Below are 46,142 nucleotides of genomic sequence, written 5' to 3'. Positions count from 1 at the left end.
GGAGTGGACGGTGCACGCTCCTCGTTCCTGGTGATCAGGGTGATAAGAGCCGTATGACGGGAGACTGTCACGTACGGATCTGTGAGGGCCGGGGGGTGAGATTCCCCCCGGCTACTCGGCGGGGACGTGTGGTCGGGGCCTGAAGGGGCCCTTCGGGCCCCGGCCCGGTGGGCCGGGCTTCGCCCGGTCCGGCCATGGCCGGCCGGATTCCTTCCCTTCCGCCCGGCTTGATCGGCCAGCGCGTCGCAATCCAGTGACCAGCCAGCGACGAAGAGCCCGATCAGGCCGGGCGCGTGGCCGAGCGCGTCCCACCGGGCTTTCGGTCAGGGGTGGGCCCCCTTTCCAACGATGATCTTGCCCCCAGCTCCACCCTCGACGGCCGAGGGTGGAGCTGGGGGCAAGATCATCGGGGATTAACGGGTTTCGGACGCAACGGACACCACCACCGGGCCGGTTCCGGACACCGGGGCCGCCCCCCCGGGGGGGCGGCCGCTACCCCCGGTGGAGGCACCCGGGACACCGACCCCCGCCCAGAAGCACCCGGGGGCCGGTGAGCCCCCTCCCTGGAGGCAATCTCGGCGCCCACAATGACTCCAACAGGGGGGCTCACCACGCCCCACCCCGCACCCGACCGGTCCAACAGCACCACCCGCACCCGTATGGGCCACCCCCCCACCGAGCCGCCAGACCGGTGGGACGCGCCCAGCCATGTCCCCGGCCTGCTCGGGCCCTTCGTCGCCCACCGGCCACTGGATTGCGACGCGCCTGCCGACACAACCAGACCCACGGGAAGGAATCCGGCCGGCCACGGCCGGACCGGGCCGCAGGCTCGGGGCAGTTCCCGGCCGAAGGCCGGTCCCGTCGCCACCCCGACCACATGCCCCCCGTTTCCTGACTGCCGCCGACCCGCCGTCGCAGCGAAGCGGGTCAAGGTGGAGCGCCCCTCGACAGCGCGCCAGCGCTTCGACGGCGACGACCTTGACGCGCGCAGCGGAGACGGCCACCATCAAGCGGCAGGAAACGGGGCAACCCGCACCCGCAGAGAACCCCACGGCCACGCAGGACCGAACGCACCTGCGGGGAACCTCCCGCACCTGCGGGGAACCTCCCGCACCTGCGGGGAACCTCCCGCACCCGCTGGGAACCTCCCGCACCTGCGGGGAACCTCCCGCACCTGCGGGGAACCTCCCGCACCCGCGGGGAACCTCCCGCACCCACGCGGAAAGGGGCACACCCCAAGGGCAGGAGAACCCAACACCCTGTGTCAGAAGGCTCTCAGAACAGCCCATGAGGGCGCTTCCCCGTCGCGGTTACGGTCGCCGGGTGACGTCCGAGGCATCCAGGTCGGCGATGTCCTTGCCCATCAGCTCCGCGGTGATCTGCAGCTCGGCCAGGAAAGAGCGCAGAACGTGCTCCACGCCCGAGGCCCCGTCCACCGCCAGGCCGTACACCCACGGCCGCCCCAGCAGGGCCGCCTTCGCGCCCAGCGCCATCGCCACGGCCACGTCCGCACCCGACCGCACACCGGAGTCGAACAGCACCGCCGCCCGGTCACCTACCGCCGCCACCACCTCGGGCAGCGCGTCCAGCGCCGCCACCGAGGCGTCGATCTGGCGCCCGCCGTGATTGCTCACCACGATCCCGTCCACGCCGGCGTCCACCAGGTCCGCGGCCTCGTCCCCTCGGACGACCCCCTTGACCAGCACCGGAAGATCGGTCCACTGGCGGATGCGGGAAATGTTCTCCGTGCTCAACGACTTGCTTGCGAAGGCACCCAGGAAATGGAAGACCGCCTCGGTGAACACGCCGCCCGGCTCGGGCTCTTCCTTGAGCCGGGCCCGGAACACCGGATCGCTGAAGTAGTTCGCGGTGCCCTGGCTGCGCAGGAACGGCAGGTGCCCCGCGGAGAGGTCGCGGGGCCGCCACCCGAGCCGCTTGGTGTCCGCGGTGACCACGATCGCTTTGGCCCCGGCCGCCGTCGCGCGCCGTACGAAGGACTCCGCCAACTCGTCGTCGCTGGGCCAGTACAGCTGGTACCACCAGGAGTCCGCGGCCTCGGCCACCTCCTCGATCGGGGTGGAGGCGGCCGTGGACAGGGTCACGGGGACCCCCAGCGTGTTCGCTCCCCGGGCCAGGGCCCGCTCGCACTCGGGGTGCACCTGCTCCAGAACCCCGATCGGCGCGGTCAGCAGGGGAGTGGGGTAGCGCTCTCCGAACAGCGTGACACCCAGGTCCCCCGCGGTCTCCGCCCCGGGCCGCAGGCTGCGCGGCCGCAGGGCGTACCGGGAGAAGGCGTCGGCGTTGGCGTCCGCGGTGCGCTCGCGCCCGGCGCTCCCCTCCACGTAGCCGAACGGTCCCGGATCCATGGCCTCCCGGGCTAGCTCGCGCAGCTCGTCGTGGTGGTACGGCAGCTGGGGGAGCTTGCCGTTGGTCGCGTCGGCGTAGACGCCGTCCTGATACTGGGCGTAGTTGCTCATCGATCCCTCGCGGGCGCCGGGGCGCCGGTTCCGCGCGCCGCGGGTGGGGCGGGCGCGCCTCGGGCGTGTCCGGGGAACAGACCACTGCGTCCACCGGAAACCGCCCGTGCCGAACAGGTCGCCGCGGGCACGGGACGCCAGGGACCCGCACCCGCGACGAGCGGGCCGTTCGCGCCTGCCGGTCCGCTCTGGCGCGGATGTTACTACCCGGGTGGTCACGAGGGGGAGGCGCTGACGGTCACCTCCTCGCCACGGTCCCCGCCCGCAGCTGGACGGTCACGGCCCTCGGTCTCCGCGATATGCAGGGCCGCGACGAGGTCCCGGTACAGGGAGTCCTTCGCTAGCAGCTCTTCGTGGGTGCCCTGGGCCCGGATCCCGCCGTCCTCCATCAGGAGGATGCGGTCGGCGCGGATCACCGTGGACAGCCGGTGCGCGATGGTCACCACGGCCGCCCGCTCAGCCTGGCGGCGAACGCTCCGGGTGATGGCGGCCTCGGTGATCGCGTCCACCTGCGAGGTGGCCTCGTCGAGCAGCAGCACGTCCGGGGCGCCGAGCAGGGCGCGCGCCAAGGCGACGCGCTGGCGCTGTCCGCCGGAGAACGAGGAGGCGTCCAGCCGCGTGTCCAGCCCGTCCGCCAACTCCTCGATCTTCTCGGACAGGAGCACCTCCGCCACCGCCCGCCTCATCTCCTCGTCACCCGCTTCCGGGCGGGTGAACAGCAGGTTCTCGCGGACGGTGCCGGGGATGACCGGGGTGTCCTGCTCCACATAGGAGAAATGCGCGCGTACCTGCTGCGGAGACAGCTCCCGGTAAGGCTCCCCGTTGATCAGGAGCTGCCCGTGTTCGGGTTCAAGGAAGCGCAACATCAGGGAGAAGACGGTGGTCTTGCCCGCACCGGAGGGGCCCACGATCGCGGTGTGGCCGCGCCGGGGGATAGCCATGTCGACACGCTCCAGAGCCGCGGCCGCGCCCGGCGCGTACCTGGCGGTGACTCCGTGCAGCTCCAACAGCGGGCTCCCGTGGCCGTTGTTGGCGGTGGGGGCGGGGCCGTCCGGGCCGGAACCCTCGGGGGCCGGTGCGCCGCCGGTTCCCTCCTCGGCGGCGGGTTCGAGCGGGAGGGCCTCCACCTCGCGGATGCGCTTGGCGGCGGCGATACCCGACTGGAGGGTGGTCACGCTGTTGGAGAGCTCCATGACCGGGGTCAGCAGGGTGAATGCGTACAGGAGGAACGCGACCAGGGTGGAGACCGCCATCTCGCCTGAGGCGACCCGGAGCGCACCTACGCCGAGGATGGCGATGATGGCCAGCTGGATGCCGCCGAAGGCGATCGTCCAGGCCACGGCCTCGCGGCGGACCGATCGGATCCCGTACCTTGCGGACTCCTCGGCGTGGGTCAGGATCTGCGTACTGAGGCGGCCCTCGGCCCGGCTGACCTTGACCGTGCGGATCGCGCGGAGGGACCCGTCGAGCACCCCGCCCATCAGCCCGAGGGAGTTCTGCGCTCTCTCCTGGGCCTTGGCGATGGCGGGCATCAGGGTCAGGAAGAGGACCGTGACAACGGCCACCGCGGTGACCGTGACACCGAACAGGACCAGGTCCAGGACGCCCATCATGATCAGTGTTCCGACCAGTAGGACACCGCCGTTGATGAGGCTGATCACGCTGCTGGATGCCGCCTCGCGCAGGAGGACGGTGTCGGAGGTGGCCCGGGTGACCAGCTCGCCGGAGGAGCGCTTGGAGAGCGGGATCAGGGCGGCCCGGAAGTAGCGGCGCACGAGTGAGGTTCGCGCGTCCAGGACCACCTTTTCCGCGACGGTGCCGAGCACGATCCAGTGCCAGAGCCCGGACACGATGCCGAGCGCGAAGAGGCAGAGCAGGATCGCGATCGGCATGGCGAGGCTGCCGGCTTCGGAGACGGTGTCGAGCACGAACTTGACCACCATCGGGTTGGCCAGCTCGAGCGCGGAGCCGAACAGGGCGAGGACCAGGCCCAGGAGGAGTTTGCGCCGGTGCGGGCGGACGAAGGACCAGAGCACCTTCAGCTGCGCGAAGCGCGGTTCCGTCGTGGCTCCGGTGGCTCCGCCCGGTGGATCGGGTGGTGCACCACTTGCTAGTGAATGATCAGGCATGACTTAAAGTAGGTCACACATGACCGATTATTGTCAACCAATTACCTACACATCTAGACTGAAGACATGGTGAAGAGCGCTCCCTCAGAGGAAGAGACGAGGACCCGCGCACGGACCCGCCGCGCGATCCTCGACGCGGCGGTGGAAGTGCTGGGAGAGAACCGGGCCGCGCCGCTGTCACAGGTGGCGGTCAAGGCCGGCGTTGCGCGCAGTACGCTGCAGCGCTACTTCTCCGAACGGGCAGAGCTCGTCACGGCCCTGCGCGACTACATCGACGAGCTGGCCAACGAGGCCACCGAGCGGGCCCGCACCACCGAGGGCACCGCCATCGAAGCCTTCTCCCGCCTGGCGTCCGAGTACTTCTCACTGCGCACGATCGCCATGCTCGCTTTCGCCGACGGCGACCCCACCGCGCACCAGGGGGACGAGGAGGACTGCGGGCCCGCCGACCTGGCGCTGTACGAACTCGTCGAACGCGGGCACGAGGACGGCACCATCGATCCCCGCGTCACCCCGCTGTGGGCGCAGCAGCTCCTGTGGTCATCGCTCTACGCCGGATGGAACTATGTGACCGCCGCCCGGGTCCCCGCCTTCGAGGCCCACAACTTGTGTCTCATGTCGCTGGTCAAAGCGGTCGCCCGGGAGAAATGAACCGGACCGGGGAAACACCGCGCCACTCCGTGGCGCACAGGAAAGCCGGGGCCCGGTTCGCATGCCGGGCCCGGCCAAGGCAAGTGGAAGCGGGTTCGGGGGCTCAGAGGTAGAGGCCGGTGCCCCGGTCGGGAGCCTCGTTCGCGATCGCGTGGACGTCCCTCTCCCGCAGAACGACGTACCGCTCACCGTTCAACTCGACCTCGCCCTGCTCCTCGGGGTCGAAGAGCACACGGTCGCCGGTCTTGACGTGCCGGGCCCCGGTGCCGGCGCCGCGCACCTCACCCCACGCGAGACGGGTCGCCAGCTTCACCGTGTCCGGGATGACCAGACCCGCACTGCTGCGCCGCTCACTCTTGTCCGGAACCGCCTTCACCAACAGGCGATCGTGGAGCATCTGGATTTCAAGCTTCGTTTCGGGCACCACTCCAGGATATTGGTCCCGAACCGCCGCCAGCCCCACGCCCCGGCCCGAGCCAGAGGCAGAGGCAGCCGGAGTACACACGTGAGACATCCGAGGTTTGACCTTGGTTCGACCCACCCTTGACTTCCTGTACAGTAGTGACGTGCCGAGGCGGGGGAACCGCCCGGCCAACCAGGGGCTATGGCGCAGTTGGTAGCGCGCCTCCATGGCATGGAGGAGGTCTGGGGTTCGAATCCCCATAGCTCCACGAGTCGGCCCGCGTGGTCGGTTGCTTCGCAACCTTCCCCGTGGGCCGTTCCTGTTTTCGGGGGCGACCCCCGAGCCCCCCGGTGTGCGCTCGCTGGGGCTCGCGCACCTCGCCGCCCCTGTTCGCGCGTGAACGCGCTCACCGCGGCGGCTCGTCTGTGGCTGGGGTGGGTTCTCGGCTGTTCGCGGGGTCAGCTGTGGTTGAGGTGGGGCGCCGCCTCTGTTCGCGCTGGTTGCAATCGATGGCGAGCACCTGCATCACCTGAGTTCCAGACGGTTTTGTGCAATCTATTGGTTGCAGTCTGGTGTCTCGGTGTGCAACTCTATAGTTGCAATTGGCTCGAGGGGGGCGACATGGACAGGATCGAGAAGCAGATCGACATCGACGCCACGGCGGAACGCGTCTGGGGCCTGGTGTCCGAACCCGGGTGGTTCATCAACGACGGAGCGATCGTGGAACACCGGATCGAGGAGGTCGGCGAGGGAGTCCACGAGGTGCACGACCCCACGCACGGGAAGTTCCGGATCCGGACCGAGAAACTCGATCCGCCGCACTACGCCGCGTTCCTGTGGATCGGTGGCGAGATGGACCAGCACATCGAGGAGCGGTCCACCCTGGTGGAGTTCCGGATCGACGAGCGGCCCGGCGGGGTGACGCTCAGGGTCGTGGAGAGCGGTTTCTCGAAGCTCAGCCTCACCGAAGAGGCCAAACGTCAGCAGTTCGCGGAGAACACCAAGGGCTGGGAGGTCGAACTCGCGGCGGCCAAGGCCCATGTGGAGGAGGACAGCCGGTGAGCGGCCTGGAGACCTCGTTGCCCCCGGTCTTCGCCGCTCTCGGCGACGACACCCGGTGGGGCGTCCTGGTCAGGCTCGGGCGGGGACCTGCCTCCGCCTCCGAGCTGGCCCGGGAGCTACCAGTCTCCCGGCAGGCCATCGTGAAGCACCTCGAGGCCCTGCGTTCGGTGGGCCTCGTTCGTGCGGAGAAGCGCGGCCGCGCGGTCGTTCACGAGGTCGACATCGGCCGCCTGGACGAGGTCGGAGAGGGCCTGCGGAGCATCGCCGCGGCCTGGGACCGCAGGCTGGAGAGCATCAAGAAGATCGCGGAGTCCCAGGGCTGAGCCGCCCGTCGACGAAGGCGAGCAGCTCCGGGTCGGAGGAGGTCAGCCGGTCCACCTCGGTCCCTCCGTCACAGGTGCGCATCGACACCGTCACCGCGGTGGCGGTGCGCGCCACCACCCGCCACAGTGCGCCGTGCTTTTCCCAGCGCAGTAGCGAGGCGACGTGCGGGTTCAGGGGTTCACCGGTCGCCACCGCTGTCACCTCCGTCAACCAGAGCGGGTTCCCAGGATACGAAAGGGCGGCGGGCCCTCCCCGGCTCTCGGGAAGGGCCCGTCAGGTCAGGACGGGAGCGAGTAGAAGGTGAGCACCGCCGCGTGGTCGGTGGTCCACTCGTTGTCCTCGTGGTCCGGGTACGGGGCCGGGTCCCCGACGACCAGGTCGTGGGAGTCCAGCACACCGAGGTCGCCGGCGTGGTAGACGAAGTCGATCCGGTCCTGCGGCTCCTCCGGGCCGGTCGATCCCTCGTGGTACGGGTACACGGGGGACCAGGTGTTGCCCGGCTCGGCCCCGGGGTCGGGGTGGGCTTCGCGGTAGGAGTCTGTGAACCCCTCCTCGGTCGGCAGCGTCGAGGTCGGCCAGGGCACGTCGGCGTACCCGCAGTTCTCCTCGCGCAGCTCCTCGGTCCAGTCCAGGTGCGAGGGCGCGTTGAAGTCACCCACGAGCAGCACCGGAACATCGTCGGCGGCGTCGACCTGGTCGGACACCACTTCGAGGGTGTCGGTGATCTGCGGGGTGCGGCCCGACTCGGCCTCCCGCTCCAGGACCTCGTCCACGTCCATCCCGTCGAAACAGAAGTCGTAGGGGCCGTACGGGGTGTACCCGAGGTGCACGTTCCACAGGTTGACCTGGGACTCCTCGCCGTCGAGCTCGATCCGGACCCCGCCCGAAGCGTTGACCTCGCCGTACTCCTCCGCGATCGGGTAGCGGCTGAGCACCCCGAGGCTGTCGGAACCCTGCCAGTGGTACCAGCCCAGTGCCTCGGCCAACCGTTCGGTGTGCTCGCCCTGGGTCTCCTGGAGCCCCACGACATCGGCGTCGCTCTCCAACAGGAAGCGGACCTGCTTCTCGTGGTAGTCGTTCACCTGCGTGCCGCCGTGCCAGGTGTTGAAGCTCATCACCCCCAGCTCGTCGACGAGCGGCTGATCTTGGTCCCGCACCGGGACGGTCACCTCCAGGCTCGCGGCCGAACCGTCGGCGGCGGTCGCCTCGACCGTCACTTCGGCCGAGGTCTCAGGTGTTCCCGAGAGGGTGCCGTCCGACGACACCTGGACCCAGTCGTCCCCCTCGACCTTCGCGAACTCGGTCCCCGAATCACCGCCGGAGACCAGTCCACTGAGCTCCGCCTCGTACGGTTCGCCCTCACGAGCGTTGTGCAAGGTGGCCTCATCGACCGGGAAGGCGATGCCCGCGTCCGAGGTGACGTCCACGTCCCCCGGATCGGCGGAGACGGGGCATGCCCCCAAGGTCATGATCAACGCGGCGGCGGCCGCAGGGGTAAGGAAACGGACACGCATCCAGTCCTCGGTTCTCTAGGGGATTGTGGACCGGCCAGAACCTACCGTGTGGCGATGGTAGGGGGAAGACGTCCGGCCGAAGCGCCGGTGAACGCCCCGGTACACCGGACACCGCGCGGCGGCCCGAACAGAGTGCGCTGAAACACCCGCCCACCCCGTACAACCCACCCTTCCCCTTCCGCTAGGATGGAAGCATCCCTTCAAGGGGCTATGGCGCAGTTGGTAGCGCGCCTCCATGGCATGGAGGAGGTCTGGGGTTCGAATCCCCATAGCTCCACGAGTCGGCCCGCGTGGTCGGTTGCTTCGCAACCTTCCCCGTGGGCCGTTCCTGTTTTCGGGGGGCGACCCCCGAGCCCCCTGATGTGCGCTCGCTGGCGCTCGCGCACCTCGCCGCCCCTGCTCGCGCGTGAACGCGCTCACCGCGGCGGCTCGCCCGTGGTCGGGAAGGGTGGTTGGCGCGCCGCTCAGTGCGTTGATTGCGGCCTCGGATCGGCTGCTTCCGGCCGAGAGCCGGTCACCGTTCCACGTGGGCGGCCAGGTTGGCCAGGGAAGAGGCCAGACCGGCCTCGTGGTCCCGCTGGGAGATGCCCGAGGGGACGTCCGCCGCCCGGATGGTCACCCGGGTTCCCCCGTCCGTGTCCTCCAACTGCCAGGTCATGGTCATCGTCCCGGAGAAGGCGGGGTCGTCCGCCTCGAACACCACCCGTTGGACGACCCGCTCGTCGGGCACCAGCTCCGCGAACTCCGCCTCCACGACATCGGTGTCGTCAGACGACTTGCCGTGTCCCGGGGCCCTGTAGGTGAGCACCATCCGGTAGCCGCCGCCCGGGCGGGCGTCGAAGCGCTCCACATGTCCGGTCATGCCCTCCGGCGGGAGCCACTCCTCCAGGCTGCGCGGATCCACCAGTGCACGGTAGACCGCCCCCCGGGGCGCTCGGATCGTGTGGTGACCGCTGTCCGTACGCCTCATCGCACCACTCATGAATCAAGGCTAGCGACCGTGTGTGCCTGGTGCCCGGAGCTGGTCTCCGGGCGCCCTTCCGGCCCGGGCCATGCCACAGTGGCCGACATCGGACGCAGAGCTGTGCCGCAGACACCGATTGACTACACTCCGCACGCGCCCCAATTCCCGTCCCCACCCTGAAGGAACACGTGTGAGTCGGACCCTGGTCTTCGTGCTCTTGGCCGTCGCCGGGGTTCTCGCCGTGGTCGGGGTCCTGCTGGAAGAGCGCAGCCTCCCGATGTGGGCCATGGCCGCCGCGGCGGGGCTCCTCGCCGTGGTCGGGATCCTCACCAAGAAACCGCTGGAACGGGTCCAGGAGCGCTTCGACCCCCTGCGCCGCGGCAACGCCCACCGCAAACACCTCGTGCACGGCAAGCCCCTGCGCGTGCGCGAAGCGGTCCCGGACGGGCCCGGCAACCTCGGGGTGACCTACGCCCGTTACCGGGACCCCGCGGACGTCCACAGTGACCGGATCCCTGAGTACGTGCCCAGGCCCGCCCTGGAACGCCAGGTCAGGGAACAGCTGGAGGCCCACGGCATCGTCGTGGTGACCGGAGGCTCGGCCACCGGGAAGAGCCGCCTGGCCTACGAGGTGGTGCGCGATCTCTACCCGACGCGGTTCCTCCAGCGACCGGTCGTGCCCGCATCCGGCGCCGAGGGGGTGCGCGGACTCGTGGAGGAGGGGCTGTTGCCCAGACACACGGTTTTCTGGCTGGACGGAGTGGAGGACCACCTGGCCCGGGGCCTGCGCGCCGAGGACGTCACCGCGCTCATGCCGAAGGGCTCCGGCAACGTGGTCGTGGCCACGATGCGGGTGAACCCGCGCGGGGCCGCCGCCGGCGGAGACCGGGGTGAGAGCGCCCAACACGTGTTCCTGCGGCGCTTCGCCGGAAACGAGGTGCGGGTGCCGCGCGGCAACGACGGTTACGCCGGACCCCGCTCCGAGGACCCCCGGGTCCGCGAGGCCTTCGCCCAGGACCGGAGCAGTGTCACCGAGTACCTCGCCCAGGGCCCGGTGGCCCACCAGGAGTGGCAGCGCATGCTCTCCAGTAATGACAGTCACCGGGCGGGCGCCGTGGTCAGCGCCGCCGTACAGGCACGTCGCGCGGGCCGACACTCTCCGCTACCGGTGGAACTGCTGCGCACACTGCACGAGGAGTACGTCGACACCTCCGAAGGCCGGGGAGCGGGGCGGCAGACCTTCGAGGAGGCGCTGGCCCAGGCCAGCGCGGCGATCGACGGTGCCAACGGCTGCCTGGTGCGCTCCGACCGTAGCCCGGGCGCCTACTACGCCTTCGACTACCTCGCCGACCGCGCGCAGGCGGAGGACGACCGGCCGGTGGGGGAGCGGTTTCTGGAGGTGCTGATCGAGGCCGCCGAAGGCCCCGAACTGGTTGCTCTAGGCGGGGCGGCCCTGCGATCCGGGTCCGTCGGGAGCGCCGCCGACCTCGTGTTGGCAGCGACCGACCGGCGGCTCTCAGAAGCCCCCGAGGACGGGCCCGCTCTGGCGCTGCGGGGCAGGGCCCTGCTGGTCGGGGTCGACGGCGCCGACCCGGAAGAACCGGACACCGAGGTCATCTGGAACGGCCAAGTCTCCGAGGCGATGAACTTCCTGCTCCGTGCGGCCGAGGGCGGCGATCTCGGCGTGTGCCTGCTGGTGGGGACCCTGTTCTACCGCACGGCCCGTTTCGAGGAGGCCGTGGGGTTCCTAGAACTGGTGGAGGCACCCGATGCACGGACCCTGACACGGCTCGGCAAGGGCCTGCGTGAGCTCGGGCGGTTCGAGGAAGCCCTCACCCGGTTCGCCGAAGCGAAGCAGGACGGGTGGATCGAGGCCCGCCTCCAGTACGCCGACACCCTCGCTCCGGCCGGTCGGCCGGACCTGGCCCTGGAGGAGTACGACACGATCATCGCGTGGGCCGCGCAGCACGCGGAGCTTCGCGACGTGAGACTCACGATGCTGAACAACAAGGGCGTCACGCTGTTCAAACAGGGGCGTGTGGCGGAGGGGATCGCCCTTGGGGAGGAGGGCGCGGCCAGAGGTGAGGCCTACGCCTTCAACCTTTTGAGGTCCTACTTCGAAGGAGCCGGAAACCACAGGATGGCGGCGCTGTGGACCGAACGCGCCGCTGACGCGGGTCTCCTCTGGGCACTCAGGCAGACGGGCCGCCTCAGCAGTGAGGAGGCATTCGCGTCCATCGAACACTGGCAGTCTCGTGTGCAGGAAGGAGGGGTGGACCCCGACTCGAAGCGCGAACTCGAGCTCATCTCTCTCATGGGTCGGGCCGAGGAGACCCGTCGCGACTTGGCGGAGTTCGAGCGGGTGACGGAGGAACAGGCCAGAGCGGAGCGCGTCCTCGACCCGTTCCTCCAGGAGATATCTGCGAAAGTCCTCAATGCGACGGAGGGGGAGGCGGAAGGGCGGGAGCCCGGCGACCAGTCCGAGGAACAGGACGCACCGGAGGAGGGCCTCGGAAGGTTCCTCCGCCAGCCCCCCTTCTTCCGGGAGCTCCTCGTGCGGCTCCACACGGGCTCGGGGAGCCCCGGCCAGCCGGAGGCGGACCAGGCCGGCCCGTCGGACGAGCTCGGTCCGCCGCCCGAACCCTCCGTCGAGGAGCGCCTGGCCGAGCTCAGGGATCAGGGCCGGTACCGGGACGTCATCGGGCTCCTCACACCGCTGGTGGTGAAGGGACGGACCGACGTGGTCGAACCGCTGGTCGAGGCGTTGACGGCGGTCGGTGTGGAGGATGGCCTGGTACTTGTGCGCGCGGCGGTGCCGGTTGGCTACAACATCCTCAGGTTGGTGGACGTCCTCGCCGACGCGGGGCGGGACGACCTGTCTGAGCGACTCCTGGTGGCCGAGGTAGACGGAGGCCGGCAGTGGGCGGTGCGGGAGCTCGGTGATCTCTACGAGGCACAGGCCAGGTTCGCCGAACTTCGGGAGCACTACCGCTACCAGGTCCACCTGGGGTCGCATGTCGCCGCCGCCGAACTCGCCAAACACCTGGTCCGCGAGTACGACCACACGGAACCCCCGGGAGATTTGGCATGGCCGCTGGCGTCCTTCGCGCGGGCCGGGGGCGAGATGTCGGCCTCCCTGGTGCTGGGCATCTACAGCCACCTCAGCGGATCACCGGGCGAGGAGGACAGCTCGGAGCGGGAAATGCGGCTCCGCATGGAGACGGCCGAGTCCGGCGAGGGGCACGTCTATCTCTTGCTCGCCGACGAGTCGGTCGCCGAAGGCCGGTTCGACCAGGCGGAAGAGGTCTTCTACCGAGGGGTGTCACACCCGGCCTTCCGCTACCGGGCCGGAGCCTATCTGAGATTCGGGGCGACCCTCGTCGAGGCGGGACAAAGGGAGCGCGCCGCGGCCGTTCTCGCGCGGGTACCCGATGAGAGCCTTTCCGACGAGGAGCGCGCCAGACTCACCGAGCTCCGTGAGAGGTGCGGTGTCCCCCGTCCGGCACCGGAGAGGGAAGGGCGGAGATGAACTCCCTGGATCACATGTACCGCCGACTGCGCGAGGCCTGGGGCGAGGAGGCCCCCCGAAGGTTCCGGGACGCGGTCGTCCTCGACGAGGAGGCGCGGACGCTGTACTCCTCGCCCTTCGTCCTTGACCGTCTCGTCGCGGCCCAGCCCGAAGCCGGGAGTGTCGCACCGGCCTGGAGCTCCCTGTACACGTGGGCGCTGGAAGCGGTTCTGGAAGGGGAGACCGGTGCTGGGACGGCCCCGTTGGCGGCACGTGCCCTGATCGCTCGGGGGTGTGTACAGCGTCCGGACGGGGTGGGGGCCCTGCTGCTCGCTCACGAGCGGGCCGTCGATCGGGGTGCACACGCTACGGTCGAGCACCTGTCCGAGCTGCTCCCGGTGGTGGTCGCTCTCCTGGCCGAGGCACGAAGACACGAAGAGATCGGGCGGGTGCTGGAACACCTGGAACGGCTCGGGGACCTTCCCGCCCTCGGTCTCTGCCTGGTCCGGGACGAGTCCCCGGATCAGGAGATGGTCGTCCGCTACGTGAACTCCGAAGCCGGGAGCCTGAGAGCCGTCCTGGGCGCGATCCACCGCGATCCGTCACTGAGGCGCCGCTTGCTGACCCTCGCTTTCGTGCGGCTTGTGGCCCTTCCCGAGCGGGAGGAGCCCGAGGAGTCGCGGGCCCTCCAGGAGGCCTTCCTCCGTGAACCGCGCCGGTTCACCGCCCTGTTCTGGGGGGACGAGGCCAGGGGAACCGTGGTCCAGGAGGCGTTGGGTCTCGGACTTTCAGGGGTTCGGCTCTGGCAGGAGGCCTGTCGGGAGCGTTGGTTCTTCGACTGGATCGTGTGGACGGCCGGACAGCCGGAAGCGGAGGTCTTGCCCTCCGAGCTTCTGGCCACGTCCGCCCAGCGCTCGGGCCTGGTTGCGGCGTGGCTCGCCGAGGAACCGGCCACCGCCCCCGGATACCCGGCCGGGACCGGATGGCGTTTCAGGCTGTTGCTCCGCAGAGCAGGGATCCCCCGGGGCTCCCTGTACGGGCAGGTCCTGGCCCGCACGCTGCGGGACGGTCCGGAGCTCGCGGAAGCTGAGGTCACAGCTTTGCGTCGACTCGTGGACTCCACCGCGCCGGTCGAGCCTCGCCTCTGGCTCCTCCCCGGGGCCCTGGTCGGGCTCGCGCTGTGTTCCGGCGTACTTCTCGGCCTCGGGCTGTGGCCGTGGTTCCTGCTGTGCGTGTTCCTCACGATGATCCCCGCGGGGCTCCTGACGGGTCGTCTCCTCATGATGGAGGTGTTCATGTCCCTGTGGTCGCGCCCCGTTCTCCTTCCGCCTCGGGACACGGAGCGGGCCAAGGGCGGACTCCGCGGGACGGTCAGGGGGTGGGCCATCCTCTCTGAGTCGCGCATCCATCGCTGGCTGTTCCGGAGGTCCTCCTTCCTGGAACGCCGACTGGTGCCCCTGTGGGAGCTGGCCGCCCACCGTGAGGAGGTCCAGGCGGACTACAGGCTCTCCACCCGTCTCTCGGGAGTGCTGGGCGGGCGGTCGATCCACGCCGCCGACGACGTCTCCGTGCTGCTCGCCCGGAACCTGCTCCGTGAGGCCGACTGACCTCCTCCCGCCACCTCTCCCGCACCCGGGCTCCCCAGACCCGCGTGGCCGGGGCCGGGACAGGCGCCGCCCTTCCTAGACTGGGCGGATGGACCACGCCGCGAACAGACACTTGGTCGACGAGACCAGCCCTGTCATCCAGGTGCTGGAGGGGATCCGCGACGAGGTCGCCGAGATGTCCGGCGGTACGGTGGCGGACTACATACCGGAACTCGCGAGTGCGGCACCGGAGACCTTCGGTATCGCCGCGGTCAGCGCGCACGGCCGCTCCTACTGTGTGGGCGACTCCGACCACACCTTCTCCGTCCAGTCGATGTCCAAGCCGTTCGTCTACGCGATCGCCGTGGAGGAGTGCGGGCTCGACAGGGTCCACGAACACGTGGGGGCCGAACCCAGCGGGGAGCCGTTCAACGCGATCAGCCTCGACGAACTCGGCCGCCCCGAGAACCCGATGATCAACGCCGGCGCGATCGTGACCACCTCACTGGTCGAGGCCGGGGCCTGGGGTGACCGGTTCAAGCGGATCCAGTCCGTGCTCTCGGCCTTCGCCGGAAGGGACCTTTCCGTCGACGAGGACGTGTACCGCTCGGAGGCGGAGACCGGGCACCGCAACCGGGCCCTCGGATACCTGAGCCTGTCCGGGGGCGTTCTCGTCGGGGACGTGGAGTCGGCGGTCCAGGACTACTTCCGCCAGTGCGCCCTGTCCGTCACGGTTCGGGATCTGGCGGTCATGGCCGCCACCTTGGCCGTGGGCGGGGTGAACCCGGTGACCGGGGAGCGGGTCGTGTCCCAGCGGACGGCCCGGCACACCCTGTCCGTCATGTCCAGCTGCGGCATGTACGACCGGGCGGGGGAGTGGGGGCTGCGTGTGGGCATCCCCGCCAAGAGCGGGGTGAGCGGCGGCATCCTCGCCGCGGCACCTGGCGCTTTCGGGGTGGGGGTGTTCAGTCCTCCGCTGGACGACGCGGGCAACAGCGTGCGCGGGGTGGCCGCCCTGGAACGGCTCTCGGACGACTACGACCTGCACATGCTCCAGATGCCCCCGGAGCCTCCGTCTCCCGTGCACAGCGTGACGCGTTCGGGCGGCGTGCTGGACGTCCGGTTGCGGGGCGAGATCGACTTCCTCGCTGCCGAGCAGGTGGTCTCCCGGTTGGCGGAGGCGATCGACGACGCGGGGGTGGACTCCGTCAGCGTCGCGCTCGAACGCGTCTCCGGGCTGAGCGAAGCGGCCCGGTCCCTGCTGGCCGCGGAGCTCACCGAGCTGGCCGACGCCGGGGTCGACGCCACGGTCAGCGACCCGCGGGGCGTACGCGAACCCTGATCGATCATGCCGACCCCTTGATCTGGGGCTCCGTGCGGCGCATAATCAACCTATAAGTTGATCAACGGAGAGGTTGAATAGGCAGATGGCGGACGACCCGCTGAGCCTCACGTTCGCGGCACTGGCTGATCCGACCCGTCGGGCGATCCTTGCCCGGCTGGCCGAGGGCGAGGCGACCGTCAACACACTGGCCGAACCGTTCGACATGAGCCTCCAAGCGATCTCCAAGCACCTGAAGGTCCTGGAGAGAGCCGGACTCATCACCCGGGGGCGCGACGCCCAGTGGCGGCCCTGCCGACTGGAGACCGCCCCGTTGGAAGAGGTCAACCTCTGGGTGGACGGCTACCGGGACCGGTGGGAGGAGCGCTTCACCCGACTCGACGAGGAAATCCGCAGGATCCAGGGCAGCAAGGGAGAGAAGAACCATGAGTGACCTCAAGGTCGTCATCGAACCCGGGCGTCAGGACATCGTGATGACCCGAACCTTCGACGCGCCACGCGACGTCGTCTTCCGCGCCATGACCGACCCCGAACTCCTGCCGAAGTGGTGGGGGCTCAAAGACACCGAGACCATCGTCGACAAGTACGAGTCCCGGCGCGGCGGTTCCTGGCGCATTGTGGAGCGGGACAAGGAAGGGCAGGAGTACGCCTTCCACGGCGTCCTCCACGACGTCAAGGCGCCGGAGGGCTACACAGGGACATTCGAGTTCGAGGGCATGCCCGGGCACGTCCTGCTGGAGACCCACAAGCTGGAGGAGGTCGACGGGCGCACGCACTACACCTCGGTCTCCGTCTTCCAGAGTGTCGAGGACCGCGACGGCATGGCCGCCTCCGGGATGGAGGAAGGGGCGGGCCAGTCCATGGACCAGCTGGACGAGCTGCTCCGGACTCTGGTCTGAGCAGGGGCGGGGTCGCGGACCGGCGCAAGCTGTCGGGCCGCGACCGTGCCTGTGGACAACGCCGAACCTGTCGTCGGCTCCGGGTACTGTCGTCCCGTGGCAGATCTCCCCGACGTTCCGACCCTGCTCGGCGCAGCCGTCAAGTCCCTGGGCGGCAGTACCCGAGAGGGCCAGCAGACCATGGCCGACGCCGTCGCGGCGGCGGTCGACCGACGCGAACACCTGGTGGTCCAGGCCGGTACCGGCACCGGTAAGTCCCTGGCCTACCTCGTGCCCGCGATCAGACACGCGATGGCGACCAAGACCCCCGTGGTGATCTCCACGGCCACCATCGCGCTCCAGAACCAGCTCATCGACCGGGACCTGCCGCGCCTGGCCGCCGCGCTGGCCCCGCTGCTGCCGCGCGAACCCACGTTCGCCGTGCTCAAGGGCCGCCGCAACTACCTGTGCCGCAACCGCATGCAGACCGCTTCCGAGGACGAGGCCGAGGGCACCGAGCTCTTCGACCCCCGACAGCTCTCCTCCCTGGGCCGCCAGGTCGCCCGGGTACACGAGTGGGCGGAGGACACCCTCACCGGCGACCGCGACGAACTCGTCCCCGGCGTCAGCGACCTGGCCTGGCGCCAGGTCTCGGTGGGCGGCAACGAGTGCATGGGCGCCCGCGTGTGCCCCTTCGGCCAGGACTGCTTCGCCGAGTTCGCCCGGGAGGCCACCACCGGAGTGGACGTCGTGGTCACCAACCACGCGATGCTCTCCATCGACATGTCGCAGGGCTACCACATCCTGCCCGAGCACAACACGATCATGATCGACGAGGCCCACGAACTCGTCGACCGCGCCACCTCCGTGGCCACCGGAACCCTCACCGAACGCGGCGTCACCACCGCCGCCAAACGCGCCGCCCGCTTGGTCGAGCCGGGTATCAGTGAACGGCTCACCGAATGCGCCGACGGGTTGGCCCTGATGTTCACCGACGTTCCCGAAGGGCGCCTCGACCACATCGACGAGGGCCTCGCGGGCGCGGTGGCGGCCACCCGCGACGCGGCGGCCGCATGTGCCTCGGCGATCGGCCCCTCCCCGGGCGAGGCCGACCCGGACACCGCCAACGACCGCCGCCTCGCGCTGGCTGCGCTCGCCGAGGTCCGCGAGGCGGCCGAACGGGTCCTCGAGTCCTACGAACCCGCGCTCCGCGACCGCACCGAGGTGGTGTGGCTGACCAAGGCCATGTCCCGGCCGCCCGCGCTGAACGTCGCCCCGCTCGGGGTCGGCGGCCTGCTGCGCGAGAAGCTCTTCGGCGACCGCACCGTCGTGCTGACCTCCGCCACCCTCACCCTCGGCGGGGACTTCACCGCCCTCTCCCGGCAGTGGGGGCTCGGCCGCGAGGTCGTCCAGGAAGCGGCCGAGAGCGCGGCACGGTCCGGCACCGCCGAACCTGCGAACCCCGCCTCGGACGCACCGGGCTCAGACACACCAGCGGCGGGTGCCACGGGGCCCGCTCCGGCGGAGGCAACAGCCGCCGCTGGCGGGACGGGCACGGACGACGATGACGGCCCGCACCGGGCCGCCGGGGAGCCGCGATGGCGCGGCCTGGACGTCGGCTCACCCTTCGAACACGGCCGCACGGGGATCCTGTACGTCGCCCGGCACCTGCCCAAACCCGGCCGCGACGGGCTGTCCGAGCAGTACCTGGACGAGATCGCCGGGCTCATCGAGGCCTCCGACGGGCGCGCCCTCGGCCTGTTCTCCTCGATGCGGGCCGCCCAGCAGGCCACCGATGAACTGCGCGAACGCCTGGACCAGCCGATCCTGTGCCAGGGCGAGGACTCCACCGGCCAGCTGGTCCGCCGGTTCTCCGAGGAGGAGCGGGCCTGCCTGTTCGGCACACTGTCCCTGTGGCAGGGGGTCGACGTGCCCGGCTCCTCGCTCCAGCTGGTGATCGTGGACCGCATCCCCTTCCCGCGGCCGGACGATCCGCTGGCCTCGGCCCGGCAGCGCTCCGTCTCCGCGCACGGCGGCAACGGTTTCCTCTCGGTCTCGGCCACGCACGCCGCACTGCTGCTCGCGCAGGGCACGGGTCGCCTGCTGCGCTCCACCGAAGACCGCGGGGTCATCGCGATCCTGGACCCCCGCCTGGCCACCGCGGGCTACGGCGGTTTCCTCCGGGCCTCTCTGCCGCCCTACTGGGGGACCGCCGACCCCGAGGTGGCGCGGGCAGCGCTGCGCCGTCTGGCGGAGAAGGCGGGTACCGGGGAGCAGGAGAGCGACTCCGCGGCCTGACGCGGACATGACGGCGGCCGGGCCACCCGTCAAGGGTGCCCGGCCGCTGCCGTCGTTATCCGCGTGTGCGGTAGCCGAAGAGGCGGACCGCGTACCCGGGGGAGTCGTCCTCCGGTTCCTGGATGTGCCAGCGGTCGTCGTGGTCGCCGACCAGTAGCTCGTTCCACATCATGTCGATGAGTTTGAGCCGGGACACCACCGAGGCCTCCGGATCCAGCACAATCGAGTAGGCGTGGTCCGTGAGCCGCTGGGTCACCATGCCCACCGACTGGCCGTCCCAGATCGCGGGGACGGATGCGTGGCCGATCTCGACCCCGCACAACCGGAGCTGTTCCACCTCTTCGTCGAGGGCCTCGGCGGCCAGGGCGCCGTCGAGCCGGAGCGCGTCCTCCAGCTCGTCCCGTTCCTCGTCGGTCCGCAGGTAGGCGTGGTAGGTGCGGTAGCCGCACGGGCGGCACTTACGCCACACCACGCAGCGGGCCAGCCCGTAGGCGGACTGCGCCTCGCCGACGCTCTGGTAGTCGCTCACCTCGCGTACCATGCCGCATTCGCAACACAAGGCAGTGAGATCCTGCTTCATCGGAGTCCCCCCTCCCAGGTGAGTATGCGACGGATGGAGCCCGTTAGGGAACCCGTTCAGAGAGGAAGTCGCGGCAAGGACTCGTCATCAATGCCCAAAATGGCCGGGTGGCTGGTTTCGGACGTGCTCAACGGGTGTGCGGAGGTGTCCGAGCACACCCTTGACGGGTATCCTCCGCCCCGTCGGCCGGGGCGGGGCCGGGTCCTCTAGTCGTCCATCGAGAGACCGCGCTTGTTCCGCGCGGTCCATTCGCGCATCCGCCTCGGGTAGCCGACGATCTGGACGTCGTAAGCGGGCGCGGGGATCTTGCTCGCAACCTTGCGGATGACCTCAGGGGATCCGCAGCGGCGCCGGATCCACTCGCCGTCCGTGGCCACCGCGACCGCAGTGGTCTGCGTGGCGAAGGTTTCGGGCTCGACGAAGAACTCCACGCCGACCCGGCTGTTCGCGAAGTCGATCAGCGCCTTGATGTCCGAGTCCTCTGAGGGCCGGTCGAAACGGGTCTTGCCTCTGCGGTTGGCCTTGCGGAGTCCGAAGCGGTCTCGCCATCCCATCGACGCTCATGTCCCCTTAGTGCCTCTACGTACCTGCTTCTCGCTGGTACTCCCGAGTGTATCGGCCGAGGCCGCTCCACAACCGGCCACGGTCGCCCAAGCTGCACCGGTTTCACGCGTTTTCCGGACAGATTTGTAGTCGCGCTGCTACGTTCTGCTCACGCATGATTCGGTCAGGGGGAGAGAGTATGCCGATGTGGACATGGGCGGGGGAGACAGGACGCCAGCTGCGCGCCGTGGGCCAGGAGGAACTCGCGGACGCCGTCACGGCGTTGCCTCAGCTCAGCGAGGCGGGGGACGCGGTGAAGGTGGAGGCGCTGGCCAGATCCGCGATGCGCACCGCCCGGCGTTTGGTGGCCGAGGCCGGGAACGTCGAGGCCGCCGTACCGGGGGTGTTCGGACCGCCGACACTGTTCTTCCTCGCGCACTGGCCGCTCGCCGTGCGCGTGGGGAGCCTCGGGGAAGGGGGACGGGCCCTCGAACAGGCGAGGGCCGCAGCTGAGGACGAGCCGGAACCGCACACCCACGGACCGCTCCCGGTATCCGCCCTGGAGACACTGGTCCGCTGCCACGCCAACGTCGACGCCCGGGGCAGCACGGGGCAGCGCCGCGAGCTGCTGTCCTCCCGCCGCCTGTCAGGCTGGGAGAGCACACCCGCCTGGCCCGCCTTCACCCTGGCCCGGGTCCACCTCCTCATCGACGAGGAACGGCCCGACCGCGCTGAGGCGGAACTGCGCCGCTTCGAACACACCGCCACGGGCCCCGCGGTGCTCGGCGCCGACGGGGTTTTCGCGCTGGTCAGGGCCCTGCGGCACCAGGACAGGCACACGGACGCGCTCGATGCGCTGGACCGCCTGGAGGCCGAACTCGACTTGGGTGAGGCCAACGGCACCGGCGCCAACCCGCGCCGGACCGCGCTGCGCCGCATGATCCGCTTCGAACGCGCCCGGCTCCTGTCGTGGCTGGCCCGCCTCGGGCTGTGTGACGCCCGCAAGGCCATCGCGCTGCTGCCCACGGTCGAGGAGGCGGAGACCTACCCGGGGCTCCGCCCCGCATGGACGGACGCGGTCGAGAACCTGGTGTGCCAGGGCAGCGTCCGCAACGACTGGCGCCTAGGCGTGCGCGTGACCACCTGGTCCCGCTACTTCGAAAGGGTGGGCGCGCCGAGGCGCGGCGCCGAGCTCGCCCTCGCGGCCACCCGGTTGGCCAGCGGGAGGGGCGCCCGGTGGGTGGCGGAGTGCTCGGCCCAGCGCGCCGAACGCCTTATCCAGGAGCTCGGCGGGGCTGAGGAGATCATCGGCGACCTGGTCGAGGTCAGGTCGATGGTGCGCGGGATGAAGCCGATCCAACCGATGGCGCCGACCGACGGCATCCTGGACTTCCTGCGAGCTCAGCCGGCCGAGGACGTCAACCCCGAGGAGCAGGCCGAGCAGGTCAACGTCGCGCTCTCCGGGCAGCCGCACGACTCCGCGCTGCTGAGCGCGCTGGGACAGGTGGGACGGACCCTCATGCTGTCCGACGCCGCCACCGAGCCGCAATGGCGCCACGTCCGTGAACAGCCCGGAGACCAGCGCGCGGCCCTGTCACTGCTGGAGACGCTGCTGCACGACAACGACACGGCGGGTGTACGGAACCTGGTCCGGACCCTCGCCGCCGGTGCGCTTCAGCCGGCGTCCGCGGCCGCGGAACCGCTCAGGTCCGTCTCCTCCTCCGGCTGAATGCCCTGGCCGCCCCGACTCAGGCCGGGGCGTTCCGTGCCCCGTCCAGCAGGGACCGTCCAGCCGGGTAGCTGAGCGCCGCCGGGGGGAGGTCGGAAGGGCGGCCACTGGCCAGGACCCGCACCCGGCCCGAGCGGTCCGCCCGGCCCTCCCGGCCGACCGGGACGCTCGGGCCGCTGCCCGCCTCGACCCTGCGCAGGGCCTGCGCCGCCACGGCCCCAGCAGCGGTGAACAGGGTGGCGCGCCCCCGCAGGGCCCGGATGATCTGTTCGCTGACCAGGTCGTAATGGGTGCAGCCCAGCACCACCCCGCGCACCTCGGGAGGGGTGAGGGACGCCGCGTACGCCACGGCTTCGGCGATCCGGTCGGGGTCAGCGGACTCCACCGCCTCGGCCAGGCCCACGCACGCCACCGGGGTGACCGCGACGTCCCGGGCGAACATCTCGACCAGCCGGCGCTGGTAGGCGCTGCGGGTGGTCGCCTCGGTGGACCACACCGCGATGGGGCCGCCCGCAGCGGCCGCGGGTTTGATCGCCGGAACCGTGCCGATGACCGGGATCGCTGGTTCGAACTCGGTGCGCAGCCGGGTCAGGCTGTGCACCGACGCCGTATTGCAGGGCACGACCACGACGTCCAGGGAACCGTCGGACGCGTATTCCGCGGCGCGGGCCCCGGCCAGGGCCCGGTCGATGATCCGGGTCGGGGTGTGGGAACCCCAGGGCATGTGGTCCGGGTCCATGGACAGGAACAGGTCGGCGTCGGGCCGGGCCGCGCGGAGGGCGGCAGCCGTGGACAGCATGCCGATGCCGGAGTCAACGAGAGCGATGCGCACGGAACGGAATTCTATGCGGGCCGCCGGGTGACCCCGACAACACCGCAGGTAAGGAAGGGTCGCGCCGCCGTCGCCCTTGCGGTTGCCCATGGCGCTGTCCCCCATTGGGTAAGACACGTACCGAAATGGGGTGGCAGGAGACTGTTACCGGTAGGTAGAACTGAGTGCATCGGCCTGCCAAGGCGCACCACAGATCCCGGACGCCCGGGGCGACCGCGTGGCACAGGGGGAACCGGCATGACTCCGAAACAGCCCGGCACGACTTCGTATCAGCGGGACACCAGCGGTGCGGGACTCGCTGAGCACATCGCGGCGGTGCACAGGCTGAGGCAGGACTACCGGGCACTGCCCACGGGAGCGCCGGTCCGCCTGGCGAAGCCGACCTCGAACCTGTTCCGCTTCCGAGAGCCCTCGTCGGCGCCCGCCCTGGACGTGTCGGCCTTCTCCGGGGTCATCTCCATCGACCCCGTCGAGCGCTTGGCCGATGTCGGTGCCATGACCACCTACGAGGAGCTGGTCGCCGCCACCCTCCCGCACGGGCTCATGCCCATGGTCGTGCCGCAGCTGCGCACCATCACCCTGGGCGGGGCAGTCACCGGCTTGGGGATCGAGTCCTCCTCGTTCCGCAACGGGTTGCCCCACGAATCGGTGCAGGAGATGGAGATCCTCACCGGCTCCGGGGACGTCGTCACCGCCACCCGGGACAACGAACACCGAGACCTGTTCCACGGCTTTCCCAACTCTTACGGGACCCTCGGATACAGCCTGCGGCTGCGCATCGAACTCGAACCCGTCGCACCCTTCGTGCACCTGCGCCACCTGAGGTTCCACGACGCCTCGGAGGCGATGGACGCACTCACGCGGATCTGCGCCGACGCCTCCCACGAGGATCGGCCGGTGGACTTCGTGGACGGGGTGGCCTTCGGTCCCGACGAGCTGTACCTGACCGTGGCCCGCTTCACCGACCAAGCCCCGTGGACCAGCGACTACACCGGCAACGACGTCTACTACCGCTCCATCCAGCGCTACGCCGGCCCCGGGCCGGGCGACTACCTCACGACCCACGACTACCTGTGGCGCTGGGACACCGACTGGTTCTGGTGCTCGCGCGCCTTCGGGACGCAGAACCCTCTCGTCCGACCGCTGTGGCCGCGCGCCCTCAAACGGTCCGACGTCTACCGCAGGCTTGTGGCCTGGGACCGGCGCACCGATTTCTCCCGGCTCCTCGCCCACTACCGGGGACGCCCCCAGCAGGAGCCGCTCATCCAGGACATCGAGGTGGGGGTCGAGCGCGGGGCCGAGTTCCTGGACTTCTTCCACGCCGAGGTCGGCATGGCTCCGCTGTGGATGTGCCCTCTCCGGCTGCGCGAGCCCCGCCGACCGGCCCTCGCGGACGACGAGCACGTCTGGCCGCTGTACCCGCTGGAGAACGGCCGCCTCTACGTGAACTTCGGGTTCTGGGGACTGGTCGACATGGTGCCCGGACAGCGCCGCGCCCACCACAACCGGGTGGTGGAGGAGGAGGTCACCCGGCTCGGCGGGCACAAGTCCCTGTACTCGGACGCCTTCTACACCGAGGACGAGTTCTGGGCGCTCTACAACGGCAGTGCCTATGACGGCCTCAAGGAGACCTACGACCCGAACGGTCGGCTCCTGGACCTGTACGCCAAATGCGTGCGCAACCGCTGAACGACCTGACGGCCGACCGACCGAGACCGCCACCCGGGCTGACACCTCCGGGACAGACACCACCACCGGGACGCGACCCGTGGGGAAGGGCCGCATCCACACAGGAGGAAGGACCAGCGCATGCGGCTTGCAGAGATCTTCGAGCGTGTCGTCGGATCTGACGCGCCGATCCGCTTCACCGCCTATGACGGAAGCTCCGCCGGTGACCCGAACAGCGACGTCACGCTGAACGTGCGCACCCCCGTAGCCGTGAACTACCTCGCCCAGTCACCCAACGCCGTGGGCCTGACCCGCGCCTACGTCACCGGTCACGTGGAACTCGAAGGCGACATGTACACCCTGCTCAGGCGAATGGCGGACTTCGCCTTCGCCCAGGGCATCAACGTGAATGCCCGGGACGCCTTCGAGATCATCCGCTCCGTCGGCTGGGTCAAGTTCGTCAACCGGGTGGCACCGCCGCCCCAGGAGGTCCGGCGCGGCACCCTGATCGGGAGGGGTCTGCGCCACTCCAAGGAGCGCGACGCCGAGGTCATCCACCACCACTACGACGTGTCCAACGAGTTCTACGAACTGGTCCTCGGCCCGTCGATGACCTACACCTGCGCGGTCTTCGACGACGAAGACGGATCGCCGGACCGCGTCGGCGCCTTCGACGGGGCCCTGGAGAGCGCCCAGTTCCGCAAGTACGAACTGGTCTCCCGCAAGCTCGGCCTCCGGCCCGGCATGCGCCTGCTCGACGTCGGCTGCGGGTGGGGCGGCATGGTGCGCCACGCCGCCCGCGAACACGGCGTGAAGGTGATCGGGGTGACCCTCTCCAAGGAGCAGGCCGAGTGGGGAGCCAAGCGGATCGCCCAGGAAGGGCTCACCGACCTGGCCGAGATCCGCCACATGGACTACCGGGACGTGCCCGACGGCAGCTTCGACCGGATCAGCTCCATCGGCCTGACCGAGCACATCGGATTGCGCAACCTCGACCCGTACTTCAGCTCGCTCAACGACAAGCTGGTGCCCGGCGGACGGCTGCTCAACCACTGCATTACCCGGCCCCGCAACAACCTCAAGCCCATGAACACGAAGGGATTCATCAACCGGTACGTGTTCCCCGACGGAGAGCTGGAGGGCCCCGGCCAGATCCAGACCGCCATGAACGACGCCGGCTTCGAAATCCGCCACCAGGAGAACCTGCGCGAACACTACGCGATGACCCTCCGCCACTGGGGCGCCAACCTGGAGCGCGACTGGGACGAGGCGGTCGCGGAGGTCGGCGAGGGCACCGCGCGCGTGTGGCGGCTCTACATGGCCGGGTGCGTGCTCGGCTTCGAGCGCAACGTGGTCCAGCTCCACCAGATCCTCGGGGTGAAACTCGACGACACCGAGTCGCACATGCCCTTGCGGCCGGCCTTCTAACTGCGGCACGGGCCACTAGGGGTGTTCGCGTGGCGCGGACACCCCCGGCCACGCACCCCGCCTGCGCCAAAGAACGGCCCCGAGGCGGCATCATGGTGCCGTCGCACGGATCCGGCCCTCCGGATCCGCCACAGCGAGTCCGACCCACCGGATCCGCCACACCCAGCAGCCGTGAAGGGACCAACCCCGTGTCCTCCGACGACAACGCGCCCCAGGGCGACCAGCCACCAGCGAACGAACCCCCGCGCCACGTGAAGGAGACCGCGATCGCTCTCGTGAGCGCCTACGCGGACCACAACCGGGGGGAGCTCGACCGGACCATCCCCCGAGCGGCGGACGACGCCGACGACGTCCTGTCCGAGCTCAAGGTGATCGCCGCCTTCCTCAGCCGCCGTGTGCAGCAGACGGGGGTGGCGTGGAAGCCCGCCGACTCCCGTGAGGCCGTGGCCCGCACCGTCGCGGAGATGCTCCCTCCGGAACTGGAGTTCGCGGTCTCCACCGCGTGGGAGGCCCACTCGGTGGGGGAGGAGGAGACCGCCGAGCGCTTCACCCGGGGCGACCCCATGGTGTTCGTGCACATGCTCGCCGCCTTCTGCGCCGCCATCGGTCTGGCCGTCTACAAGCGCGCCGAACTCGTCTCCACCCTGCGCCAGGTCACCGGTCTGGGCGACTGACCGGTCGACTGACAAGCCCTGCCGGGGCGGTGTCCCCTAACAGCTCAGACACAAGTGGCAGTGGTTTACTTCACAAGCCGTCGTTCTTTACGTAGGTTTCCTACCAACCCTCAGGGGACCTTCGAAAGGAACGGGAGGCGAGCCGATGGCCCGCAGACGAGTACACAGGTACGTACCCCTCCCCGCAGCCACACTGGCCCTAGTGCTTGCGGCGACCGCCTGCAACGGCGGTGGTGACGGCGGTGATGGCGGAGGCGACACCGACAGCCTCCAGGTGTGGATCATGGAGGGCACCAACCCGGACGCCACGGAATTCTTCGACGACGCCAACGCGGCGTTCACCGAGGAGACCGGAATCGACGTCGAAGTCGAGTTCGTGCCGTGGGCCGACGCCCAGGACAGCATCTCCACGGCCATCGCGGGCGGTACCTTCCCGGACGTCGTCGAGCTCGGCACCACGTTCACGCCGGAGTACGCGGACGCGGGCGCCCTGCACGACCTGTCCGGCTACATCGACGACCCCTCCTCGTACAACCAGGAGATGTACGAGATGGGCGTCATCGACGACGCCGCCTACGGCGTGCCGTGGTACGCGTCCATCCGCTCCATCATCTACCGCACGGACATCTTCGAGGAGCACGGCCACGACGTCCCGGAGAACTGGGACGAGCTGCGCGAGACCGCGATCGACCTGGCGGAGGCCGAGGAGGAGATGATCGCCTTCCCGGTCCCCGGCGACGCCCAGTACTCGGTCGTGCCCTGGATCTGGGGCGCCGGGGCGGAGGTCGCCGTCGAGGAGGAAGACGGCACCTGGACCTCCACCATCAACAGCGAGGAGGGCCGCGCCGGGGTCGAGTTCTTCACCGGCCTGTCCCTGGAGGACGACCTGTCCACGACTGGCGCGGTCAACTGGAACGAGATCGACGTCATGGAGTCGCTGTCCGACGAGGACGCCATCATGGCGATCTCCAACAGCTCCAACCCCATGGCCATCCTGGAGTCCAACCCGGACCTGGAGGGCAGGATCGGCGCCTTCACGCTCCCCGGCCAGGAGAGCGGTTACACCGACTCCTTCGCGGGCGGTTCCGTGCTGTCGGTGTTCGAGGGCACCGGCAACGAGGAGGCCGGCTGGCAGTACGTCGAGCACCTCACCGACGATGAGTTCTCGACCCGCTGGGCCGATGACACCGGCTTCTTCCCCGGCGGAGCGGACGAGATCGCCGAGTACGCCGCATCCGACGACGAGCTGGTCCAGCCGTTCGCCGTCCAGCTCGACGAGGCCGGGCGCGGCACTCCGGTCACCCCCGCCTGGGGCCAGGTGGAGGCCGAAGGTGTCCTCGTCGGAATGCAGCAGGACATCCTGAACGGCAACGCCACCGTGGAGGAGGCCACCGACAACGCGGCCGAGACCATCGAGAACATCCTCAACGAGGGCAGTTAGTTGCAGCTGGGTACACCCGTCCGACCGCCGTCCGGCGGGAGGAAGAGGAAAGCGCCGCTCCTGGGCATGCGGGGGCGGCGCGCCCTGCTGCCCTGGGTGCTGCTGGCCCCGCCACTCGTGGTGATCGGGCTGCTCCTGTTGTTCCCCATCGCCCGGATCGTGTGGCTGTCCTTCCGCGACTTCCACCTGCGCAACCTGGTTTCGGGCGAATCCGACTTCATCGGTTTCGACAACTACGTCACGCTGCTCACAGACCCGTACCTGTGGCAGGTCGTCCTGCTCAACACGGTCGTGTTCGCAGTGGTCGCGGTGGTCACGACCGTGGTCCTGGGCACGCTCGTCGCCCTGCTGCTGGCCAACCTCAAACCCGTCCCCCGGGTCATCGTGGTCTCCTGCATCATGGTGGCCTGGGCGATGCCCGCGGTGAGCGGCACCTACGTATGGATCTGGATCTTCGACGTCGACCAGGGCATCGTCGCCCAGGCCCTGCAGGCCCTCGGCGTCATCGACCCCTCCGGCTACAACTGGTTCGCCGACCGCCTCTGGTTCTACGCGATCGTCACGCTCAACATCGTGCACAGCGGCTTCCCGTTCGTGGCCGTCACCGTCCTCGCGGGCCTGCTCACGGTGCCCAAGGAGCTGCACGAGGCGGCGCGGATCGACGGCGCCGGGCCGTGGAAGCGCTTCTGGCACGTCACCTTCCCGACCCTGAAACCGGTGTTCGCGGTGGTGACGGTGCTGTCCACCATCTGGGACTTCAAGGTGTTCGCGCAGATCTACCTGATGCCCGGCGGCGACGTCGGGGGCTCACAGATGCTCAACCTGGGCGTGTGGGCCTATGTGCGGTCCTTCGGCCAGAACGACTTCGGCATGGGTTCGACCATCGCGGTCCTGCTCACGCTGCTGCTCCTGGGGATCACCATCGTGTACCTGAGGGCGCTGTTCCGAGAGGACGAGCTGAGATGACCCAACCGAACACCGGTTCCTCCGCCGCGTCCACTGCCTCCCGGTCCGCCGAGGAGCGCGCCGCTTGGGAAGCGCGGGTCCTGGCAGCCCAGCGCCGGAGCGGGACGCTCCGCGTCGGCCGGATCATGGGCAAGGCGGCCGGGGTGAGCGCACTCCTGTTCTTCACGCTCTTCCCCGTCTACTTCATGGTGGTCAGCGCCTTCTCGGACAGTAGGACCTCCGGGACCGGGGCGCTGCTGCCGACGGACGTCTCGTTCGAGAACTTCGTGTTCGTCATGACCGAGGGCAACTTCGGCGTCTACCTGCGCAACTCGCTGGTGGTCGCCGGGATCACCGTGGCGTGCGCCTGTGTGCTGTCGATGCTCGCTGCCGTGGCGGTGGCCCGCTTCCGCTTCCGGTTCCGCACCGCGGTGCTCGTGATGATCCTCATCGTGCAGATGGTGCCCCTGGAAGCACTGGTCATCCCCCTGTTCATCCAGGTGCGCGACCTGCAGCTGCTCAACACCGTGATCGGGCTGAGCCTGGTCTACGTTGCGCTGTCCCTGCCACTGGCCGTCTGGATGATGCGCGGCTTCGTGGCCGCGGTACCCAAGGAGGTGGAGGAAGCCGCCTACATCGACGGCGCCTCCTGGCCGCAGATGTTCTGGAAGGTCCTGTTCCCGCTGGTGGCCCCGGGGCTGGTGGCCACCGCGATCTTCTCGTTCATCGTCGCGTGGAACGAGTTCGTCCTGGCGATGACCTTCATGACGCAGAGCGAGAACTACACGGTCGCTGTGGGGCTGCGCCAGTTCTTCGGCCAGTACGCCAACGACTGGGGGCACGTGATGGCCGCCTCGACGATCATCACCATCCCCGTGATGGTGTTCTTCATCCTCGTCCAGCGCTGGCTCGTCGCCGGGCTCGTGCAGGGCGCGGTGAAGGGCTGAACCGGGCCCCGCCGCGGGGCGGGACCGGAGCGGACGTGCACAGAGCAAAGAGAAGGCAGACAAGGGAAAAGGGGCCGGTCCTCCGGGGGGAAGGACCGGCCCCTCTGCCATGGCCCCGAGGGGCCGACCAGGCGAGGCCGCGCTTCGGCTCAGCCGCGCAGGTCGCGCTTGAGGATCTTGCCGGTGGAGGTCATCGGCAGCTCGGTGCGGAACTCGATCTCACGCGGGTACTTGTACGCGGCCAGCTTCTCCTGGGCGAAGGCGGTGAGGTCCTCCGCCGTGGCCTGGGAGCCCTCCTCGAGGATCACGAACGCCTTGATCTCCTCGCCGTGCGTGTCGTGGGGGACACCGATGACGGCCGCCAGGCTGACGGACTCGTGCGTCATCAGGACCTCCTCGACCTCCCGCGGGTACACGTTGAAGCCACCGCGGATGATCATGTCCTTGGAGCGGTCGATGATGAAGTAGAAGCCGTCGTCGTCGCGGCGGGCGATGTCACCGGTGCGGAACCAGCCGTCCTTGATGACCTCGGCGTTGATCTCCGGGCGGTTGTGGTAGCCCTTCATGATCAGGTGGCCGCGGATCGCGATCTCGCCGACCGGGTCCTCGTCGCCCTCCTTGACCACCGTGTTCCACTCGGGGTCGATCAGCTTCATCTCCACACCCCAGACCGGGCGGCCGATGGAACCGAGCTTGGCGCCGGTCTCGGGGTTGTTGAAGGACGCGACCGGGGACGTCTCGGACAGGCCGTAGCCCTCCTTGATACCCACGCCGAACAGCTTGGTGAAGTCCTCAGCGAGCTGGCCGGGCAGGGCCGAACCACCGGAGACGGCGTCCACCACGCTCGCCGCGATGGCCTCCAGGTCGTACTTGCCGGGCTCTGCGGACTTGACGGCGTTGAGCAGGCCCCAGTACATGGTGGGCACGCCCGCGAAGCCGGTGACGCCCTCCTTCTCCATGAGCTCCAAGGCCTGGTCGCCGTCGAAACGCGGCATGAGGATCATCGTGCCGTGGCGGTAGAGGCTGGCGTTGAGCATCACCGTCTGGCCGAAGATGTGGAACAGCGGCAGCACCGTGAGCGCCACGTCGCGGCCGTCCGGGTGCGGATTGACCAGGCTGGAGGCCACGATGGCGTTCACCATCAGGTTGTTGTGGCTCAGCTCGGCGCCCTTGGGCTTACCGGTGGTGCCGCTCGTGTAGATGATGACCGCGGTGTCGTCCGCGTTGGACTGCACGGTCTCGAACGTGCCCGGCTGGCCGTCGAGCGCGGCCCAGATGCTCTCGGCGCCGTCGATCGTGGACTCCGTGGCCCCGGCCGTGGCGGGCATGTCGATGAAGAGCTCGCAGCTTTCCACCTGGTTGAAGGCCTCGAAGGAGCGCTCGCCCAGCGGGAGCTCGGGGGAGCCGGTAAAGGCGAAGAGGGCCTTCGCCCCAGAGTCCTCCAGGTGGTAGGCGATCTCGCGCGGCGTCAGGAGCACGTTGAGCGGAACGACCACGGCGCCCGCCTTGAGCGCACCGAAGTACACGAACGGGAAGTACGGCAGGTTGGGGCTGGCCAGCGCGACCCGGTCACCGGGCTTGATGCCCCGGGAGACCAGCAGGTTCGCGACCTGGTTCGCGACCATGTCGGTGATCGCGTAGTTCAGTCGAGTGTCGCCGAAGACCAAGCACTCCTTCTCCGGAACGGATCGTGCGCCGTCCTCAAGAAGTACGGACAGGTTGAACATGGGGGCCTCCCGCAGCCACGTGAATACAGACAGGTGAAACGAACCAGGTGTGACCTGGGCCGCGTGTTCTGCGCCACTTTTACGGCAGAGTAACAAACCGCGCGGTCGGTGTGGAGGGCCGAGGGGCCCCATCCTGCATCCGCGTCGCTGTCACCCGGCCACAAACGGAGGTTCCGGGCGGGGAAAACTGGTCTTCGGCCGGGTGCCGCAGCCGCTAACCTGAAGGCAGCACACCCAGAACCGACTAAGGAAACCTCAGCGATGACAGCGGTAGACGGCGACCAGACCACGGGCGAGACCTACGACGCCCGCGCCCTTCAGGACAAGTGGCAGGCGCGCTGGGCCGCCGAACTCCCGTTCGAGGCGAACGAGGATCCGGACGACACCCGGCCTCGCTCCTACATCGTCGACATGTTCTCCTACCCCTCCGGCGACCTGCACATGGGCCACGCGGAGGCGTACGCCATCGGCGACGTGATCGGCCGCTACCGCTTCCAGCGCGGCGACAACGTCCTGCACCCGGTCGGCTGGGACTCCTTCGGCCTGCCCGCCGAGAACGCGGCGATCAAGAACAACACCCACCCCCACGCGTGGACCTACGCCAACATCGAGACCCAGGCCGCCTCGATGCGCCGCTACGGCCTCGCCCTGGACTGGTCGCACCGCCTGCACACCAGCGACCCCGAGTACTACAAGTGGAACCAGTGGCTGTTCACCCGCTTCTTCGAGCGCGGCCTGGCCTACCGCAGGGACGGCCTGGTCAACTGGTGCCCCCAGGACCAGACCGTGCTCGCCAACGAGCAGGTCGTCCAGGGCAAGTGCGAGCGCTGCGGATCCGACGTCGAACGGCGCGCGCTGAACCAGTGGTACTTCAAGATCACCGACTACGCCCAGCGCCTGCTGGACGACATGGACCAGCTGGACAACGGCCGCTGGCCGGACGAGATCCTGGCCATGCAGCGCAACTGGATCGGCCGCTCCACCGGTGCCGACGTGCACTTCGAGATCGAGGGCCGCGACGAGCCGGTCACCGTCTACACGACCCGGCCGGACACCCTGTACGGGGCCACCTTCTTCGTCGTGGCCGCCGACGCCGACCTGGCCGACGAGCTGTGCGCGCCGGAGCAGCGCGAGGCCTTCGAGGCCTACCGCTCCGACATCGCCAAGCTCTCCGACATCGAGCGCCAGACCACCGAGCGCCCCAAGACCGGCGTGTTCCTGGGCCGCTACGCCGTCAACCCGGTCAACGGCGAGCGCATGCCCGTCTGGGCCGCCGACTACGTCCTGGCCGGGTACGGGCACGGCGCCATCATGGCGGTGCCCGCGCACGACCAGCGCGACCTGGACTTCGCCCTGGCCTTCGACCTGCCGGTCCGGACCGTGGTGGAGACCGGTGAACCCGACCCGGCCGAGACCGGCGTGGCCACCGCGGGCGAGGGCACCCTGCGGGCCTCCGGCCCGCTGGACGGCCTGTCCAAGGCCGACGCCATCGACCGCATCGTCGAGATCCTGGGCGAGCGCGGCACCGGCGAGGCGACCGTGAACTTCCGCCTGCGGGACTGGCTGCTGTCCCGCCAGCGCTACTGGGGCACGCCGATCCCGATCATCCACTGCCCCTCCTGCGGTGAGGTACCGGTCCCCGACGACCAGCTGCCGGTCACCCTGCCCGACCTCAAGGGCGCCGAACTGGCCCCCAAGGGCATCTCGCCGCTGGCCGCGGCCAAGGACTGGGTGAACGTCGACTGCCCGTCCTGCGGCGGTGCGGCCGAGCGCGACACCGACACCATGGACACCTTCGTCGACTCGTCCTGGTACTTCCTGCGCTACGTCTCCGCGCACCTGGACACCGCGCCCTTCGACACCGAGGCCGTCAACAAGTGGGGCCCCGTCGACCACTACATCGGCGGTAAGGAACACGCGACCCTGCACCTGATGTACGCGCGGTTCTTCACCAAGGTCCTGTACGACATGGGCATGGTGAACTTCACCGAGCCCTTCCGCCGCCTGACCAACCAGGGCCAGGTCATCAACCAGGGCCGGGCGATGTCCAAGTCGCTGGGCAACGGCGTCGACCTGGGCGACGAGATCGACCTCTACGGGGTGGACGCGGTCCGGCTGACCATGCTGTTCGCCTCCCCGCCCGAGGAGGACGTGGACTGGGCCGACGTGTCCGTCGTCGCCGCGAGCAAGTTCCTCAACCGCGCCTACCGGGTGATGGGCGAGGCCGGGGCGGCCAGCGCCCCCGGGACCGACTTCGCCGCGGGCGACACCGAGCTGCGCCGCTTCACCCACCGCATGATCGACCAGATCACCGGCCTGGTCGAGGACCGCCGCTTCAACGTGGCCATCGCGCGCTGCATGGAGCTGGTCTCGGCCACCCGCAAGGCGATCGACTCCGGGCCCGGCGCCGCCGACCCGGCGGTCCGCGAGGCCGCCGAGTTCGTGGCCGTCGCCCTGTCCCTCTTCGCGCCCTACGTCGCAGAAGAGGGCTGGGAGAAGCTGGGCCACACCGGTACGGTCGCCGTGGGCAACTGGCCCGAGGCCGACCCGGCCCTGCTGGTCCAGGAGTCCGTGACCTGCGTGGTCCAGGTGCAGAGCAAGGTCCGCGACAAGCTGTCCGTCGCGCCCGACATCGACCCCGACGAACTGGAGCGGCTGGCCCTGGCCTCGGAGAAGGCACAGAACTTCATCGCCGACAAGACGGTCCGCAAGGTCGTGGTCCGGGCACCCAAGCTGGTGAACATCGTCGTCGGCTGACCCGCCGCGCGGGGGCGGTGGTCGCGAGGGCGGCCGTCGCCCCCTTACTGTGGCGTGACAACGGACTGGGAGGCGGTGGCCGGGTGGGCTCTGCGACGGGCGGTGAACCCCGCCCCTGGACGCGAGCGGTGATCATCGGCGCGGGTGCGGTGGTGCTCTCCGGCGCGGCCATCGGCGGTGGTCTCTGGTTCGCCGGGGACGACCCCGACGAACCCCACGGCGGTGACGTCCACACCGCCGCGCCCGCGTGCGGGGAGGTCCCCGAGGCAGCCATCGCCGAAGCCGTACCCGAGGCGGCCCTGGAATCGACCGGGAACGGGCCTCTGGCGGGCGGAGAGAACACCGCCTGCGTGTGGACCTCGGCGGGGCAGGACGACGGCGTACAGGGCGTCCTGCGCGTGGACCTGTCCGCGCGCTTCACCGACCCCTCAGCCGAACCCGCCGTCACCGGTGACGAATCCGCCGCCGAGGCCCGGGGCGCGGTGGTTCCCCCGCGCGGTGAACCCGTCGACTCCGACACCGGGATCGACGGCGAGGTCTGGCGCGGCCAGGTCCCCGGTGCCGCCGAGCTCGCCTTCCACACCGACAACCTGGTGGTCCGCGTCTCCTACTCGGGGGTCTCCGGCGGAGACCCCGTGCCCTTCGAGGAGGCCCGTGACACCACCGTGGCCTTCGCTGGCCGACTCGGGGAGGCACTGTGACCGCACCACCGCCGGACGGGACCGAACCCACGCCTCCGCACGGCGCTTCGCGTCCGCACGGCGCCACTCCACAGGCCGGGGACGCACCGCGGACCGACGACCCCGGCGCCACACCGCCGCAGAGCCGCGGGCTCGCCATCACCCTCCTGATCATCCTGCTGGTGGTGGCGCTGGGCCTGGCCGCGTGGCTCGCCTGGTACCTCCTGGCCAACGGGGTGGAGCGCGGCGACTTCGAAGCCGCACCTGAGTGCGACATCGGGGAGACCGAAACCCTCGAGGAGCTCGTGCCCGGTTATGAGGCGGAGATCGAGGAGACCATCGGCACCGTCCAGGACACCTTCGGGGAGGGCTGGCAGTGCCGCTGGGCCACCCCGGAAGGATCGGGTGACTCGGTCCCCGCGGCCGCCACCCTCGTACTGGTGGCCGCACCCGTGGAAGGCGGCGAGGAGACCGCCGCCGACACCCTGCACGACACCGCCGACGGCAACGGATCCGAACCCGTCGAAGGGCTGGGCGACGAGGCCCTGAGCTGGGTCGAGGAAGGCACCTTCGAGGTGGGCTGCGTCGGCACCAGGGTGTCCAACCTGTACGTGGAGTCCTGCTACACGGCCGCCACCGACTACGACGCGGTCGGCTCGGTGGACGGCGACGTCGCAGCCGGGGAAGCGGAGCGCCTCGCAGAGGCCGTCGTCGACGAGCTGCCCGAATCAGAGTAGGGCCGAGCCAGGGTAGGACCGATCGGGCCGGAGCCACGCCGGGCATCCCGAGGGTCTACCAGAGGCCGTCGACGAAGTCCTCCACGGCCGGGGCGACCTCCGGCGAAAAGGCGCGGTCGGCGTCCAGCGCGGCCGCACCCGGCGAGTCGTCGTACTCGCGCAGGATGTGGTCCACCCCGGCCAGGTCCACCCGCTCGGCGCCGTCGAAGCCCTCCATGAGCCGATCGACCTCCGCACGGTTGACCTGGGCGTCCTCGTCACCCCACAGGACCAGCACCGGGGTGCCCCCCGGGAGCCCTTCGGCGAGCTCCGGCGGGTCGAAATCGTCGATCCAGGCGAGGAACTCCTCGCTCTCGGAGCTGAAGAGCCCGGTCCTGTCCTCCTCGGGCAGATCCTCACCGGCGCGGATCGCGGCCCGGGCCGCCCGGGCGTCGGAGAGCATCCCGACGGCGTCCGCCTCCTCGAGCCCGCCCTGGGCCTCACCCATGCGGACCTGCTCGGCAACCTGGCGGTCGATGAGGTCCAACATGCGGGTGCCCGGAGGGGCAGCCAGTACCAGTGCGGGATCAGCGTCCAAGAGGTCGTGGGCGCGCAGCGCGAACAGCGCACCCTCGCTGTGCCCCACGACGACGGTGCGCTCAGGGTCCACCTCGGGCTGGGAGACCAGCTCCGCGTAGGCGGCGACCATCTGCTCGTCGAAGACGAGCGGATCCATTGCCCCCTCCATGGCCGCCTGATGGGCCTCGTCCATGTCCGCCTCGTCGCCGCTGCCCAACTTGTCATAGCGCAGCGTGGCCACCCCGGCGCCGGTGAGGACACGGGAGAGGTTGAGGTTGGTGTCGGCCTCGGGACGTTCCGGACCGTTGCCGTCCCGGTCGGTGGGCCCGCTGCCGGAGATGATGAGAGCCCCGGGGACGGTGCCGTCCTGGCCCTCCGCGGGGGAGGTGAAGGTACCGGGGACGGTGAGCCCCCCGCCCTCGAAGGAGACCTCGCGCTCGTCCCCGGCCGCGCCGGGCAGTTCCGGACCGTCCTCCGTGGGCATGCAGGCCGTAGCGAGCAGCGTCGCGGCGGCCGCGGACAGGAGGACGCGGGGCGCGGGCAGGAGTGCGCGGGCGCGGCCGCTGGTGCGCGGTGGGCGGTGCGCGGAGGCGGAGGCGGAGGCAGGTGTCGACACGCCCTTCAGCGTATCGGCCCGCCGACCGCCCCCGTCGCTCACGTGCCGGCGGCGGGAAACCGGGCCCGTCGCACGGCCGGGGTTCAGACCCGGCGCATCACGGTGACGACCTTGCCGAGGATGGTCGCGTCGTCGCCGCTGATCGGTTCGTAGGCCTCGTTGCGGGGCATCAGCCAGGCGTGCCCGTCCTTGTCGCGGTTCAGCACCTTCACGGTCGCCTCGTCATCCAGCAGCGCCGCCACGATGTCGCCGTTCTCCGCGTCCTGCTGCTGGCGGATCACCACCATGTCACCGTCGGTGATGGCGGCGTCGATCATGGAGTCACCGACCACGGTGAGCATGAACAGGCGTCCCTCGCCGACGAGCTGGCGGGGCAGGGCGAGCACGTCCTCGACCGCCTCCTCGGCCAGGATCGGTCCACCGGCGGCGATCCGGCCGACCAGCGGCACCGAGGCCGCGCGGGTGGATTCAGCGGTGAGCTCCTCCGGGGTAAGGGTCTGCCCGGTATCGCGCCCGGGCCTGCGCAGCTCGACGGCGCGCGGCCGGTTCTGGTCCCGGTGCAGGTAGCCCTTGCGCTGGAGGACCTTGAGCTGGTGCGCCACGCTGGACGGGCTGGACAGGCCGACGGTGTCACCGATCTCCCGGATGGACGGCGGATAGCCCCGTTCCCGGACGTACCGCTGAATGCAGTTGAGAACGCTCTGCTGGCGCGCGGTGAGTTTGGGGGAGTCGGGCGTGTCAGTGCCCGTGCCACCCACGGGCGAAAGAACAGTGGTGGGTCCGGAGCCGACGGCTCCGGGATTCTCCTCCGGCACGGCCGGGCCTCCTCGGCATTCGGTTCGGTCAGGGCCTGCAAGCGTGGCCAGTGCCGACCCGCGACCGCGCCGACCTGGTGGTCCACGGGGTGGCGAATCCGGCGTTAAGTCAAGGTCAACATTAGTCGTTGCACACGGTGATATCAAACAAGCGTTCGAGCGTCCGCGGGGTATTGCAGAGGATTTCCGATCCCCGTTTCCGGCGGACCCCACTTATGTGTGTACACGTGTTCACCCGTCGTTGTCTCCCGAATGGTGCAACAGGATCCGGCTCGATCTATAGGGAGGTGTGCTCCGTCCGGTATGGGGTTCGTCTCGCGTCCGCGCTCCGGGGGCCGTCTATACCGGAAAGGCCCATGTGGGCGCGGGGTTCCGGCCGATGCCGCGGGTGCGCCGTCCGGAAGGCCACGCGCCCCACCCCCTCTATCCTTGGAGGCGGCGCCCGGTGCCGAAAGCCCCGATTCCCCGTCTTCCCGTGTCCCGGTCGCGGCCCGTCGACCGCGGTACCGCGTCGTGTGCGGAACGCGCCGCGGGGAAGGTTGCGGCGCACGCCGCCGGGGTCATAAGTTCGACCACAACATCTGGTGTTGCCCATGGGGCGACAGGCCAGAAGTTGTGGTTTAGTAGAGTCACGGGTTGTTGTTCGGGTAGAGGGAAGCAGGTGAACCGGGATGCACTGTCCGTTCTGCCGCCATCCGGACACCCGGGTGATCGACAGCAGATCCACCGATGACGGCGCGGCTATCCGACGTCGGCGGTCCTGCCCGGTCTGCGAGCGCCGGTTCACCACACAGGAGACCGTCCTGCTGATGGTCGCCAAGCGCTCCGGTGTCACCGAACCCTTCAGCCGCACCAAGATCATCGCCGGGGTGCGCCGAGCCTGCCAGGGCCGCCCCGTCTCCGAGGACGCCCTCGCCAAACTCGGCCAGAAGGTCGAGGAGGAGATCCGGGGCCGGGGCGTGGCCGAGGTGCCCGCCAACGAGATCGGCCTCGCCATCCTCGGCCCGATGCGCGACCTGGACGAAGTCGCCTACCTGCACTTCGCCAGCGTCTACCGGGGCTTCGAGAGCTTGGCCGACTTCGAGTCCGAGATCGCCAGCCTGCGCCAGGACCGCGAGGACGAGGAGACTCCCGCGGTGGACGCGACTTCCATCGACACGACTTCCACCGGGTAGCGACCCCGCGCGTCGAGCGCGCCGCCGGGACCAGCCGCCCCAGGGTGGGCTGACACGGGACGACAGAGCACGCCACCGTGCCGGCACCACTCCGAACTTCATTACGCCCGCGCGGTCACCGCCGGTCCGCGCACGAAGAGCACTTTCGGGGAGACGCCACCATGACCGAAACCACCAGCGGCCCAGCGGGGCGCAAGGGCAAGGGGACCCGCAAGGGCCTCAAGATGAAGCGGGTCTTCACGACCGAGGGGACACACCCCTACGACGCCCTCGAGTGGGAGCGCCGCGACGTCGTCATGACGAACTGGCGCGACGGCACCGTCAACTTCGAGCAGCGCGGCGTCGAGTTCCCCGCCAGCTGGTCGGTCAACGCCAGCCAGATCGTCGCGAGCAAGTACTTCCGCGGCGCCGTCGGCACCCCCGAGCGGGAGTGGAGCCTCAAGCAGCTCATCGACCGCGTCGTCGGCATGTACACCGAGACCGGGCGCACCAGCGGCTACTTCGCCTCCGAAGAGGACGCGGAGATCTTCGACCACGAGCTGAAGCACGCACTGGCCAACCAGCTCTTCAGCTTCAACTCGCCCGTCTGGTTCAACGTGGGAACGGAGTCCAAGGCACAGGTCTCAGCTTGCTTTATCCTCTCCGTCGACGACACGATGGAGTCGATCCTCGACTGGTACAAGGAGGAGGGGATCATCTTCAAGGGGGGTTCCGGCGCGGGTGTGAACCTGTCCCGGATCCGCTCCAGCATGGAGCTGCTCACCTCCGGCGGTACCGCTTCGGGCCCGGTCTCCTTCATGCGCGGCGCCGACGCCTCCGCCGGGACCATCAAGTCCGGCGGCGCCACCCGGCGCGCGGCCAAGATGGTGGTGCTGGACGTCGACCACCCCGACATCGAGGAGTTCGTCGAGACCAAGTCCCGCGAGGAGCACAAGATCCGTGCCCTGCGCGACGCCGGTTTCGACGTGGACCTGGGCGGCGACGACATGTTCAGCGTCCAGTACCAGAACGCCAACAACTCCGTCCGGGTCTCCGACGCCTTCATGCGCGCCGTCGACACCGGGTCCGAGTTCGGGCTCACCTCCCGCACCACGGGCGAGGTCCTCGCCACCGTGGACGCCAAGGACCTCTTCCACCGCATGGCCAAGGCCGCGTGGGAGTGCGCCGACCCGGGCATCCAGTACGACGGCTCCATCCAGGACTGGCACACCAACCCCGAAACCGGGCGAATCAGCGCAAGCAACCCTTGCTCGGAGTACCTCAGCCTGGACGACTCCTCCTGCAACCTGGCCTCGATCAACCTGCTGAAGTTCCTGCGCGAGGACGACAGCTTCGACGTGGAGACCTTCACCAAGCTCACCGAGCTGGTCATCACGGCGATGGACATCTCCATCACCTTCGCCGACTTCCCGACTCAGCAGATCGGCGACACCACGCGCGCCTACCGCCAGCTGGGTATCGGATACACGAATCTTGGCGCCCTGCTCATGGCGACCGGCCATGCCTACGACTCCGACGGCGGCCGCGCGGTCGCCTCCGCCGTCACCTCGCTGATGACCGGTACCGCCTACCGCCGCAGCGCGGAACTGGCGGGTGTCGTGGGCCCCTACGACGGCTACAAGCGCAACGAGCAGGCGCACAAGCGCGTTATGCGCAAGCACGCCGCCGCCAACGACGACCTGCGCACGGTCGGCACCCTGGAGCGGCCGATCCATGCCGCCGCCACCAAGGAGTGGGCGGACTGCCTCAAGGTCGGCGAGCGCAACGGTTGGCGCAACGCCCAAGCCAGCCTGCTCGCTCCCACCGGCACCATTTCCTTCATGCTAGACAGCGACACCACGGGGATCGAGCCGGACTTCTCGCTGGTGAAGTTCAAGAAGCTGGTCGGCGGCGGCTCCATGCAGATCGTCAACCAGGCGATCCCGCGCGCGCTGCGGAACCTGGGCTACCAGGAGGAGCAGATCGAGGCGATCGTCGAGTACATCGCCGAGAACGGCCACGTCGAGGACGCGCCCGGCCTGCGCCCCGAGCACTACGAGGTGTTCGACTGCGCCATGGGTCGCCGGTACATCCAGCCCATGGGCCACGTGCGCATGATGGCCGCGGCCCAGCCGTTCCTCTCGGGTGCCATCTCCAAGACGGTGAACGTGCCCGAGGAGGCCACGGTCGCCGACTTCGAGCACATCTACTACGAGGGCTGGCGCCTGGGGCTGAAGGCCCTGGCGGTCTACCGCGACAACTGCAAGGTCGGCCAGCCGCTGTCCACCGCCAAGACCGAGGACAAGGCCGAGGACGCCCCCCAGGTCGTGGAGGTGGTCCGCCCGGTCCGACGTCGGCTGCCGAAGAAGCGGCCGAGCGAGACCACCTCGTTCTCCGTGGGCGGTGCCGAGGGCTACATCACCGCGGGCTCCTACCCGGACGACGGCCTCGGTGAGGTCTTCATGAAGCTCGGCAAGCAGGGGTCGACGCTGGCCGGGGTCATGGACGCCTTCTCCATCGCGATCTCCATCGCCCTCCAGTACGGGGTCCCGCTGGAGACCTACGTGGAGAAGTTCACCAACATGCGCTTCGATCCGGCGGGGATGACCGACGACCCGGACGTGCGCATGGCGCAGTCGGTGGTGGACTACATCTTCCGCCGCCTGGCGCTGGACCACCTGCCCTACGAGGAGCGGGCCGCCCTCGGGGTCCTGTCCGCCTCCGAGCGCGAGGCGCAGCTGAACGGTGAGGACCCGGCGCAGCTGGCCGCCCAGGTCGAGTCGTACGCGCAGTCGGCTGCCTCCACTGAGTCGGCCCCGGCCGCCCCGAAGGAGGAACAGCCGACCGGGACCGCGCCCGCAGCTGAGGCCCCGCGTACCGGGGGCTTCGTGGCCGACGCCCCGCTGTGCATCACCTGCGGTACCAAGATGCGCCCGTCCGGCAGCTGCTACGCCTGTGAGGGCTGCGGCGCCACCAGCGGCTGCAGCTGACCGCTGAGCCAGCTGACCACGGGTGGTTGAGCCGCGGACACAGGAGGGTCGTAGGAGGGGAGACGGCGTTGAGCGCCGTCTCCCCTTCTCGTTGTGATCGCAGGCCACTCGTGCGCTTTTCATCACTCCGCGAGAGCTGCCGTCGTCGACACTGAGCGGCTGCGCCACTACCTGTCCGTGTTTACGCCTTGGCAGGCCGAGGCCGAGGCCGTGGCTGAGGACGGTGGTTTCTCTGTGTTCATCCCCGGGGTGCCGGTGGCGGCGGACGCCCCGACCTTCGACGAAGCGGTCACTGAGATGGTGGAAGCTCTGCGTGAGTACGCAGAAGGCTGGCAGCACCGCTTTCTCGACACGCCCAACCACCGGGAGAATGGGGGACTGGTCCAGCTGGTGACCCTAAGCAGCGATACGCAACTGCGAGCTTGGATCTTAGGTGAAGGATCGGACGCCCTGCCCGCTGAGCTGGTCCACCTCCTGGTCACCAGGGCGGGAGTGGACGAGGCTGAGGTAGCCCGGATGAGCAAGGAGGAAGCCGTGGACAGGATGTGCCGGTACTGGACCGACGGGCTCTGAAGCGGTGCTGATCCCATCGGCGGGACGAGGGACCGCCCGTTTCTGAGGTGGTCCATACCTGTGGTTGGTGGGGTAGGGGAGCGGGTAACCCTTCGGCACCCAGCGAGCTTCAGCGGAAGGTGGACCCCATGCTGATTGCCGCGATTCTCCGGACGAAGGGTCCGGAGGTGGTGACCGTCGCTCCTGACGCGACCGTTGCGGAGCTGCTCACCGCACTCGCCCACCACAACATCGGCGCCATCGTCGTCGCCGAGAACGACACACTCATCGGTATCGTCTCCGAACGCGACGTCGTCCGGCACCTGGAACATCGCGGGCCCGACCTCCTGTCCGTGCAGGTTACGGAGATCATGACCGCCGACGTGGTCACCTGCACCACCGAGGACACCGTCGAAGAGGTCAGCGAACACATGACCCTGCGGCGTTTCCGGCATGTGCCGGTGACCTCCGAGGGCCGGCTGGCGGGCATCGTCAGCATCGGTGACCTCGTCAAGAGCCGCCTGCGGGTGCTGGAGGACGACCGCAGCCAGTTGGAGGCCTACATCCACGGACGATGACGGATCGTCGGCCGACCGGACGGCGGCACCGCGGCCGCCGTCAGCCTTTGGCGCGCCTGCCCGTCGCCGCTGCGACGGCGGCGGTCGCTCCGGTCACGCCCAGCACGGCCGGCCAGGAACCGATCTTCTTGGCGAGCGGGTGCGAGAGGCCGAAAGCGGCCACGTACACCCCCGTCAGCGCGGTCGCCGTGCCCAGGCCCGAGCGGCGGCGCGTGGTCTCGAAGGCCGCCGCTCCGAAGGCGGCCAGGACCGCGCCGCCCAGCGGGCGGTTGCCGGTGGCGCGGGCGACCGAGTAGCCGCCGATGAGACCGGCGGTGGTCAGGACGGCACTGGGTACTGCTGGCATCGGGGCCCCCGTTTTGTTCCGATTCGGCGTCATCGACCCTAGCCCCACGGTCAATGCTGCACCATTTGGCGCGCGGGTTTCGGCGGCTGTCCCGGTTGAAGTCTGGTCGGGCAGGATTACCGGGAAGCTGATTCCCAGTCACACTCGGGAAACAACCCATGGGTTTCGGTTGGTGGGCGTGAAAGGCTAGACGCAGACCACTACCGCTTTTTCGTGCGTCAACCCCGTCCCGACCTGGAACCGGAAAACGGTACGCCGCGTCGAAGCCGATAGTTCCCGACCTTCCTGTGACAAGGAGTGCATGCCTATGTCGTTCGCGCAGACCGTGCGCGGCGCGGCCGGTGCGGTAGCCCAAGGGGGCGACCCGCGCGAGGTTGTGACCGACGCAGTGCAACAGGCCGCTGGCCAAGGAGCTGCTGAGGGCTCCGGCCAGGGGTCCGGTCAGAGTGCGGAGGGCGGACTCGACCCGCGGGACTTCGTCGCCGCGCGTGAGCAGGGCGCCTCCGTCGACACCCGGATCGAGCAGAAGAGCGCCGCGCTCGGCAACGCTGGCGAGGCGCTCAACCGCAGTTACTACGAGCGCGGCCGGGGCGGCCCGGTCCACGTGATCTGCCCGATGGTGATCCCACGGGGCCGCACGCTCGTCACGATGCTTCCGGCGATCGCCCTGGTGATCATCGGTATCGTCGGGACCGTCACGGTGGGCGCCACCCAGGCCGTCGGCCAGGGCGTCAACCCGCTGCTCAACCCGTTCTTCGGGATCCACTACTGGATCATCACCATCGGTGTGACCGCGTTCATGTGGTGGCGCCAGGGCATGGTCATGGTGCCCGAGGGCTGCGAGGCGATCGTCACCCGCTTCGGCAAGATGGAGAACGTGTACGCGCCGGGCAGGGTCACCCTGTTCAACCCGTGGAAGCGCGTCTCCTACATCGTCAACACCACGCGCGAGTACCCGTTCAACGCGCCGATCCGCTCCGCGCCCACCAAGAGCGGCGTCCAGGCCTCCGTCGACCTGTTCGTGCAGTTCAAGATCGAGCGGGCCACGGACTTCGTGTACACCCTCGGTGGTGTCCCGGGCCTCCAGGAGAAGCTCAACAACGCGATCAGCGAGACCACCCGAAGCCTCATCTACGAGCAGGAGGCCTCGGCGATCTACGACATGGTCGGTGAGAGCACCCAGGCCCTGCTCGAGCAGCTGAACCGGCAGTTCGGCGGTATCGTCGTCCTCACCAGCGCCAACATCACCCATGCCGAGCCCTCCAGCCAGGAGTACCGGATGGACCTGGCGGCTCCCGAGATGGTGCGGGTGGCCAAGGACGCCTACACCTTCGAGTACGAGCTGCAGTTGCGCAAGGAGCAGAACGAGGGTGACCTGAACAAGGAGCTCGCGACCCTCAACGAGACGCTCTCCGCGATCCAGGCCGACATCGCCCAGTACCAGGCGCAGATGGACACGGCCTTGGAGCGCGAGACCAACCGGGCCCGCGCCGTGGCCCGGCAGCGTTTCGTGGAGGCCGAGTCCGAGGCCAACGCCAACGCCGCGCTCCTCCAGGCCCAGGCCCTGGACATCCGCGCGGTCAGCGCCTCCGAGGCGCCGGAGATCCTCAACTACCGCTTCCGGGAGAACCTCCTGGACAAGCTGGAGGCGGTCTCCGACAGCCTCCCGCAGGTGCTGCGGATCGGTTCCGGGGACGAAGCCAGCGTCGACTACCTGCGCATCGCGCAGGAGATCATCGGCCAGGCCGATGCCGCCCTGTTCTCCGCCGAGGACATGGCCGCCATCCGCGAGCGGTTGGGCGACATCAAGGAGCGGATCTCGCAGCGCGAGCGGGAGATCGACGAGCTCGTCGAGGACGAGAGCGCCAAGGTCCGTAACCCTGAGACCGACGACCCGGGAGAGGACCGGGTCGAGGAGATCCGGCAGTCGGTGAGCGACGACGCCATCGACGAGCGCATCTCCGAGGCCACCCAGGACGACCAGGGGCCGTCACCGGAACCCCAGGCGCAGCAGCCCCAGCAGCCGCCGCAAGGGCAGCCCCAGCAGGCCCCGCAGACTCCGCAGGGGCAGCCCTCGCACTCTCAGCAGCCCCCGCAGGCGCCGCCCCAGCAGGCACAGCAGGCACAGCCCCCGCAGGATCCGCCGCCGCCCCCGTGGGCGCAGGGCGGACCCCAGGGCCACGGCCAGAACCCGGGAGGTCAGTAGATGAGTGAGTCCTTCAACCCCGGCGGCGGCTCCAACATCAAGGAGTCCCTCGCCTCATGGGGCGACCTCGCGGGACTGCTGCGCGGCGGCGACCAAGGCGCCATCGTCCCGGTCGTGATACCGCGTGACAACCGCGGTCTGCGCTGGACCATGCTGGTCTGGTTCGGCCTGTTCGCGCTGCTCTCGGCGCTGATGATGGCCGTCAACATGGTGGCCGGTGACGGAGCCGTTCTGTTCGGCCTCCTCTCCGTGCCGACCCTGATCGTCGGTGTGCTCAGCATCCTCGCCGCGGGCCTGTGGTGGTGGCGCGGATCGATCGTGGAGATCGAGGAGGGCACCACCGGCATCCTCACCAAGTACGGTGCCTTCGCCAAGAGCATCGGCCCCGGCCGCCACTACCTGTGGCACCCGTGGTCCCGCGTGGACTTCGTGGTGGACACCCGTACGGAGATCCCGTACACGGCGCCGGTCCTGGCCTGCCCCACGCGCGAGAACGTGCCGCT

The 46,142-nt window shown here is 69.5% G+C and carries 38 protein-coding genes and 2 tRNA genes (1 of these 40 only partly in view); 27 read left to right on the top strand and 13 right to left on the bottom strand.

The features are described from left to right. Positions 1 to 1,310 precede the first annotated feature (1,310 nt). Entirely contained in the window at positions 1,311 to 2,477 is a 1,167-nt protein-coding gene (locus ACYVDG_RS20530; RefSeq protein WP_460755610.1) for an alpha-hydroxy-acid oxidizing protein, read from the bottom strand. Between the two features lie 215 nt (positions 2,478 to 2,692). Further along, positions 2,693 to 4,513, bottom strand: coding sequence for an ABC transporter ATP-binding protein (locus ACYVDG_RS20525; RefSeq protein ID WP_460755646.1), 1,821 nt, complete (start codon positions 4,511 to 4,513; stop codon positions 2,693 to 2,695). A gap of 159 nt (positions 4,514 to 4,672) precedes the next feature. Between ACYVDG_RS20525 and ACYVDG_RS20520 the strand changes: the two genes are divergently transcribed. Then, positions 4,673 to 5,257: a TetR/AcrR family transcriptional regulator gene (locus ACYVDG_RS20520; RefSeq protein ID WP_460755607.1), complete on the top strand. Its 585-nt coding sequence runs from the start codon at positions 4,673 to 4,675 to the stop codon at positions 5,255 to 5,257. Between the two features lie 103 nt (positions 5,258 to 5,360). On the opposite strand, the gene ACYVDG_RS20515 is transcribed toward ACYVDG_RS20520, so the two are convergent. After that, positions 5,361 to 5,654, bottom strand: coding sequence for a GroES family chaperonin (locus ACYVDG_RS20515; RefSeq protein WP_460755643.1), 294 nt, complete (start codon positions 5,652 to 5,654; stop codon positions 5,361 to 5,363). 201 nt (positions 5,655 to 5,855) lie between these two features. Between ACYVDG_RS20515 and ACYVDG_RS20510 the strand changes: the two genes are divergently transcribed. The 3 genes from ACYVDG_RS20510 to ACYVDG_RS20500 all read left to right on the top strand — a co-directional run bounded on the left by ACYVDG_RS20510 (position 5,856) and on the right by ACYVDG_RS20500 (position 7,045). Further along, positions 5,856 to 5,928 (top strand) — tRNA-Ala (locus ACYVDG_RS20510). 353 nt (positions 5,929 to 6,281) lie between these two features. Beyond that, positions 6,282 to 6,722 carry an SRPBCC domain-containing protein gene (locus tag ACYVDG_RS20505; RefSeq protein ID WP_460755604.1) on the top strand — a complete coding sequence of 147 codons (441 nt, stop codon included), beginning with the start codon at positions 6,282 to 6,284 and terminating at the stop codon, positions 6,720 to 6,722. Between the two features lie 5 nt (positions 6,723 to 6,727). Next, positions 6,728 to 7,045 (top strand): ArsR/SmtB family transcription factor, encoded by a 318-nt coding sequence (locus tag ACYVDG_RS20500; protein ID WP_460755639.1) that lies wholly within the window; start codon positions 6,728 to 6,730, stop codon positions 7,043 to 7,045. Here the strand turns inward: ACYVDG_RS20500 and ACYVDG_RS20495 are convergent. Together ACYVDG_RS20495 and ACYVDG_RS20490 are read right to left on the bottom strand one after the other, a co-directional pair. Next, complete coding sequence (locus ACYVDG_RS20495; protein ID WP_460755601.1) at positions 7,017 to 7,238, bottom strand: hypothetical protein; 222 nt, start codon at positions 7,236 to 7,238, stop codon at positions 7,017 to 7,019. The genes ACYVDG_RS20500 and ACYVDG_RS20495 overlap by 29 nt on opposite strands. 86 nt (positions 7,239 to 7,324) lie before the next feature. Then, positions 7,325 to 8,560: an endonuclease/exonuclease/phosphatase family protein gene (locus tag ACYVDG_RS20490; protein ID WP_460755598.1), complete on the bottom strand. Its 1,236-nt coding sequence runs from the start codon at positions 8,558 to 8,560 to the stop codon at positions 7,325 to 7,327. Between the two features lie 204 nt (positions 8,561 to 8,764). On the opposite strand from ACYVDG_RS20490, the gene ACYVDG_RS20485 reads away from it, so the two are divergent. Then, positions 8,765 to 8,837: transfer RNA gene (locus ACYVDG_RS20485), tRNA-Ala, on the top strand. A 237-nt stretch (positions 8,838 to 9,074) separates the two neighbouring features. Here the strand turns inward: ACYVDG_RS20485 and ACYVDG_RS20480 are convergent. Beyond that, on the bottom strand, positions 9,075 to 9,542 hold the full coding sequence (locus ACYVDG_RS20480) for an SRPBCC family protein (protein ID WP_460755593.1): 468 nt from the start codon (positions 9,540 to 9,542) through the stop codon (positions 9,075 to 9,077). A gap of 172 nt (positions 9,543 to 9,714) precedes the next feature. Between ACYVDG_RS20480 and ACYVDG_RS20475 the strand changes: the two genes are divergently transcribed. The 6 genes from ACYVDG_RS20475 (at position 9,715) to ACYVDG_RS20450 (ending at position 19,136) form a co-directional block, all read left to right on the top strand. Continuing rightward, positions 9,715 to 13,053: a hypothetical protein gene (locus tag ACYVDG_RS20475; protein ID WP_460755590.1), complete on the top strand. Its 3,339-nt coding sequence runs from the start codon at positions 9,715 to 9,717 to the stop codon at positions 13,051 to 13,053. Beyond that, positions 13,050 to 14,639 (top strand): hypothetical protein, encoded by a 1,590-nt coding sequence (locus ACYVDG_RS20470; protein WP_460755587.1) that lies wholly within the window; start codon positions 13,050 to 13,052, stop codon positions 14,637 to 14,639. Before ACYVDG_RS20475 ends, ACYVDG_RS20470 begins: the two co-directional genes overlap by 4 nt. Positions 14,640 to 14,727: 88 nt before the next feature. After that, positions 14,728 to 15,960 carry a glutaminase A gene (gene glsA, locus ACYVDG_RS20465; RefSeq protein ID WP_460755582.1) on the top strand — a complete coding sequence of 411 codons (1,233 nt, stop codon included), beginning with the start codon at positions 14,728 to 14,730 and terminating at the stop codon, positions 15,958 to 15,960. A gap of 85 nt (positions 15,961 to 16,045) precedes the next feature. Continuing rightward, positions 16,046 to 16,393 carry an ArsR/SmtB family transcription factor gene (locus ACYVDG_RS20460; protein WP_460755578.1) on the top strand — a complete coding sequence of 116 codons (348 nt, stop codon included), beginning with the start codon at positions 16,046 to 16,048 and terminating at the stop codon, positions 16,391 to 16,393. Next, positions 16,386 to 16,859: an SRPBCC family protein gene (locus tag ACYVDG_RS20455; RefSeq protein ID WP_460755574.1), complete on the top strand. Its 474-nt coding sequence runs from the start codon at positions 16,386 to 16,388 to the stop codon at positions 16,857 to 16,859. Before ACYVDG_RS20460 ends, ACYVDG_RS20455 begins: the two co-directional genes overlap by 8 nt. 96 nt (positions 16,860 to 16,955) lie before the next feature. Then, positions 16,956 to 19,136 (top strand): ATP-dependent DNA helicase, encoded by a 2,181-nt coding sequence (locus ACYVDG_RS20450; RefSeq protein ID WP_460755570.1) that lies wholly within the window; start codon positions 16,956 to 16,958, stop codon positions 19,134 to 19,136. Between the two features lie 55 nt (positions 19,137 to 19,191). On the opposite strand, the gene ACYVDG_RS20445 is transcribed toward ACYVDG_RS20450, so the two are convergent. Together ACYVDG_RS20445 and ACYVDG_RS20440 are read right to left on the bottom strand one after the other, a co-directional pair. Further along, positions 19,192 to 19,716 (bottom strand): DUF6315 family protein, encoded by a 525-nt coding sequence (locus tag ACYVDG_RS20445; protein WP_460755565.1) that lies wholly within the window; start codon positions 19,714 to 19,716, stop codon positions 19,192 to 19,194. A gap of 206 nt (positions 19,717 to 19,922) precedes the next feature. After that, the gene (locus tag ACYVDG_RS20440) at positions 19,923 to 20,270 is read right to left on the bottom strand and encodes a hypothetical protein (RefSeq protein WP_460755561.1); all 348 of its coding nucleotides are present in this window, start codon (positions 20,268 to 20,270) and stop codon (positions 19,923 to 19,925) included. Positions 20,271 to 20,458: 188 nt separating this feature from the next. Here ACYVDG_RS20440 and ACYVDG_RS20435 point away from each other — a divergent pair, with 188 nt between their 5' ends. Continuing rightward, positions 20,459 to 21,988, top strand: coding sequence for a hypothetical protein (locus tag ACYVDG_RS20435; RefSeq protein ID WP_460755557.1), 1,530 nt, complete (start codon positions 20,459 to 20,461; stop codon positions 21,986 to 21,988). A gap of 19 nt (positions 21,989 to 22,007) precedes the next feature. Here the strand turns inward: ACYVDG_RS20435 and ACYVDG_RS20430 are convergent, their stop codons facing one another. After that, the gene (locus tag ACYVDG_RS20430; RefSeq protein ID WP_460755553.1) at positions 22,008 to 22,820 is read right to left on the bottom strand and encodes a glutamate racemase; all 813 of its coding nucleotides are present in this window, start codon (positions 22,818 to 22,820) and stop codon (positions 22,008 to 22,010) included. Positions 22,821 to 23,057: 237 nt separating this feature from the next. Between ACYVDG_RS20430 and ACYVDG_RS20425 the strand changes: the two genes are divergently transcribed. The 6 genes from ACYVDG_RS20425 to ACYVDG_RS20400 all read left to right on the top strand — a co-directional run bounded on the left by ACYVDG_RS20425 (position 23,058) and on the right by ACYVDG_RS20400 (position 29,923). Then, positions 23,058 to 24,509 carry an FAD-binding oxidoreductase gene (locus tag ACYVDG_RS20425; RefSeq protein ID WP_460755548.1) on the top strand — a complete coding sequence of 484 codons (1,452 nt, stop codon included), beginning with the start codon at positions 23,058 to 23,060 and terminating at the stop codon, positions 24,507 to 24,509. A 120-nt stretch (positions 24,510 to 24,629) separates the two neighbouring features. Beyond that, positions 24,630 to 25,916 carry a class I SAM-dependent methyltransferase gene (locus ACYVDG_RS20420; protein ID WP_460755544.1) on the top strand — a complete coding sequence of 429 codons (1,287 nt, stop codon included), beginning with the start codon at positions 24,630 to 24,632 and terminating at the stop codon, positions 25,914 to 25,916. Between the two features lie 188 nt (positions 25,917 to 26,104). Then, positions 26,105 to 26,590 carry a hypothetical protein gene (locus ACYVDG_RS20415; protein WP_460755539.1) on the top strand — a complete coding sequence of 162 codons (486 nt, stop codon included), beginning with the start codon at positions 26,105 to 26,107 and terminating at the stop codon, positions 26,588 to 26,590. Between the two features lie 145 nt (positions 26,591 to 26,735). Further along, positions 26,736 to 28,031 (top strand): sugar ABC transporter substrate-binding protein, encoded by a 1,296-nt coding sequence (locus ACYVDG_RS20410; protein ID WP_460755536.1) that lies wholly within the window; start codon positions 26,736 to 26,738, stop codon positions 28,029 to 28,031. Positions 28,032 to 28,097: 66 nt separating this feature from the next. Further along, on the top strand, positions 28,098 to 28,997 hold the full coding sequence (locus ACYVDG_RS20405; RefSeq protein ID WP_460755533.1) for a carbohydrate ABC transporter permease: 900 nt from the start codon (positions 28,098 to 28,100) through the stop codon (positions 28,995 to 28,997). Between the two features lie 125 nt (positions 28,998 to 29,122). Continuing rightward, complete coding sequence (locus ACYVDG_RS20400; protein ID WP_460755636.1) at positions 29,123 to 29,923, top strand: carbohydrate ABC transporter permease; 801 nt, start codon at positions 29,123 to 29,125, stop codon at positions 29,921 to 29,923. Between the two features lie 149 nt (positions 29,924 to 30,072). On the opposite strand, the gene ACYVDG_RS20395 is transcribed toward ACYVDG_RS20400, so the two are convergent. Beyond that, on the bottom strand, positions 30,073 to 31,650 hold the full coding sequence (locus ACYVDG_RS20395) for a long-chain-fatty-acid--CoA ligase (protein ID WP_460755529.1): 1,578 nt from the start codon (positions 31,648 to 31,650) through the stop codon (positions 30,073 to 30,075). A 261-nt stretch (positions 31,651 to 31,911) separates the two neighbouring features. Between ACYVDG_RS20395 and leuS the strand changes: the two genes are divergently transcribed. The 3 genes from leuS to ACYVDG_RS20380 all read left to right on the top strand — a co-directional run bounded on the left by leuS (position 31,912) and on the right by ACYVDG_RS20380 (position 35,824). Continuing rightward, positions 31,912 to 34,407, top strand: coding sequence for a leucine--tRNA ligase (gene leuS, locus ACYVDG_RS20390; RefSeq protein WP_460755526.1), 2,496 nt, complete (start codon positions 31,912 to 31,914; stop codon positions 34,405 to 34,407). Positions 34,408 to 34,490: 83 nt separating this feature from the next. Continuing rightward, complete coding sequence (locus ACYVDG_RS20385; RefSeq protein ID WP_460755522.1) at positions 34,491 to 35,108, top strand: flagellar basal body-associated FliL family protein; 618 nt, start codon at positions 34,491 to 34,493, stop codon at positions 35,106 to 35,108. Next, positions 35,105 to 35,824 (top strand): hypothetical protein, encoded by a 720-nt coding sequence (locus ACYVDG_RS20380; protein ID WP_460755518.1) that lies wholly within the window; start codon positions 35,105 to 35,107, stop codon positions 35,822 to 35,824. Before ACYVDG_RS20385 ends, ACYVDG_RS20380 begins: the two co-directional genes overlap by 4 nt. Positions 35,825 to 35,879: 55 nt before the next feature. On the opposite strand, the gene ACYVDG_RS20375 is transcribed toward ACYVDG_RS20380, so the two are convergent. Both ACYVDG_RS20375 and lexA read right to left on the bottom strand, forming a co-directional pair. Next, a complete protein-coding gene (locus ACYVDG_RS20375) occupies positions 35,880 to 36,998 on the bottom strand; it encodes an alpha/beta hydrolase family protein (RefSeq protein ID WP_460755515.1) in 1,119 nt (372 codons plus the stop codon). 83 nt (positions 36,999 to 37,081) lie between these two features. Then, complete coding sequence (gene lexA, locus ACYVDG_RS20370) at positions 37,082 to 37,813, bottom strand: transcriptional repressor LexA (protein WP_460755512.1); 732 nt, start codon at positions 37,811 to 37,813, stop codon at positions 37,082 to 37,084. 671 nt (positions 37,814 to 38,484) lie between these two features. On the opposite strand from lexA, the gene nrdR reads away from it, so the two are divergent. The 4 genes from nrdR (at position 38,485) to ACYVDG_RS20350 (ending at position 43,087) form a co-directional block, all read left to right on the top strand. After that, positions 38,485 to 38,988 carry a transcriptional regulator NrdR gene (gene nrdR, locus ACYVDG_RS20365; protein ID WP_460755509.1) on the top strand — a complete coding sequence of 168 codons (504 nt, stop codon included), beginning with the start codon at positions 38,485 to 38,487 and terminating at the stop codon, positions 38,986 to 38,988. Between the two features lie 161 nt (positions 38,989 to 39,149). After that, positions 39,150 to 41,957 carry a vitamin B12-dependent ribonucleotide reductase gene (locus ACYVDG_RS20360; protein WP_460755506.1) on the top strand — a complete coding sequence of 936 codons (2,808 nt, stop codon included), beginning with the start codon at positions 39,150 to 39,152 and terminating at the stop codon, positions 41,955 to 41,957. Positions 41,958 to 42,050: 93 nt separating this feature from the next. Further along, positions 42,051 to 42,530, top strand: coding sequence for a type II toxin-antitoxin system HicB family antitoxin (locus ACYVDG_RS20355; RefSeq protein WP_460755503.1), 480 nt, complete (start codon positions 42,051 to 42,053; stop codon positions 42,528 to 42,530). 128 nt (positions 42,531 to 42,658) lie between these two features. Continuing rightward, on the top strand, positions 42,659 to 43,087 hold the full coding sequence (locus tag ACYVDG_RS20350) for a CBS domain-containing protein (RefSeq protein ID WP_460755494.1): 429 nt from the start codon (positions 42,659 to 42,661) through the stop codon (positions 43,085 to 43,087). A 40-nt stretch (positions 43,088 to 43,127) separates the two neighbouring features. Here ACYVDG_RS20350 and ACYVDG_RS20345 read toward each other — a convergent pair whose 3' ends face one another. Next, positions 43,128 to 43,433, bottom strand: a complete 306-nt coding sequence (locus tag ACYVDG_RS20345; RefSeq protein WP_460755490.1) for a hypothetical protein — start codon at positions 43,431 to 43,433, stop codon at positions 43,128 to 43,130. A 307-nt stretch (positions 43,434 to 43,740) separates the two neighbouring features. Between ACYVDG_RS20345 and ACYVDG_RS20340 the strand changes: the two genes are divergently transcribed. Together ACYVDG_RS20340 and ACYVDG_RS20335 are read left to right on the top strand one after the other, a co-directional pair. Continuing rightward, positions 43,741 to 45,639 (top strand): SPFH domain-containing protein, encoded by a 1,899-nt coding sequence (locus ACYVDG_RS20340; protein WP_460755486.1) that lies wholly within the window; start codon positions 43,741 to 43,743, stop codon positions 45,637 to 45,639. Then, on the top strand, positions 45,640 to 46,142 hold the 5' portion of the coding sequence (locus tag ACYVDG_RS20335) for an SPFH domain-containing protein (RefSeq protein WP_460755483.1). 958 nt of this gene lie beyond the right edge of the window; only the first 503 of its 1,461 coding nucleotides appear in the window; the start codon lies at positions 45,640 to 45,642; its stop codon lies beyond the right edge, outside the window.

The organism is Nocardiopsis oceani (assembly GCF_054777395.1).
This window is presented reverse-complemented; position numbering and strand designations above follow the sequence as displayed.

Excerpts from the sequence above, each read along its gene's own strand:
- ACYVDG_RS20530 (WP_460755610.1), bottom strand. The coding sequence starts at position 2,477 with ATGAGCAACTACGCCCAGTATCAGGACGGCGTCTACGCCGACGCGACC.
- ACYVDG_RS20520 (WP_460755607.1), top strand. The coding sequence starts at position 4,673 with ATGGTGAAGAGCGCTCCCTCAGAGGAAGAGACGAGGACCCGCGCACGG.
- ACYVDG_RS20515 (WP_460755643.1), bottom strand. The coding sequence starts at position 5,654 with ATGCTCCACGATCGCCTGTTGGTGAAGGCGGTTCCGGACAAGAGTGAG.
- ACYVDG_RS20505 (WP_460755604.1), top strand. The coding sequence starts at position 6,282 with ATGGACAGGATCGAGAAGCAGATCGACATCGACGCCACGGCGGAACGC.
- ACYVDG_RS20490 (WP_460755598.1), bottom strand. The coding sequence starts at position 8,560 with ATGCGTGTCCGTTTCCTTACCCCTGCGGCCGCCGCCGCGTTGATCATG.
- ACYVDG_RS20480 (WP_460755593.1), bottom strand. The coding sequence starts at position 9,542 with ATGAGTGGTGCGATGAGGCGTACGGACAGCGGTCACCACACGATCCGA.
- ACYVDG_RS20470 (WP_460755587.1), top strand. The coding sequence starts at position 13,050 with ATGAACTCCCTGGATCACATGTACCGCCGACTGCGCGAGGCCTGGGGC.
- glsA (WP_460755582.1), top strand. The coding sequence starts at position 14,728 with ATGGACCACGCCGCGAACAGACACTTGGTCGACGAGACCAGCCCTGTC.
- ACYVDG_RS20460 (WP_460755578.1), top strand. The coding sequence starts at position 16,046 with ATGGCGGACGACCCGCTGAGCCTCACGTTCGCGGCACTGGCTGATCCG.
- ACYVDG_RS20455 (WP_460755574.1), top strand. The coding sequence starts at position 16,386 with ATGAGTGACCTCAAGGTCGTCATCGAACCCGGGCGTCAGGACATCGTG.
- ACYVDG_RS20445 (WP_460755565.1), bottom strand. The coding sequence starts at position 19,716 with ATGAAGCAGGATCTCACTGCCTTGTGTTGCGAATGCGGCATGGTACGC.
- ACYVDG_RS20440 (WP_460755561.1), bottom strand. The coding sequence starts at position 20,270 with ATGGGATGGCGAGACCGCTTCGGACTCCGCAAGGCCAACCGCAGAGGC.
- ACYVDG_RS20435 (WP_460755557.1), top strand. The coding sequence starts at position 20,459 with ATGCCGATGTGGACATGGGCGGGGGAGACAGGACGCCAGCTGCGCGCC.
- ACYVDG_RS20425 (WP_460755548.1), top strand. The coding sequence starts at position 23,058 with ATGACTCCGAAACAGCCCGGCACGACTTCGTATCAGCGGGACACCAGC.
- ACYVDG_RS20420 (WP_460755544.1), top strand. The coding sequence starts at position 24,630 with ATGCGGCTTGCAGAGATCTTCGAGCGTGTCGTCGGATCTGACGCGCCG.
- ACYVDG_RS20410 (WP_460755536.1), top strand. The coding sequence starts at position 26,736 with ATGGCCCGCAGACGAGTACACAGGTACGTACCCCTCCCCGCAGCCACA.
- ACYVDG_RS20405 (WP_460755533.1), top strand. The coding sequence starts at position 28,098 with ATGCGGGGGCGGCGCGCCCTGCTGCCCTGGGTGCTGCTGGCCCCGCCA.
- ACYVDG_RS20400 (WP_460755636.1), top strand. The coding sequence starts at position 29,123 with ATGGGCAAGGCGGCCGGGGTGAGCGCACTCCTGTTCTTCACGCTCTTC.
- ACYVDG_RS20395 (WP_460755529.1), bottom strand. The coding sequence starts at position 31,650 with ATGTTCAACCTGTCCGTACTTCTTGAGGACGGCGCACGATCCGTTCCG.
- leuS (WP_460755526.1), top strand. The coding sequence starts at position 31,912 with ATGACAGCGGTAGACGGCGACCAGACCACGGGCGAGACCTACGACGCC.
- nrdR (WP_460755509.1), top strand. The coding sequence starts at position 38,485 with ATGCACTGTCCGTTCTGCCGCCATCCGGACACCCGGGTGATCGACAGC.
- ACYVDG_RS20360 (WP_460755506.1), top strand. The coding sequence starts at position 39,150 with ATGACCGAAACCACCAGCGGCCCAGCGGGGCGCAAGGGCAAGGGGACC.
- ACYVDG_RS20350 (WP_460755494.1), top strand. The coding sequence starts at position 42,659 with ATGCTGATTGCCGCGATTCTCCGGACGAAGGGTCCGGAGGTGGTGACC.
- ACYVDG_RS20345 (WP_460755490.1), bottom strand. The coding sequence starts at position 43,433 with ATGCCAGCAGTACCCAGTGCCGTCCTGACCACCGCCGGTCTCATCGGC.
- ACYVDG_RS20340 (WP_460755486.1), top strand. The coding sequence starts at position 43,741 with ATGTCGTTCGCGCAGACCGTGCGCGGCGCGGCCGGTGCGGTAGCCCAA.